The organism is Aeromicrobium sp. Root472D3, assembly GCF_001426485.1.
Taxonomy (GTDB): Bacteria; Actinomycetota; Actinomycetes; order Propionibacteriales; family Nocardioidaceae; genus Aeromicrobium.
In genome coordinates this window covers 74,972-131,000 of the sequence record NZ_LMET01000003.1, presented here as the reverse complement: position 1 = coordinate 131,000, position 56,029 = coordinate 74,972, and the positions used below count along the sequence as shown (strand labels likewise).

Annotated in this window: 52 protein-coding genes and 1 riboswitch (2 of these 53 cut by a window edge); of the genes, 16 read left to right on the top strand and 36 right to left on the bottom strand. The window is 72.1% G+C overall.

Translation table 11 applies throughout. The features are described from left to right. On the bottom strand, positions 1-1,009 hold the 5' portion of the coding sequence (locus ASD10_RS17685) for a sigma-70 family RNA polymerase sigma factor (protein ID WP_056612202.1). The gene continues 251 nt to the left of window position 1, outside the view; 1,009 of the gene's 1,260 nt are visible here — the first part of the coding sequence; the start codon lies at positions 1,007-1,009; its stop codon lies beyond the left edge, outside the window. A 472-nt stretch (positions 1,010-1,481) separates the two neighbouring features. On the opposite strand from ASD10_RS17685, the gene ASD10_RS17680 reads away from it, so the two are divergent. Continuing rightward, positions 1,482-2,774 (top strand): Wzz/FepE/Etk N-terminal domain-containing protein, encoded by a 1,293-nt coding sequence (locus ASD10_RS17680; protein WP_082556393.1) that lies wholly within the window; start codon positions 1,482-1,484, stop codon positions 2,772-2,774. A gap of 65 nt (positions 2,775-2,839) precedes the next feature. On the opposite strand, the gene ASD10_RS17675 is transcribed toward ASD10_RS17680, so the two are convergent. The 12 genes from ASD10_RS17675 to surE all read right to left on the bottom strand — a co-directional run bounded on the left by ASD10_RS17675 (position 2,840) and on the right by surE (position 19,177). Beyond that, complete coding sequence (locus tag ASD10_RS17675; protein WP_056612197.1) at positions 2,840-4,363, bottom strand: polysaccharide biosynthesis C-terminal domain-containing protein; 1,524 nt, start codon at positions 4,361-4,363, stop codon at positions 2,840-2,842. After that, positions 4,356-5,645 (bottom strand): O-antigen ligase, encoded by a 1,290-nt coding sequence (locus ASD10_RS17670; RefSeq protein WP_056612194.1) that lies wholly within the window; start codon positions 5,643-5,645, stop codon positions 4,356-4,358. The genes ASD10_RS17675 and ASD10_RS17670 overlap by 8 nt, the downstream gene beginning before the upstream one ends. Continuing rightward, complete coding sequence (locus ASD10_RS17665) at positions 5,645-6,379, bottom strand: CDP-alcohol phosphatidyltransferase family protein (RefSeq protein ID WP_200938366.1); 735 nt, start codon at positions 6,377-6,379, stop codon at positions 5,645-5,647. Before ASD10_RS17665 ends, ASD10_RS17670 begins: the two co-directional genes overlap by 1 nt. Continuing rightward, the gene (locus ASD10_RS17660) at positions 6,376-9,261 is read right to left on the bottom strand and encodes a fibrinogen-like YCDxxxxGGGW domain-containing protein (RefSeq protein WP_056612191.1); all 2,886 of its coding nucleotides are present in this window, start codon (positions 9,259-9,261) and stop codon (positions 6,376-6,378) included. The genes ASD10_RS17665 and ASD10_RS17660 overlap by 4 nt, the downstream gene beginning before the upstream one ends. A 130-nt stretch (positions 9,262-9,391) precedes the next feature. After that, positions 9,392-9,817, bottom strand: a complete 426-nt coding sequence (locus ASD10_RS17655) for a DUF779 domain-containing protein (RefSeq protein ID WP_056612189.1) — start codon at positions 9,815-9,817, stop codon at positions 9,392-9,394. Continuing rightward, entirely contained in the window at positions 9,817-11,340 is a 1,524-nt protein-coding gene (locus ASD10_RS17650; RefSeq protein ID WP_056612186.1) for an aldehyde dehydrogenase family protein, read from the bottom strand. The genes ASD10_RS17655 and ASD10_RS17650 overlap by 1 nt, the downstream gene beginning before the upstream one ends. A gap of 98 nt (positions 11,341-11,438) precedes the next feature. Next, positions 11,439-12,491 carry an NAD(P)-dependent oxidoreductase gene (locus tag ASD10_RS17645; protein WP_056612182.1) on the bottom strand — a complete coding sequence of 351 codons (1,053 nt, stop codon included), beginning with the start codon at positions 12,489-12,491 and terminating at the stop codon, positions 11,439-11,441. A 31-nt stretch (positions 12,492-12,522) separates the two neighbouring features. Further along, positions 12,523-13,713, bottom strand: a complete 1,191-nt coding sequence (locus ASD10_RS17640; RefSeq protein WP_056612179.1) for a hypothetical protein — start codon at positions 13,711-13,713, stop codon at positions 12,523-12,525. After that, entirely contained in the window at positions 13,710-14,945 is a 1,236-nt protein-coding gene (locus tag ASD10_RS17635; protein ID WP_200938365.1) for an acyltransferase, read from the bottom strand. The genes ASD10_RS17640 and ASD10_RS17635 overlap by 4 nt, the downstream gene beginning before the upstream one ends. After that, complete coding sequence (locus ASD10_RS17630) at positions 14,942-16,864, bottom strand: rhamnan synthesis F family protein (protein ID WP_056612173.1); 1,923 nt, start codon at positions 16,862-16,864, stop codon at positions 14,942-14,944. The genes ASD10_RS17635 and ASD10_RS17630 overlap by 4 nt, the downstream gene beginning before the upstream one ends. A gap of 100 nt (positions 16,865-16,964) precedes the next feature. Continuing rightward, positions 16,965-18,239 (bottom strand): GAF domain-containing protein, encoded by a 1,275-nt coding sequence (locus ASD10_RS17625; RefSeq protein ID WP_056612170.1) that lies wholly within the window; start codon positions 18,237-18,239, stop codon positions 16,965-16,967. Between the two features lie 47 nt (positions 18,240-18,286). Further along, positions 18,287-19,177, bottom strand: coding sequence for a 5'/3'-nucleotidase SurE (gene surE, locus ASD10_RS17620; protein WP_056612168.1), 891 nt, complete (start codon positions 19,175-19,177; stop codon positions 18,287-18,289). A gap of 56 nt (positions 19,178-19,233) precedes the next feature. Here surE and ASD10_RS17615 point away from each other — a divergent pair, with 56 nt between their 5' ends. Both ASD10_RS17615 and ASD10_RS17610 read left to right on the top strand, forming a co-directional pair. Next, positions 19,234-21,159, top strand: coding sequence for a methyltransferase domain-containing protein (locus ASD10_RS17615; protein WP_157432726.1), 1,926 nt, complete (start codon positions 19,234-19,236; stop codon positions 21,157-21,159). Beyond that, on the top strand, positions 21,156-21,941 hold the full coding sequence (locus ASD10_RS17610; protein ID WP_056612162.1) for a glycosyltransferase family 2 protein: 786 nt from the start codon (positions 21,156-21,158) through the stop codon (positions 21,939-21,941). Before ASD10_RS17615 ends, ASD10_RS17610 begins: the two co-directional genes overlap by 4 nt. 34 nt (positions 21,942-21,975) lie before the next feature. Here the strand turns inward: ASD10_RS17610 and ASD10_RS17605 are convergent, their stop codons facing one another. Genes ASD10_RS17605 through ASD10_RS17595 form a run of 3 tightly spaced genes read right to left on the bottom strand, consistent with a single transcriptional unit; the run spans position 21,976 to position 24,430 of the window. Next, a complete protein-coding gene (locus ASD10_RS17605; protein ID WP_056612159.1) occupies positions 21,976-22,680 on the bottom strand; it encodes a hypothetical protein in 705 nt (234 codons plus the stop codon). Further along, on the bottom strand, positions 22,680-23,498 hold the full coding sequence (locus ASD10_RS17600; RefSeq protein WP_056612156.1) for an ABC transporter permease: 819 nt from the start codon (positions 23,496-23,498) through the stop codon (positions 22,680-22,682). Before ASD10_RS17600 ends, ASD10_RS17605 begins: the two co-directional genes overlap by 1 nt. After that, positions 23,495-24,430, bottom strand: a complete 936-nt coding sequence (locus ASD10_RS17595) for an ATP-binding cassette domain-containing protein (RefSeq protein WP_056612153.1) — start codon at positions 24,428-24,430, stop codon at positions 23,495-23,497. Before ASD10_RS17595 ends, ASD10_RS17600 begins: the two co-directional genes overlap by 4 nt. A 42-nt stretch (positions 24,431-24,472) precedes the next feature. Between ASD10_RS17595 and ASD10_RS17590 the strand changes: the two genes are divergently transcribed. Next, entirely contained in the window at positions 24,473-25,312 is an 840-nt protein-coding gene (locus ASD10_RS17590) for a tryptophan 2,3-dioxygenase (protein WP_056612148.1), read from the top strand. A gap of 107 nt (positions 25,313-25,419) precedes the next feature. On the opposite strand, the gene ASD10_RS17585 is transcribed toward ASD10_RS17590, so the two are convergent. The 12 genes from ASD10_RS17585 to ASD10_RS17530 all read right to left on the bottom strand — a co-directional run bounded on the left by ASD10_RS17585 (position 25,420) and on the right by ASD10_RS17530 (position 35,767). Beyond that, positions 25,420-26,079 carry a methionine ABC transporter permease gene (locus ASD10_RS17585; RefSeq protein WP_056612145.1) on the bottom strand — a complete coding sequence of 220 codons (660 nt, stop codon included), beginning with the start codon at positions 26,077-26,079 and terminating at the stop codon, positions 25,420-25,422. Then, positions 26,079-27,107, bottom strand: a complete 1,029-nt coding sequence (locus ASD10_RS17580; protein WP_056612142.1) for a methionine ABC transporter ATP-binding protein — start codon at positions 27,105-27,107, stop codon at positions 26,079-26,081. The genes ASD10_RS17585 and ASD10_RS17580 overlap by 1 nt, the downstream gene beginning before the upstream one ends. 71 nt (positions 27,108-27,178) lie before the next feature. Further along, positions 27,179-28,117, bottom strand: a complete 939-nt coding sequence (locus tag ASD10_RS17575; RefSeq protein ID WP_056612139.1) for a MetQ/NlpA family ABC transporter substrate-binding protein — start codon at positions 28,115-28,117, stop codon at positions 27,179-27,181. 255 nt (positions 28,118-28,372) lie between these two features. Beyond that, on the bottom strand, positions 28,373-30,004 hold the full coding sequence (gene groL / locus ASD10_RS17570; RefSeq protein ID WP_056612136.1) for a chaperonin GroEL: 1,632 nt from the start codon (positions 30,002-30,004) through the stop codon (positions 28,373-28,375). 180 nt (positions 30,005-30,184) lie between these two features. After that, positions 30,185-30,748: a dihydrofolate reductase family protein gene (locus ASD10_RS17565; RefSeq protein ID WP_056612133.1), complete on the bottom strand. Its 564-nt coding sequence runs from the start codon at positions 30,746-30,748 to the stop codon at positions 30,185-30,187. Between the two features lie 105 nt (positions 30,749-30,853). Next, positions 30,854-31,054: a cold-shock protein gene (locus ASD10_RS17560; protein ID WP_056612129.1), complete on the bottom strand. Its 201-nt coding sequence runs from the start codon at positions 31,052-31,054 to the stop codon at positions 30,854-30,856. A gap of 58 nt (positions 31,055-31,112) precedes the next feature. Beyond that, positions 31,113-31,400 (bottom strand): ubiquitin-like small modifier protein 1, encoded by a 288-nt coding sequence (locus ASD10_RS17555; protein WP_056612127.1) that lies wholly within the window; start codon positions 31,398-31,400, stop codon positions 31,113-31,115. Between the two features lie 30 nt (positions 31,401-31,430). Continuing rightward, positions 31,431-32,723: a threonine synthase gene (gene thrC, locus ASD10_RS17550; protein WP_235502117.1), complete on the bottom strand. Its 1,293-nt coding sequence runs from the start codon at positions 32,721-32,723 to the stop codon at positions 31,431-31,433. 10 nt (positions 32,724-32,733) lie between these two features. Beyond that, a riboswitch (SAM riboswitch) is annotated at positions 32,734-32,848 on the bottom strand. A 119-nt stretch (positions 32,849-32,967) separates the two neighbouring features. Then, on the bottom strand, positions 32,968-33,918 hold the full coding sequence (locus tag ASD10_RS17545) for a hypothetical protein (RefSeq protein WP_056612123.1): 951 nt from the start codon (positions 33,916-33,918) through the stop codon (positions 32,968-32,970). Positions 33,919-34,075: 157 nt separating this feature from the next. Further along, positions 34,076-34,891: a trehalose-phosphatase gene (gene otsB, locus ASD10_RS17540; RefSeq protein ID WP_157432725.1), complete on the bottom strand. Its 816-nt coding sequence runs from the start codon at positions 34,889-34,891 to the stop codon at positions 34,076-34,078. A gap of 8 nt (positions 34,892-34,899) precedes the next feature. Then, positions 34,900-35,460 carry a LytR C-terminal domain-containing protein gene (locus ASD10_RS19565; protein ID WP_162248874.1) on the bottom strand — a complete coding sequence of 187 codons (561 nt, stop codon included), beginning with the start codon at positions 35,458-35,460 and terminating at the stop codon, positions 34,900-34,902. 10 nt (positions 35,461-35,470) lie between these two features. Next, positions 35,471-35,767 carry a DUF3263 domain-containing protein gene (locus tag ASD10_RS17530; RefSeq protein ID WP_056612114.1) on the bottom strand — a complete coding sequence of 99 codons (297 nt, stop codon included), beginning with the start codon at positions 35,765-35,767 and terminating at the stop codon, positions 35,471-35,473. 82 nt (positions 35,768-35,849) lie between these two features. On the opposite strand from ASD10_RS17530, the gene ASD10_RS17525 reads away from it, so the two are divergent. After that, positions 35,850-36,827 carry a Gfo/Idh/MocA family protein gene (locus ASD10_RS17525; RefSeq protein WP_056612111.1) on the top strand — a complete coding sequence of 326 codons (978 nt, stop codon included), beginning with the start codon at positions 35,850-35,852 and terminating at the stop codon, positions 36,825-36,827. Positions 36,828-36,856: 29 nt separating this feature from the next. Next, on the top strand, positions 36,857-38,284 hold the full coding sequence (locus ASD10_RS17520) for a trehalose-6-phosphate synthase (protein WP_056612108.1): 1,428 nt from the start codon (positions 36,857-36,859) through the stop codon (positions 38,282-38,284). 90 nt (positions 38,285-38,374) lie between these two features. Here the strand turns inward: ASD10_RS17520 and ASD10_RS17515 are convergent, their stop codons facing one another. Further along, positions 38,375-40,012, bottom strand: coding sequence for an ABC-F family ATP-binding cassette domain-containing protein (locus tag ASD10_RS17515; RefSeq protein ID WP_056612103.1), 1,638 nt, complete (start codon positions 40,010-40,012; stop codon positions 38,375-38,377). A gap of 62 nt (positions 40,013-40,074) precedes the next feature. Here ASD10_RS17515 and ASD10_RS17510 point away from each other — a divergent pair, with 62 nt between their 5' ends. From ASD10_RS17510 to ASD10_RS17500, 3 genes are read left to right on the top strand one after another with little or no spacing between them, the layout of a single operon-like run. Next, a complete protein-coding gene (locus ASD10_RS17510; RefSeq protein WP_056612099.1) occupies positions 40,075-40,566 on the top strand; it encodes an ASCH domain-containing protein in 492 nt (163 codons plus the stop codon). Positions 40,567-40,589: 23 nt separating this feature from the next. Further along, positions 40,590-41,180, top strand: coding sequence for a GNAT family N-acetyltransferase (locus tag ASD10_RS17505; RefSeq protein ID WP_056612096.1), 591 nt, complete (start codon positions 40,590-40,592; stop codon positions 41,178-41,180). A 31-nt stretch (positions 41,181-41,211) separates the two neighbouring features. Then, positions 41,212-42,249 (top strand): GNAT family N-acetyltransferase, encoded by a 1,038-nt coding sequence (locus ASD10_RS17500; RefSeq protein ID WP_056612093.1) that lies wholly within the window; start codon positions 41,212-41,214, stop codon positions 42,247-42,249. A 6-nt stretch (positions 42,250-42,255) separates the two neighbouring features. Here the strand turns inward: ASD10_RS17500 and ASD10_RS17495 are convergent, their stop codons facing one another. Continuing rightward, on the bottom strand, positions 42,256-42,723 hold the full coding sequence (locus tag ASD10_RS17495; protein ID WP_200938364.1) for an Lrp/AsnC family transcriptional regulator: 468 nt from the start codon (positions 42,721-42,723) through the stop codon (positions 42,256-42,258). A 133-nt stretch (positions 42,724-42,856) separates the two neighbouring features. Here ASD10_RS17495 and ald point away from each other — a divergent pair, with 133 nt between their 5' ends. Next, positions 42,857-43,966 (top strand): alanine dehydrogenase, encoded by a 1,110-nt coding sequence (gene ald, locus ASD10_RS17490; RefSeq protein WP_056612087.1) that lies wholly within the window; start codon positions 42,857-42,859, stop codon positions 43,964-43,966. Between the two features lie 63 nt (positions 43,967-44,029). On the opposite strand, the gene ASD10_RS17485 is transcribed toward ald, so the two are convergent. After that, entirely contained in the window at positions 44,030-45,250 is a 1,221-nt protein-coding gene (locus ASD10_RS17485; RefSeq protein WP_056612084.1) for an MFS transporter, read from the bottom strand. 58 nt (positions 45,251-45,308) lie between these two features. On the opposite strand from ASD10_RS17485, the gene ASD10_RS17480 reads away from it, so the two are divergent. The 3 genes from ASD10_RS17480 to ASD10_RS17470 are packed head-to-tail and all read left to right on the top strand — an operon-like array spanning position 45,309 to position 48,328. Then, the gene (locus ASD10_RS17480) at positions 45,309-46,472 is read left to right on the top strand and encodes an MFS transporter (protein ID WP_056612081.1); all 1,164 of its coding nucleotides are present in this window, start codon (positions 45,309-45,311) and stop codon (positions 46,470-46,472) included. Next, complete coding sequence (locus ASD10_RS17475; RefSeq protein ID WP_056612078.1) at positions 46,469-47,149, top strand: uracil-DNA glycosylase; 681 nt, start codon at positions 46,469-46,471, stop codon at positions 47,147-47,149. The genes ASD10_RS17480 and ASD10_RS17475 overlap by 4 nt, the downstream gene beginning before the upstream one ends. Before the next feature lie 33 nt (positions 47,150-47,182). After that, positions 47,183-48,328: an AI-2E family transporter gene (locus ASD10_RS17470; RefSeq protein ID WP_056612075.1), complete on the top strand. Its 1,146-nt coding sequence runs from the start codon at positions 47,183-47,185 to the stop codon at positions 48,326-48,328. 6 nt (positions 48,329-48,334) lie between these two features. Here ASD10_RS17470 and ASD10_RS17465 read toward each other — a convergent pair whose 3' ends face one another. Beyond that, a complete protein-coding gene (locus ASD10_RS17465; protein ID WP_056612072.1) occupies positions 48,335-49,255 on the bottom strand; it encodes an NAD(P)H-binding protein in 921 nt (306 codons plus the stop codon). Positions 49,256-49,383: 128 nt separating this feature from the next. Between ASD10_RS17465 and fdhD the strand changes: the two genes are divergently transcribed. Further along, entirely contained in the window at positions 49,384-50,226 is an 843-nt protein-coding gene (gene fdhD, locus ASD10_RS17460; protein WP_056612068.1) for a formate dehydrogenase accessory sulfurtransferase FdhD, read from the top strand. A gap of 76 nt (positions 50,227-50,302) precedes the next feature. Next, complete coding sequence (locus ASD10_RS17455; protein ID WP_162248873.1) at positions 50,303-52,036, top strand: GAF domain-containing SpoIIE family protein phosphatase; 1,734 nt, start codon at positions 50,303-50,305, stop codon at positions 52,034-52,036. Between the two features lie 20 nt (positions 52,037-52,056). Here ASD10_RS17455 and ASD10_RS17450 read toward each other — a convergent pair whose 3' ends face one another. Together ASD10_RS17450 and ASD10_RS17445 are read right to left on the bottom strand one after the other, a co-directional pair. Further along, entirely contained in the window at positions 52,057-52,620 is a 564-nt protein-coding gene (locus ASD10_RS17450) for a dihydrofolate reductase family protein (protein ID WP_056612446.1), read from the bottom strand. A 52-nt stretch (positions 52,621-52,672) separates the two neighbouring features. Further along, entirely contained in the window at positions 52,673-54,301 is a 1,629-nt protein-coding gene (locus ASD10_RS17445; protein ID WP_056612065.1) for an acyl-CoA dehydrogenase family protein, read from the bottom strand. A 69-nt stretch (positions 54,302-54,370) separates the two neighbouring features. On the opposite strand from ASD10_RS17445, the gene ASD10_RS17440 reads away from it, so the two are divergent. Beyond that, on the top strand, positions 54,371-55,078 hold the full coding sequence (locus ASD10_RS17440; protein ID WP_082556391.1) for a PaaX family transcriptional regulator C-terminal domain-containing protein: 708 nt from the start codon (positions 54,371-54,373) through the stop codon (positions 55,076-55,078). 59 nt (positions 55,079-55,137) lie between these two features. On the opposite strand, the gene ASD10_RS17435 is transcribed toward ASD10_RS17440, so the two are convergent. Both ASD10_RS17435 and ASD10_RS17430 read right to left on the bottom strand, forming a co-directional pair. Further along, entirely contained in the window at positions 55,138-55,812 is a 675-nt protein-coding gene (locus tag ASD10_RS17435; RefSeq protein WP_157432723.1) for a TetR/AcrR family transcriptional regulator, read from the bottom strand. A 4-nt stretch (positions 55,813-55,816) separates the two neighbouring features. Next, positions 55,817-56,029 carry the 3' portion of an MFS transporter gene (locus ASD10_RS17430; protein WP_056612056.1) on the bottom strand. Its footprint extends 1,332 nt past the window's final position, so 213 of the gene's 1,545 nt are visible here — the last part of the coding sequence; its start codon lies off the right edge, out of view — the gene reads right to left on this strand; the stop codon is at positions 55,817-55,819.

Genomic DNA, 56,029 nt, shown 5'->3' with positions numbered 1-56,029 from the left:
CGGACGCGACCGGAGCGGACCGCAGGGGGGACGTCGTGGACGTCGTCGGCGCGACCGGCGCGGTCGACGAGGCCGGCCCGACGGGCACGTCGGGCGCCGCCGTCCGGACGTCGTCGGGGACGGCGACGGCCGGCGCGATCGCCCGGGGAGCCGCGGCGGGCGCCGGCGACCCCGGGACGCCGACGATCGCCACCGACGCGATCGCCGCCGCGGCGGCGGGCGGCACCAGCACCGCGACCACCGCCTTCAGCAGCACCGTCGCGTGCGCTCCCAGCGAGGCGATCGCGACGCCGACGACGCCCACGGTCGCCACGGGCACGCCGATGGTGCCGACGTCGCGATTGACCTCCTGCAGGTCGAGGTAGATCGCCATGCACGCACCGCACGACTCGAGGTGCGCGTGGACACGCTCCTGGTCGCGGGCCGACGCCGTGCGCCGCACGAAGGCCGAGAGCTTGCCGCGCAGCTCGCCGCACGCGGTGCTGTCGTCGGGCTGCTCCGCCTTGACGTGCTGCTGCAGGTACGCCTCGCGCAGACCGGCCCGGGCGCGGTACACCAGGGCCGAGACGCTGTTGGGTGACAGCTCGAGCAGCGGTCCGAGCTCGTGGGGCTTGCGACCCTCGACGTCGAGGTGCCACAGCACGGTGCGCCACCGGACGGGCAGCGACTCGTAGGCGGCCCTGATCGCGGAGCGCTCGAAGCCGTCGAGCTCGCCGTTGCCGAACGCGACCGGCGCGTCGATCTGGCGGAGGTCGTCGGTCGGGACGACCCGACGGCGGGCCTTGGCCCGGCGGGCGCACTCGTGGCGCACCGTCGTGAACAGGTAGGCGCGGAACGCGGTGTCGGGCCCCTTGCCCCGGCCCAGCAGGTCGAGCACCTGGGCGAAGGCCTCCGACACGACGTCGTCGGAGTCCTCCTTCTGGCCCAGGTGCCGAGCCAGGCGGTGGGCGGCGTAGCCGTAGCGGGAGAAGAGGGTCGCGTACGCCTCCCGGTGGCCTGAGCGTGCCATGGCGAGAAGCGCTCCGTCGTCGAGCTCGACGAGCTGAATCCCTGCCCCAGACACGTCGACGGTGTCAACGTCCTGCATGAAAGTCCCCTGGATCGTGGTGCTCCGCGCCCTCTGTAGAGGGTCTGGATCGTGTGTCACCGTGGTTGACGGCGATGACAGCATGGCACGCAAGAACTAGAGGCACCAGAGATAGAAGGTCCCGTTTTTCACTGCAATCCGAGAGAAGAATAAATCATTGGCCATGCTGGGGCAGCTCGGCGCATGGTCACGAAGGACTAGATGCGGTGCGATCGCACCGTCTCGGCTTGATTTTTCTCGTCGGTCCCGACGAGCGCGGCGGCCGGGACGTGCAACTGTGATTTACGCCTCTGGGAGAAAAACCGCCCCACGACCGTCATACCGGACCACGGCCCCGCTCATCCCTGGTACAGGTCCTCACACCGGGGCCTTGTGAGATCCAAGGACGCCTCAGATGGTCACTTCTCCTCAGCCCGTGCAGCTCACCGACCTGGCAGGGTCGCTCAAGCGGCACTGGCCGGTCGTCGCCGTCGCGGCTGTCGTCGGACTGATCCTCGGCGTCCTCGTCTCGTTCGCGCTCCCGTCGCGCTACGAGGCCACCGCCTCGGTGTCGGTCAACCCCATGAACGCCGATCCGCTGGGCGCGTCGGCCGACGCGGCCCGCTCGGTCAGCATGCCGACCGAGGTCAGCACCGCGACCTCCGCGAAGGTCGCCGCGGCGGCCGCCAAGACCCTCGCCGACGACTACTCGCTGTCGGCCAAGGACGTCCGCGAGGCGACGCACGTCGAGTCGCCGGAGGACTCGCTGATCCTCGACATCCGCTTCTCCGGTGGCTCGCCCGAGGAGGCGGCCGACGGCGCCGAGGCCGTCGCCGACGCCTATCTCGCCGAGCGCCAGGCCGACGCCCAGGCCGAGATCACCCGCCTGACGTCCGCGACGCAGCAGCAGATCGCCGACGTCCAGGCGACCTCGGTGGCGCCAGAGTTCGGCGGTGCCATCGCGCAGCGCACGCTCCAGCTGCAGGCCGACGCGCTCGGCACGCGGCTCGCGACGCTGGGCAGCATCGACACGACGCCGGGACAGGTCGTCGGCAGCCCCGAGGTGCCGCGCCAGCCCTCGACACCGGGCGCGCTGCCCCTGGGGCTCGCGGGCCTGTTCCTCGGCCTGCTCGCCGGCATCCCGCTCGCGCTGACCAAGAAGGAGGAGAACTCCGAGATCGGCGGCGTCGACGGACTGCAGGCGATCGGCGACCAGATCGTGCTCGACGGCACGAAGGACACCAACCGTGCCGACACGTGGGACATCGCGGCGTTCATGCTCAAGATCCCCACCGACATCGGCATCGAGGACCCCTTCCTGATCATGGTCGACGCCGAGGATCAGCACGGCCGCTCGATCACGCCCGGGCAGGAGCTCGTCGACGCGCTCTCGCGCCGTGGCCGCTCGGCCCGGTTCGTCGACGCGGGCGCGATCAACGAGGGCAAGATCAGCCGCGGCTGGCCCACCGACAAGAAGCGCGTCTCGTGGGCCGGCGAGATCATCATCATCGACACGACCCACCTGACGTCGGACGCCAACAAGGTCGCGCTCGCGACCCGCTCCGACTCGGTGCTGCTGGCCCGCTCGACGACCGACGACTCGGCGGCCCTGCGCCGGCTCGCGGGCCTGCTGCGGTCGAAGAACGTCGACATCGCGCTCACCGCGCTGTTCCCGCCCCGTCCCGAGCTGATGACGATCAATCGCTGACCCGGGCGGCCCACAGGGCCTGACCGCACGGACGAGCCGGGCCCCACGGGCCCGGCTCGTCCGCGTCAGGCGCGCGAGCGGTGCCGCACGAGGTCGACCAGCCCCAGCCGGTCCCTCAGCACCCACCCCGCCGCCAGGTGCAGCACCGCGGCCGTGGCCGCGGCACCCGCCATGACGCCCGTCGAGGAGCCGAGCACGACACGGGCCGCGACCGCCGTCGTGCCGACGACCGCGATGCTCGAGGTCGCCGCGACCCACAGGTGCCGGCCGGCGGGCCGCAGCCCCATCAGGTGCTGCACCTGGTAGACCACGAGCGCGGTGTCGAGCAGGATCGTCACGGCCCAGGCCACGGCGGCGCCCTCGATGCCCCACGCCGGGACCAGCAGCAGGTTGAGCGCGACGTTGACCGCGAGCGCGGCCGACTTGTCGGCCAGCTGCCACGAGCTGCGCCCGCCCATCAGCAGGATCGTCTGCACCGTCCCGGCGGCGGTCGCCAGCCCCATCGCGACGGCCAGGACCGTCAGGGACGTCGCCCCCGCCTCGAAGCCACGTCCGAAGATTGCCAGGACGGCGTCCGGGAACACCGCGAGGACGATGAAGAACGGCCAGGACATCCAGATCATCGCTGCTGTCACGAGCCCGTAGACCTCGCGCGCCTCGTGCCGGTCGCCGCGCGCCAGTGCCGCGCTGACCTGGGGTCCGACGGCCACGCGGGCCGCCTGCTGCACGACCTCGCCGGCGCGGGCGCAGCGCGTCACGACGGCGTACACACCGGCCGCCTCCGCCGAGGTCAGGAGCCCCACGAGGATCACGTCGACCCACTCGAGCAGGATCTCGACCGCCGCGGCGACGCCCCGCGTGGCGCTGAACGACCAGAACCGTCGGGCCAGGCCGGAGCGAGCGTCGCCCGTCGACGGGACGTGGTCGAGGGGGGCCCGGGGGTCGGGTCGCAGGCTGCCGCAGCGCCGCACCATCAGGGTCAGGGCGGCCGTCGTCGCGAGCACCAGCACGACGGCGACCGGCGCGATCCAGGCCGTCAGCACCGCGAGCACCCCTCCCCCGACCGTCACGACCGCGACGACGGCGAGGAGCCTCAGCACCGGCAGCAGCACGCTCTGCAGCAGCGGGTACGACAGGACGTCGCCCAGGCCGCGCGTGACGGCCAGCATCACCGCCGTCAGCGAGGCCAGCACCGCCGACGCCGCGGCCCCGACGAGCAGCGGCCCCGGCGCGTCGACGAGGCCGTCGGGCGTCGCGATCGTCCAGACCCACGTGGCAGCCACGACGACCGCGCCGGCCGCCAGCACCGGGCGCACCGCCACCACGAGCAGGTGGGGGACGTCCCGCGGGCGACCGGTCGCCCGCGCCGCCGCGACGAACCGCACCAGACCCGTGTCGGCGCCGAGCTCGGCGACCTGCGAGACGATCATGAAGGCGGCCACGACCACGAAGTACGTGCCGGCGCCGTCGGTGCCGAGCTGCCGTCCCACGACGGCCGCCAGCACGAGCCCCACGACCGACCCGGTCGCGCCGCCCACGAGGTTGACCGCGCCGGCCCAGGCGATGCCGCGGGACGCCGGCTCAGTCACGGGTGCCGGCGGTGTCGAGACCGTGCCGACGTCTCAGCAGCACCGCTGCCACCAGCATGATCGACAGCATCTGCATGATGTCGAGACCGTAGATCGCGATGATGACGCTCGCGACGACCAGCACGCTGTGCAGGACGAGGTCGACGTCGCCCGGTGCGCGCCACGTGCGCAGCGTCGTGCCCCACAGGAACGTCAGGAAGAAGGCCAGCCCGACGAAGCCGAAGCTGAACATCAGCATCCACACGTAGCCCTGCGTGCCGGCCGAGATCAACGGCTCGGACGTCGACGGGCGGGGGGCGCCGTACCCCAGGAGCGGCGACTGCAGCGATCGCTCGAACGTCTCCTGGTACAGCGACCACCGCGTGCCCGACGAGTCGCCGTACTGCTGTCGTGTCCGGATCTGGTTGAGCAGGCCGTTGCCGACCAGGACGGCCGCACCGATCGCCCCGAGCACCCCGATCGCGAGCACGGGTGCCGCGCGGTCGCGGATCGTCAGCCGCACGACGACGTAGACCGCCGCGAGCGCGAGACCGGCGAACATCCCCCGGTTGGACGTCGACAGCGCCGGCGCGATCATCGCGACCAGGCCGACGGCGACGACGACGCGGGGCAGGCGCGACCGCGCCTGCAGGAAGCACGCGATCGCGACCGGCGTCAGCAGGACGATCGCGACGCCCCAGCTGTTGGCGTACGGGAACGGCGCCGACGGGCGCACGAACTCGACGGGCGAGCCGAACGGCTGCTGCACCTCGGCGAACGGCGGGAAGAACAGGTCGCGGACGTAGTCGTTGCCCGTCAGGGCGTCCGGCAGCAGGAGGCCGATCGGCGTCGTCAGCCGGGTCTCGGGGAACAGCAGCCCGAGGATCCCCCCGACGACCGTGAAGACCCACACCGCGGTCAGGCCGTCGACGATCGCGCGACGGGTGAGCCGGCTGCCCGCGCTGATCGTGTAGACGAACGCCGTGCCGACGATCACGAGGATCGAGAACCGGTAGGTGTAGCCGAGCATCCGCTCGGTCGAGTCGATCATGACCGCGCACGGCACGACCCACACGACGAAGGCCGTGAAGGCGTAGACGCCGGGCACGAGACGCGTGGCCCGGTGGTGCACCAGGTACGAGAGCATCACGACCGTCAGGGCGACGCCGGCGATGACGGTCGCGCCGAGCAGCCAGAAGACCGGGAACCCCCACAGCAGCGCCAGCACGGGCCAGGCCGGCAGCGCGTCGTGCACGTCGTCGACGTGGGTCGCCGGCGTCCGCCGCGTGGTCGTCATCGCCATCACGACCTCCCGGGCAGGGCGGTCAGCTCGCGGTGGCGGCGCACGAGCGTCGCGCCCAGCAGCACGGCGTTGAGCACGGCGAAGACCCCGTAGACCCACACGAACGCCGTGGTCCACGCCCACAGCAGCACCACGAGGTTGAGCAGGCCCGTGTCGGCGGGGGCCTGGATCCAGACCCCGAGGCGCGGCACCGAGTCGGGGCCCGCGAGCGGGTCGCGGCGGGCCAGCTGCTCGGCGAGGATCTGCGCGAAGAACCGCACCGTCGCGACCAGCGCGAAGGCCAGCGGGACGAGCAGGACGGCGTCGGGGACGTCGGTGAACCGGTACAGCCCGACGAGGACCGCGACGTGCAGCAGCAGGTGGCGGCCCGAGTCGACGACGTGGTCGAGCCACTCCCCCGCCGGCGAGCCCGTGCCACGCAGCCGGGCGAGCTGGCCGTCGGCGGAGTCGAGCGCGAAGCCCAGCTGCAGCAGCAGCACCGCGACGACGGCCGACGCCACCGAGGGCTCGCGGCCCGCGATCAGGCCGGCGCCCGCCAGGAACGCCACGAGACTCGCTGCCGTCACGTGGTCGGGCGTGACGCGCGTCGGGGCCGCGACGGCCGCGAGGGCCCGCCCGAGCCGGCGGTTGACGACGCGCATGTACCACGGGACGCCCGCGCCGCTCTTCTGCGCGCGCGCGAGGGCGGCGTAGCCCTCGCGCACCCCGGGCCGCTGGGCCTCGCGGGTCGTCACGACGTCCCCGTGAGGGTCAGGTCCATGCTCATCGAGGGCGTCAGCCGGTAGTTGGAGTGCACCTCGACGGCGATCGTGACGGCTCCGTTGGAGCCGATCAGGCTCGTCGGGACGTCCCACGACACAGGGCTCGCGGTGGCCGTCGCGGTGCTCTGCGCCGACGTCGCGTAGGTGCCGGCCGTGAGCGTCCCGGCGGGCAGGTTGGAGCGACCGACCTCGGTGCCGTTGACGTAGACCGCGATGCCGTCGTCGGCACGCGTCGTCAGCACCAGCGACGTCAGCGCCGCGGCGTTCCTGACCGTCACCTGCTTGCGGAAGTAGGACGTCAGGGGACGGGTCGAGCCCGACGGGACGTCGACGTTGGTCGCGATCGCGCCCGTGCCCCAGCCGAGGGCCGCCGTGCCGGTGCGCCAACCGGAGGCGTCGAACGTCGGCGTCCTCCACGTGGACGGGACGGCCACGGTGTTGTCGACGAGGTACGACCAGGTCGAGCCCGCCGTGACGACCGGGACCGTCGTGACGCTGCCGGCCGGGGGCCCGACGACCGCGGTCGACGCCGAGCGGTTGCCCCAGCCGTCGGCGGCCCGGACGGCGAAGCGGTCGCCCGACGAGGCGCCCGCGACCGACAGCTGGTTGGCGGTCGTGAGGCCGATGACGCGGTCGTTGCGGAGCACCTCGAAGGTGCCGCCCGACGGGGCCGAGCCGCTCCACGTGAGCTGGGAGGTCGTGCCCGACACCGAGACCGCGAGGTTGCTCGGACGGCTCGGAGCCGTGTGGGGCCGGACCGCGAACCGCGCGAAGCCGCCGACCCACTGGTTGGCGCCGTTCTCCTTGACCGCGCTGGTCATCGTGCCGCCGGCCCACAGGGTGCCGTCGGACGCGACCATGAGGGCCCACGCGCCACGTCCCTGGCGAGCTCGCATCTCGGGCGTGAACTCGGGTGCGTAGTCGCCCGTCCGGGCGTCCCAGGCTCCGACGTAGTAGATCTTGTCGGCCTGCGACCACGTGGTGCTGGTCGATCCCGGCGACGTCGTGTCGAACTGGGTCGTGTCGGAGTAGTTCCACTGCTCGCAGTGGCAGCCGCCGAAGACCAGGCCGTTGCCGCCCGTGATGGCCTGGAGGTCTCCGCCGTCCTTGGTGATGTGGGCGTTCTCGAGCGCGAACGTCGACGGGTCGTACGAGAACATGCTGTGCTGCGAGCCGCCCAGCCACACCTTGCCGCCGACCTGCTTGACGGCCTGCTGGTAGCGCGCCGACCCGGCGGTGCTGAACGTCGGCTGCCAGTCCGCGACCTTCGCGGCGCCCGACGCCGTGCTGATCGCCGCGGCGCGATCGGCCGCGGCGCCGCCGCGCATCGTCGTGAAGTAGCCCGAGAAGTAGACCGCCGACCCGTCGTCGCTGGCGTCGACCGCGGTGCCGGTGCCGTTGAAGTCGGGGTTCCAGGCGGTGTCGACGACACCCGTCGACAGGTTGATGCGCGCTCCGCCCTTGGCGTACCGCTCGGACCCGTCGGGGCGCGTGAAGTGCGTGAAGGCACCCGTCAGGTAGAGGTAGCTGCCGCCGACGTCGAGGCCGCGGACCGAGACGATCCCGCCGGTCAGCTTGTTGACCAGGTTCGTGGTCCACGACGCGTCGAGGGCGCCGGACTGGGGGTCGAGCACGACCAGGCCCTTGCGGGCGCTGCCGTCGACCGACGTGAACTCGCCGCCGACCGCGAGCTTGCCGTTGGGCAGGGCCGCGAGCGACTTGACCTGGTTGTCGAGCCGGGGCGTGAACGAGCGGAGGTAGTCGCCGGTCGTCGCGTCGAACGCCGCCAGGTACGGCTGCGACACGACGTCGCTGCCGGACGCCGACGCGCCCTTCTGCACCGTCGTGAAGTTGCCGCCCACGTAGACCGTGCCACCGATCTGCGCGAAGGCCTGCACCTCGCCGGCGGTCTCGGCCGTGCCGCCCGCCCCGAGGCCCGTGACGCCCCACGACGTCGCCAGCGCACCGCTGCGCGGAGCGGCGCGGATCGTCTCGGCCGCCGTGCCCGCGTTCGGGACCGACGCGAACGACAGCTGCGAGCTCATGAGCTTGGGGCGGAGGTAGACCTGCGTGAAGGGGACGCCGTACACGCCGCCGGCGTTCTTGGAGTAGATGTAGCTCGACGCCGACGTCGATCCGGTGACCTGGCTGCCGTACGTGAAGCCCCGCGTGTAGCCGTTGGCGGCGTCCTCGGCCGTCCAGATGCGCTGGAAGGCGTCGTCGGTGCCGACGTTGCGGGTCGTCGCCTCGGCGCCCGAGCCGCCGCCGATCGTGAACGACGCGAGCGGCAGTCCGGCGCCGAACGCCCACGTCCAGCGGTCGCGCGAGTCGGAGCGGAACGTCCACCGCGACTCCTGCCACGTCGCGCCTGCCTGGTCGGTCGCCCGGCGCAGCCGGACGCCGCTGCCGTACGTCGGGTCGTCGATCCGCTTGCCGCCCATCAGGGCCGTGACGGTCGCCGCGCCGAGCTGGCGCGGCGCGAACGCGCCCGTGCCGCTGACCGTGCCGGCGACCTCGGCGGGCGTGCCCAGGCCGTCGTAGTTGTAGGTCCAGTTCTCGCGTCCGCGGCCGATCAGGGCCCAGCCGCCGCCGTCGGTCGTCTGGTCGCAGTAGATGCGCGTCGGCACCTTGAGCTGCGGCGTCAGGATCCAGTACTGGCCGCTGGGCGCCGAGCCGTTCAGCTGCTTGATCTCCCAGCACGAGGCCGCGGCGGTGGCCTGCGTCAGGCCGTCGACCGTCGTCGCCGCCGAGGCGGGCGGGGCCGCGACGACCGTGGCCGTGAGCCCGGCCGCCGCGACGGTCGCCGCGAGGAGAGCCCGCAGGCCCGTGGTCAGAGGTCGAGCAGGTGAACGCACGTGAAGGGATCCTCGGTCGTCAGGGGCGGGCGAGACCTGAGGTCGCGCCCCTTCCTCCCGTCCAGAGGACGCAGCGCGCCGGACATGACGCGGCCCCGTGCACGAGAGTGCACGGGGCCGCTGCCGTCCCCTACCGCGCGGGCTCGGACTCCATCTGCGCCGCCTCGTCGTCGGTGAACACCCGCGACCGGATGATGAACCGGTTGCCCGTGGGTCCCTCGATCGAGAACCCGGCTCCCCGCCCCGGCACGACGTCGATCGTGATGTGGGTGTGCGACCAGTACGCGAACTGCTCGCGCGAGATCCACACGGGAGCGACCTCGGGGGCGCCGTACTCCAGGTCGCCGAGGTGGACGTCCTGGTGCCCCGTGAGGAACGTGCCCTGCGTGAAGCACATGGGCGCCGACCCGTCGCAGCACCCGCCCGACTGGTGGAACATCAGGGGCTTGTCGTGCGAGGCCCTCAGGCCGCGGAGGAGCTCCGCGGCCTGGGGCGTCAGCGCGACGCGCTCGACCAGCTGCCGGTCGGGGCCCGGCGCCCCGGCCGGCTCCCCCATCAGAAGAAGCCCTGCTTGTTCTGGTCGTACGACACCAGCAGGTTCTTGGTCTGCTGGTAGTGGTCGAGCATCATCTTGTGGTTCTCGCGACCGATGCCGGACGACTTGTAGCCGCCGAACGCCGCGTGCGCGGGGTACGCGTGGTAGCAGTTCGTCCACACGCGCCCGGCCTGGATGTCGCGACCGGCCTTGTACGCCGTGTTCGAGTCGCGCGACCACACGCCGGCGCCGAGGCCGTACAGCGTGTCGTTCGCGATGTCGATCGCGTCGTCGTAGTCGTCGAAGCCCGTGACCGACACGACCGGGCCGAAGATCTCCTCCTGGAAGATCCGCATCTTGTTGTGGCCCTGGAAGATCGTCGGGGCGACGTAGTAGCCGCCCGACAGGTCGCCACCGAGGTCGACGCGCTCACCGCCGGTGATGATGCGGGCTCCCTCCTGCACGCCGATCTCGAAGTACGACAGGATCTTCTCGAGCTGGTCGTTGCTGGCCTGCGCGCCGATCATGGTGTCGGTGTCGAGCGGGTCGCCCTGCACGATCGCCTTGACCCGCTCGGTCGCGGCGGGCAGGAACTGGTCGAGGATCGAGTTCTGGATCAGGCCGCGGCTCGGGCACGTGCAGACCTCGCCCTGGTTGAGCGCGAACATGGCGAAGCCCTCGAGCGCCTTGTCGTAGAACGCGTCGTCCTTGCTGGCGACGTCCTCGAAGAAGATGTTGGGGCTCTTGCCGCCGAGCTCGAGCGTCGCCGGGATCAGGTTCTGGCTCGCGTACTGCGCGATCAGACGTCCCGTCGTCGTCTCACCCGTGAACGCGATCTTGCGGATGCGCGAGCTCGACGCGAGCGGTGCGCCGGCCTCGACGCCGAAGCCGTTGACGATGTTGACGACGCCGGCCGGCAGCAGGTCGCCGATCAGCTCGATCAGCAGCATGATCGAGGCGGGGGTCTGCTCGGCGGGCTTCAGCACCACGGCGTTGCCGGCCGCGAGCGCCGGCGCGAGCTTCCACGTCGCCATGAGGATCGGGAAGTTCCAGGGGATGATCTGGCCGACGACCCCGAGGGGCTCGTGGAAGTGGTACGCCACGGTCTGCTCGTCGATCTGCGACAGCGAGCCCTCCTGGGCCCGGATCGCCCCCGCGAAGTACCGGAAGTGGTCGACGACGAGCGGCAGGTCGGCGGCGAGGGTCTCGCGCACGGGCTTGCCGTTGTCCCACGTCTCGCCGACGGCGAGCATCTCGAGGTTCTGCTCGATGCGGTCGGCGATCTGGTGGAGGATGTTGGCGCGCTCGGTGACGGACGTCTTGCCCCAGGCGGGAGCCGCGGCGTGGGCGGCGTCGAGCGCGGCCTCGATGTCCTCGGACGTGCCGCGCGCGATCTCGGTGAACACCTTGCCGTTGACCGGCGAGATGTTCTCGAAGTACTCGCCCTTGACGGGTGCGACGTACTCGCCACCGATCCAGTGGTCGTAGCGGGACCGGTAGGTGACGACGCTTCCTTCGGTTCCGGGCTGGGCGTACACAGTCATGGCTGCTCCTTGCGGTTCGGGTTGCTGTGACCGTAGTCACAACCCCGTTGCCGCAAGGTTGCGAGGGCGCCGCGGCCGGTGCGCGGCGCCCTCGCCCGCTAGACCCGCTCGTCGATCCAGGCGCACAGCCGGCGGACGCCCTCGCCGACCATGACCTGCGGGTGCCAGTCGAGTGCGGCCTCCGCGGCCGAGATGTCGCAGCTCGCGCTGCGGACGTCGCCGTTGCGGAACATCCCGTTGACCTGCGGCTCCGGAGCGCCGTAGATCTCGGCGATCGTGCGGGCCAGCGTCATGATGCTGGTGCCCTCGCCCGACCCGATGTCGTACGCGTCGCGGTTCGCGCCGGAGTGCAGGAGGCCCTGCACGACGGCCGAGGCGACGTCGTCGATGAACACGAAGTCGCGGATGATGTCGCCGTCCTCGTAGACGGGGATGACCTCGCCGGCCTTGGCCCGCTGCGCGAAGAACGACACGATGCCGGTGTAGGGGTTGCTCAGCGACTGACCGGGACCGTAGACGTTCTGGAGTCGGTAGATCACCGGGGTGACCTGCATCGCGAGGCACCAGGCCAGGAGGATGTGCTCCTGCGCGAGCTTCGTCGAGCCGTAGACGCTGGTCGGCGCCGGGACGACCCGCGACGACTCGAACGGCGTCGCGGTGAGGCCCGGGAAGTCCCACTGGCCGGCCTCGAGCATCGCGGCGGACCGCTGGCCGGGGTAGGTCACGACGCCCTCGGCGTCGGTCCACGCGCCCTCGCCGTAGACCGCCCGCGACGACGTCAGGACGATCTTGTCGGGACGCACCTCGTGACGCACCAGCGCGTCGAGCATCTCGGTCGTGCCGACGACGTTGACCGACGCGTGCCGCGTGGCCTCGGTCAGCGACTGGCCCGTGCCGGTCTCGGCCGCGAGGTGCACGATCGCCGTCGGCCGGACGTCGGCGAGCAGGGCGTCCCAGTCGGCGGCCGACGTGACGTCGCCGACGACCAGCTCGACCCGCTCGTCGAGGTCGGCCGGACGCTCGGCCGAGTCGTGGATCTGCGGGTGCATGTTGTCGAGCGCGACGACCCGGTCGAAGTGATCGGGCAGCGTGCGCGACAGTGCGCAGCCGATGAAGCCGGCGCCGCCGGTGACGAGGCAGGTCGTGGTCATGGGATCTCCTGGAGATGGTGGTCGGACACGGTCAGGACGTGGGCGGGTCGAACGAGAGGTACCGCTCGGTCATGGTGAAGATCGTGACGTCCGGGCGCTCGCGGTCGACGATCGCCGCGAGGTCGACCGGCGCGCCCATCTCGCCGACCGGGTGCTGGTACTGCACGGTGCGGGCGAAGCTCGTGCTCCACAGCGGCGACAGCGCGCTGCCGGTCGAGTCGCGCAGGACCAGCAGCGTCTCGGACGACTGCGCACCGGACGTGCTGGTGCGCACGGGCAGCTGGGTCATGTCGACGACGTCGCCGGGCAGCGGCTGCAGCGTGGCGCCGGTGGCGATGCTCGTGATCGTCGTGTCGGGGTGGGCCGCGGCCAGCCGGGGCTGGGTCCAGGCGGGCTCGTCGGGATCGCTCACGCCGTCGGCGGCGAACTCGTTGCGGTCGTCGGTCACGTCGACCCCGGTGATCGGCGGCACGTCGACGCCGTCGACGCCGTCGGCCCGCAGGCACGCGGTCGCGGCCTGCCACGCGACGTAGCCGCCGAAGTCGGTCCAGTGGCTGTTGAGCGGTGAGTACGTGGGCTCGGACGCGTCACGGAGGGCCGCGCGCACGTCCACGAACGGCAGCTCGGGGTACACCTGCATCAGACGGTCGAGCGAGGTCGTGCCCCGCAGCCGCTGCGCCCAGGTCGGCAGCCGGTCGTGCCGCACGTCCCACTTGGCCGGCGCGATCATGACGTAGAAGCGGCCGCCCCGGGCCTGTGCCGCCCGGCGCATGTCGCCGAGGTAGTCGTTCCACCGCGCGATGCTGCTCGGTCCCTGACGCTCGCGGCCGACCGCCTGCGAGAAGTCCTTGGCCTGCGCGTCGGTGAAGAACAACCATCCGTCGCGTCCGCGGACGTGGCCGGGCGCCGAGCGGGCGATGCCGCGCGCGAACGCCGTCTCCGCGGCCGGCTCGAGCTGGTCGTCGCGCCAGTGCTCGACGTCGATCTGCTGGTCGACGGCGGGGGCGCACACCGCGGGCAGGCTCGGCCCGGCGGGCGCCGTCCCGGACGTGCGTGCCGACGTCTTCTCGTCGTCGGCGGACCGCGTCTCGACGACGCCCAGCACCGTCGCGACGATCACGGCCAGCACCAGCAGGATCAGCGGCACGTAGCGCAGGCGCGCCAGGGCGCCGCGACGTCGTCCGGGAGGCGGGGCGGTCTCGCGCAGCCCGTCGCCCGTCATCGGCCGGCCCCCTGCTCCTCGCGGGCGCGCCGGGCGTAGGGCGCGGACGAGTACCGGGGATCGACGAGACGTCCCTTGACGCGGTCGACCGACGGGGCCAGTGCGGCGATGGCCGCGGCCAACGGGCGGGGCGTCCACGACTTGAGCGACATCGCCGGCAGCTCGATCAGGTGCCAGCTGATGAACGCCGCGACGTGGACCGCCACGACGATGACGACGTGGTAGACGAGCCAGCCGTGGTCCTGCAGGCCGAAGAAGGCGCCGAAGGTCATGAGCGGCCAGGCGAAGATGTAGACGCCGTACGACATGTCGCCGAACCGTTCCCAGTTGTTGAGCCGCGTCGCGCGGATCGCGAACCACATCAGCACGTAGCAGAACCCGTACTGTCCGTAGATGTTCCAGCCGCCGACGTCGTAGGTCACGAGCGCCAGCACCAGGGCGAACGCGGCGAGGCGGTCGTCGATCGGGATCTTGTCGCCCCACAGGGCGAACAGCATGCCGAACGCGAACGGTGCGAAGAACATCGCGTTGAAGGGGTTGCCCAGCGCGGGGTTGATCGCGACCAGGTTGCCGATGCCGGCCCACGTGAAGGCGTTGACGATGATGATCGTGACGGCCGCGGAGGTCGCGAGGAACCGGTGCCCGAGGATGCCGAACAGCCCCAGCACGCCCACGAAGATGTAGGCCTTGAACTCGTAGATCAGCGTCCAGGCGGACCCGTTCCAGTCGCGGCCGCCGTGATCGGCCAGCGGCAGCGAGCCGCCCATGCCGGCGATGTTCCGCTGGGACAGGTCGAGCCACATGTTGTGGAAGAAGTACGTCAGCGGCGACTCGGTGTCCGCGCCCCAGTAGCCCGCGATCGAGCCCGTCTCCTTGATCCACGCGATCGGCGCGAGGATGAACGCGGTGCCGAGCAGGGCGAGCCAGAACGCCGGGAAGATGCGCAGCGCGCGCCGCCAGAAGTAGCGGAAGATCGTCGAGCTGCCGCGGCGGCTCTGGGTGATCAGGTAGCCCGAGAAGAAGAAGAAGCCGGCCACGGCCACGCCGCCGAGCGACTGCTCGGTGCTGATCGTCGTGCCGAGGTCCTTGCCGCCGTAGAACCCGGCCAACGGGCCCGCGTGCGAGAAGATCACGAGGAACGCCATGAGCCACCGGAGGAAGCCGATGCTGTTGGCCCGCGGGTCGAACGCCTCCGCGAGCGAAAGGGGACGCGACGACGTCGGAGTGCTCACGGGCGACGACCCGCGCGACGCAGGACGCGGACGGCTCGACGCGTCGAGCGGTACGGCCACCGGGCGACCCGGCTCGACCGCGGGTAGCCGCGGTTGACCGTCGCCTTGATGACCGCCATCGGCGGCAGGGTGTCGACGGCGGCCAGGGCCTCGGCCGGCTTGACCGGACGCTTGCGGGCCCGCCGGGCCTTCTCGGCGGTCGCCTTGAGCTTCTGGATGTAGGCGATCTGCTGACGTGTGTGGGCCGGCAGGTGGTGCGACACGGCCTGCAGCTTGTACTCGAGGTAGGAGTAGTAGATCGACGCGAAGGCGCCGTTGAGGACCTGTCGCGCGTGGTACCCCTCGCTGAGGGCGCCGTAGACGACGAGGCGCTCGAGCGCGTGCGACAGCGTGCCGTCCTTGTAGTCGCCGTCGCCGGGGAACTCGTCGTACTCGTAGCCCCCGCGGACGATGGGCCGCAGCGCCGCCGGGCGCGCGATGAACATGCTGCCGTAGGCGGCCAGCGGCGTGTGCTCGTCGAAGGGAACGTCGATGCCGGTGCGCCGGGCCTCGACCTTCGCCGGCTGCTTGTTGAGGAACCAGCCGTGACCCAGGGTCGGGTACCCGAGGTGGATCACCGGCGGGACCACGATGCCGAGCGACGGGTAGCGCTGGAACATGCGCACGACGTTGGCCGCGTGCCCGGGCGAGGCCAGCAGGTTCTCGAAGAGGTGGCGCTTGAACAGCTCGCCGAGGTTGTGGTCGTCCTGGGGGCTGCGCTTCGAGTGCAGCTTCACGATCAGGTCGTGGTCGTCGCCCTCGATGATGTCGCGGCAGCCGATGAAGAACGCCGAGATGTCGCGGCCCCGGTTGCTCTCGACGACGCGCACGTCGGCCTCGATGCCGAGACCCGTCAGGATCTCCACGATCGCGTCGCGTCGCGCGTGGTCGGTCGTCGTCACGATCAGGTCGAAGGCGCCCGGCAGCATGCGGAAGCGGTCGACCAGCTCCTCGGTCATGTCGACGTAGTAGATGTGCGCGACCGCCGCGATGCGCAGGGGGCGGTCGGGGTCGTAGCCGAGGTCGTGGTCGGGGACGACGTCGAGCAGGCCGAGGTTCGTCGCGAGGTCGCGCGGGCGCGACGTGCGGGCGAGGTTCGACAGCAGCATGTCGACCGGGTATCCGCGCTCCTCGACCATCGCGAACAGCTCACGGGTCAGGATCGCCCGACGCTCCAGGTACAGCGGGTCGTGGAAGAACGTGCGGCGCTTCACGATCGGGCAGCCGTCGCCGATCATCATCGTCGGGTTGTCCATGATGGGGTGCTGCGACGGGTAGTCGGACTCGGGGAACGCCACCCGGCGCCGGAAGCCGGCCCGCTCGAAGTGCTCGGTGAACCGAGCCTCGTGCCGCTGGATCGAGTCGTCGTACGACGTGATCATGGGCATCTCGTCCCAGTACGCCCGGAACGTGTCGGAGGAGAACATCGACCGGCGCACCGAGATCCAGTGCGACTGGATGTGGGCCTCGAGGTGGACGCCGCGCGACTTCTTGTTGTGCACGACCTCGGCGTGCTCGGTGACGCCCCAGAAGTCGATCTCGCCGTCGGCGTCCATGTCGGCGAACATCGGGTCGAACGAGCCGACCGGGCCGAAGAACGTGTAGTTCATCAGGATCAGCTCGTCGTACTCGTCGAGCCGCTCGCGGCCGAACTGCTCGAGGGCCTGCTTGTACGCCCACACGTCGAAGCCGACGTTCTCGCGCTCCCACACCGTGTCGGCGACCTGCGACAGCCGCGCGGTCGACTCCGGCAGCAGGACGCTGTTGGACACCACGAAGATGTGCTCCGCGTGCGACCGGAGCGCCTCGAGCTTGTGGATGACGTAGTCGTCGACCTGTCCACGCGGGTCGTAGAAGAGGTAGAAGATGACGCGGCGCATGAAGGAGCGGGCAACTTTCGTCGGGGAGACAGCCCGCCCAAGATACTGGAACCCGCACCGATATCCGAAACTCCGCGGGTGCGCGGGCGAGGCGGACGCGTCACGCCAGATCGGCGTCGAGACGCTCGAGCTGGGCCAGGACCTGCGCCTCGCGCGGCGATCCCAGCGGGAGCACCGCCATGATCCGCGACCACACCTCGTGGTCGTCGCGGCCGTGCTGCGTGTCGGCGAACGACAGCAGGGCGTCGGCGTCGTCGCTGGCCAGCAGGCACGACCGCAGGTGCAGGTGCAGCTCGTCGCGCAGGCGGGCGACGGCCGGTGCCGTCGACGTCGGCAGCACCGTGCCCCGGTAGAGCGCGACGGCCTGCCGCAGCAGGCCGTCGCCCAGGAGGTGGCGCAGCCGCGCGACGTCGGTGTCGACGTCCGCGCGGACGCGGTACGGACGCGACCGCAGCTCGATCGCGCCCAGGACGCCCCGCAGGCGGGAGAGCTCGGCACGCACCGTCACGGGCGCCGTCTCCTCGTCGCTCAGGGCCACCGCGAGCTCGGCGGCCGTGAGCCCGTCCTCCGACTCGAGGAGCAGGAGCAGGATCTCGCTGTGGCGCAGGCTCAGGCGGGTCGTGGACGACCCGTGGCGCAGCAGGGCCCCGTGACCACCGAGGACCGTGAGCGAGGGGCGCGACCAGCCCGCGGACAGCGACACCGGGGCGAGCCGCTCGAGGGCCAGCTCGGCCTCGACCGCGGCGACCGTCGCCCGCACGAGCGCGAGGCTCTGCGGCGTGACGACGTCGGCGCCGCCCGTCAGGTCGAGCACGCCCAGCACGGCGCCGGTGTCGGGGTCGTGGATGGGTGCGGCCGAGCAGCTCCAGGGGGTGACCTGGCGCGCGAGGTGCTCGGGACCGAAGATCTGCACGGGTCGGTCGAGGGCCAGCGCCGTGCCGGGGGCGTTGGTGCCGGCACTCGCCTCGCTCCAGTCGGCGCCCGGGACGAAGTGCATCGCCTCGGCGCGAGAACGCAGCGACGAGTCGCCCTCGACCCACAGCAGACGGCCGGCGGCGTCGCTGACGGCGACCAGGAGCCCGGACTCGGTGGCGCTCTCGACCAGCAGCCGGCGGATCACGGGCAGGCCCGCCGCCAGGGGGTGCGTCGCGCGCAGCTCGGCAAGCGCCTGGTCGGACAGCGGGATCGTCGCCAGGACCCGCTCCGGGTCGACACCGATCTCGACGCTGCGCCGCCACGAGTCGAGCACCAGCGGACGCAGGGCCGGGTCGAGGCTGCCCGAGCTCACGAACTCGTCGTGGACCCCGCTGAGGAACCGTGACAGCGCCGCGGCGTCCGTGCCCTGCGGCATCGCGAGATCACCGGGTCCGACCATGCGCCCACTGTACGCGCAGGTGTGATGGGCATCACGTCGTCGACGGCTCAGTCGAAGGGGTCGAACCCCGGCAGCAGGTCGTCGAGGTCGGACGGGCTCCGGTCGCCCCGCTCGGGGGTCAGCCACGAGATCGAGACGATCCCGTCGGCCACGGTCCGGGCGTCGTCGTCCTTCCCGCCGACGCGGGCCGAGTACGACCGCTGCTCGGCGTACGTGCCGTCCCCCGCGTCGCGGTACGAGACCTTCCACGGAGACGCCTCGCCGACCTCGGTGAACCGGGCCTCGTCCGGACCGTCCTTCGACGCCACCGGCACGTTGACGTTGAGCAGCCCGTCGCCGCCCAGGCGCTCGAGGCCCCGGCCACCGTCGGCCGCGAGCTCGTCGACCAGGTCGACCACGACCTCGGACGCGGTGGCGAAGTCGGCCTGGGTGCCGTCGCCGGCGTCGGCACTCACGGCGATCGCGGGGATCCCCCGCTCGGCGGCGGCCGTCGCGGCACCCACGGTGCCGGAGTAGTTGACGTTGTAGGCGACGTTGGCACCGAGGTTGGTGCCGGACACGACCAGGTCGGGGCGCGCCGTGAGGACTCCCGTCAACCCGACCATCGCGGCGTCGACCGGCGTGCCCGTGACGGCGTACTTGGGCTCGTCGGGGTCGGGACGCGTCACGTCCAGCGCCCCGGGCGTCGTCGACATGCTGGCGCCGCTCTGGTTCGTGGCGGGCCCGACCAGCGTCACGCGATGGCCGCGGGCGACCAGCGCGTCGTACACCGCCGAGATGCCCGCGGCGTCCCAGCCGTCGTCGTTCGTGAGCAGGATCGACAGGGGCCGCGCCGCGGGGGCGGGCCCGTCGTCCGACGCGCTGCAGGCTGCCGTCGACAGCACCAGGACCGCTGCCGCGGCGGCGACGATGCCCCGGAGGGCGGTGACGGGACGCATCGTGGGACCTCGGGGAGTCGTGGGGCGCGCCGGCACGGGCCGGGGCGCGGAACCCGATGAGTATAGTCGAGACGTCGGTGCTGACGATCGCGACGAATCGAGGATCCATGGGGCGGGCCACTCCTCTGCGCGACCTCCACCCCTCCGGCGGGATCTCCTCGACAGGCGGCCCGGACGACCCCGTCGCGGCCCACCTCCTCGAGGTCGTCGCTGCCGCCTCCGACCGCTCGTCGTGGAGCGACGAGCTGTCGCTGCGCGTCGACACGTGGACCGATCGGTACCACCTGTCGCCGCTGCGCGCCCACGTCCTGCGGGGCCTGCGTCTCGGCCCGGTCGACACCGTGCTCGAGGTCGGTGCGGGCGCCGGGGCCGTGACGCGGTACCTCGGCGAGGTCGCGGCGACGGTCGACGCGCTCGAGGCCGATCCGGGACTGGCGGCCGTCGCGCGCGTGCGGTGCGCCGACCTGCCCGGGGTGGTCGTGCACGGGCTCGCGCTGGACGACGTGCCCGTCGCGCCGGCGTACGACCTGGTGACCGTGACCGAGGTGCCCGCCGGCGACGGGACGCCGGCCGACCGGCTGCTCCACCTCGTCGCGACGGCCCACGCGCTGCTCCGCCCCGGCGGGCGGGTCGTGGTCGCCCTCGACAACGCCGACGGCGTCCGCCGTCTCGCCGGCGGCGGGCTCGCTCGTGTGCACCCCGGCGGACCGCCGCCGCTGTGCGCGACGCGGGCCGAGCTCGCGGACGCGGCGACGTCCGCCGGCCTGTCGGCGCAGGTGCTGGGAGCGTTCCCCGACCACCGTCACACCCGCACGCTGATCGACCACGACGGGCTGCGGTCCGTCGACCCGACGCTGGCCGAGCGCATCGTCCGCCTGCCCAGCCCCCCCTACGACGGCGAGCAGCTCGACGGCGACCTCGAGCGTCGCGCGTGGTCCGAGGCCGTCGCTGCCGGCCACGACGGCGACCGCGCCAACTCGCTGGTCCTCGTCGCGGGCGGGTCGCCCCTCGACCTCGATCCTGCGACCTACTGGTCGGCCGACCGTCGCGCCGACCTGTCGGCCGCCAACCACGTGCGGCACACCGCCGAGGGACGTGTCGTGGTCCGCGAGCGCGCGTTCCCGTCCGCGCCCGCCCTCGACGGCCCCATCACCTTGCGCCCGCAGGTCGAGCCCTACGTCGTCGGCGAGTCGCTGGTCGAGCGGGTGGCCGCCACGCCGGCGCCCGCCGACGCCGCACCCCTGCTCGGGCTCTGGACCTCCGTGGTCGACGAGCACGTCGACGCCGGTGGCGGCGTCCCGTGGGACCTCATCCCCCGCAACGTGCTGGTCGACGGCGCGGGCACGGCGCACGCCATCGACCAGGAGTGGCAGCACACGTCGTCCGACCGACGGTCGACGATCCGGCGCGGGGCGTTCTGGCTCTCCTACGACCTCCTGTTCACCGCGACGACACCGCCGTGGCTCGCCGGGCACACGGTCCTGTCGGGCGCCGACGTCCTGCTGGCCCTCGCGGGCGAGGACGTCCCGCCCGACTGGCGCCCCGACCTCGATGCCGAGGCGCTCGCGATGGCCTCGCTCGCGCCGCGCGCCCCCCACGCGTCGCTGGCCGCGCAGACCCGAAAGGAACGACGAAACGTGACGTACCTGAGCGAGCAGTCCCCGTCGTCGGACGACCCGCACGATCCCGTCGTGGCGGGGCTGACGGCCGCCAACCGCGAGCTGCGGGCCCGCCTCGAGGAGCTCGAGCTGGCCAGGCGACACGACGAGATCGTGCAGCGGGACCACGCGATCGGCCTGCGCGCGAAGCTCGAGACGGCGCGCGCCGAGCTCGAGGCCGTCCGCGACAAGGAGGCCGGCACGCGCGATCGCGTGGTCGAGCTCGAGCAGGAGATCGCGGCCATCCGCTCGTCCACGACGTGGCGGGTCGGGTCACGTCTCGTGCAGCCTGCCGCGAGGGCCACGAGGCGGAAGGGCCGGTGAGCCCCGCGGCGGTCCCGACGACGCCCGTCAGCGTCGTCATGGGCGCGACCGGCGCCGGCGCGGTCGTGCGGGACGAACCCCGCTCGTTCGTCGTCGAGGCGGTCCGGTCGATCGCGGCCGCCGGCGGGCCTTACGAGGTGGAGATCGTCGTGGCGCACGACGCCGCGATGCCCGGCGAGGTCGTGTCAGCCCTGCTCGAGCTGCCGGGCCTCGACCTCGTCCTCGTGCCGGTCCCGCACGGCACGAGTCACGCGGCGGCCATGAACCTCGGCGCGCTGCGGGCGTCCGGTCGGCACCTGGTGTTCGCCGACGAGCGCACCGAGGTGCGCGGTCCCGACTCCGTCGCGCACCTCTCCGCGGCGCTCGACCTGCCCGACGTCGGGATGGCCGGGCCCAAGGTGGTCGCCGAGGACGGCACGATCCGGCACGCCGGGTCGCACCTCACGAAGGGGCGGCTCGAGCACCCCTGGCGCGGGCTGCCGGACGACCCGGCGACGAGCCCCGACCTGTTCGTCGACCGCGACGTCGACGTGCTCGACCCCGCCTGCCTCGCGCTCGACCTCGACACCTTCCACGCCGTCGGCGGGTGGTCCGAGGAGGTGCCGGCCCATCTCGCCCACGTCGACCTCGCCCTCAAGGTCCGCCGCGAGGGCCTGACCTCACGGTGGTGCCACGCGTCCGCGGTCTGGACCTTCGCTCCCCCGGCCAGACGGCCGTCCAGCTGGGAGGTCGACTTCGTCAGGCGCCGGTGGGGCCGCATCCTGGCGGGTCGCACCGCCTGACACCGATCGGCCGACCGACCGACCGACCGAACGCCTACGGCACGTCGTCGTGGCTCCAGGTCACGCCCTCGCGCACGACGCGGGCCGGCCAGCCGGCCACGACGGTGTGCGGCGGCACCTTCTGGCCCCGCACGACGCTGCGCATGCCGACGACGGATCCCTCGCCGATCTCGGCGTGGCCCGTCACGACGGCGTCGCGCCCGAGCCACACGTGGGCCCCGAGGCGGATGTGCGCGCCGAACGGGTTGAGCCGCTCCCCCGTCGCGAGGTCCTCGAGCCGGTGCATGTCGTCGGTCGCGACGTAGACGTCGGCCGCCCACAGCTGGTCGGGGCCGGCGACGACGCTGCCGCCGTTGCGGGCGTCGACGATCGCGCTGCGGGTCGCGACGAGCGGTCCGCTCAGCACGACGCTCGAACCGGCGCCGCAGTAGATCTCGCCGGCCGTGAGCTTGCAGTCCTGTCCGACGAAGACCGTCGCGCCGTCGCCGCCGACCAGCAGCGACGACAGCCACTCGAGGGGGGACGCGATCGCGATCAGCACGTCGCGCACCGGGTACAGGCCGAGCGAGGCCACGACGTGGTCGGGCAGGTGGGCACCGGGGGCGAGGGCCAGGACGTTGCCGAGGTCGTGCCACCAGCCGGGCAAGCCGTCGGTGACGACCTGCCAGTCCGTCGTCCCCGCACCGTCCGGCTCGACGCCGGCCGCGCGCAGGCGGGCGCGGAGCGCGGACGTCGGCATCAGGCGTCCCGCCGCACGAACAGGGCGTAGGCGCCCGCCAGCAGCGCGCCCACGAACACGCCCATCACCAGACCGCCGCCGACGGCCCCGAACGGATCGGCGCCGATGGCCCGCTGCACGAGCCCGTCGACCGACGACTGCACGAACATCTGGCTGCCGGCGTCGTACGGCAGGTACTTCAGGATCACGGTGATGCCGCCACCGCCGCGGGGGTCGTCCGAGTTGGTCTTGATGATCACGACGGCGCTCTGGACGATGAACTCGAGCAGGCTCGGGACCAGCATCAGGGCGGCGACGGCCGCGGTCTGGTTGCGCAGCAGCGCCGCGAACGCCAGCCCCGACAGCGCGAAGAGGGTCGTGTAGAGGACGATGCCGACGGTCTGCTCGACGAACGCCCCCGTCGTCGGCATGTCGAGGCCGAAGAAGGCGATCGTGGCCAGCGCGATCGCGACGCACAGCAGCGCCGTCACGGCCGCGACCACGGCCGTCGAGACGACCTTGGCGACGAAGACGTGCGTCCGCACCGGGATGGCCGTCAGGGTCGCGCGGATCATGCCGTGGCGGTACTCGTGGCCCATCGAGAAGACGCCGAGCAGGCCCACGATGTAGGCCATGACGAGCGGCGCACCGGTCGACCCGCCGATCGTGGCGAGGACCTCGAACGTCTCGTCACCGCCGCCGAAGGTCGACGACGTCGCGAGCGACAGCGCGATCAGCACCGCGAAGACCAGCTGGAACACCAGCGCGGACCCGACCAGCCAGTACGTCGAGCCGATCGTGCGCAGCCGCACGTACTCGTAGCGCAGCGCGTCGATCATGACCGGCCGCCCTGCTCGTCGTCGCGTCCCCCGACGCCGCGGAACTCCTCCGACAGCCCGGTCGCCTCGAGGAACGCCTCCTCGAGGGTCGCCTCACGGGTCGTCAGCTGGTGCAGTCGGACGCCCGCCGCGTGCGCGGCGTCGCCGACCTGCTCGGCCGTCGCCCCGCGGACGACGACGGTGTCGGCGTCGCGGCTGACGCTCGCGCCGATCGCCTCGAGCGCGGGGCCGAGCGTCGCGAGGTCGGGGGTGCGCACCGTGACCGAGCCGAGCGAGCTGTGCGAGATGAAGTCGTGCACGGGACCGTTGGCCAGCATCCGCCCGCGCCCGATGACCACGAGCTCGTCGGCCAGCAGGGCCATCTCCTGCAACAGGTGGCTCGACACGAACACCGAGCGTCCCTGCGCCGCGAGGTGCTTCAGCAGGGTGCGCAGCCACGTGATGCCCTGCGGGTCGAGCCCGTTGCTCGGCTCGTCGAGGATCAGGGTGTGCGGATCGCCCAGCAGCGCCGCCGCGATCCCGAGCCGCTGGCCCATGCCGAGGCTGAACTTGCCCGGACGGCCGCCGCTGACGCCCGTGAGCCCCACCATCTCCATGACCTCGTCGACCCGGCGGTCGTCGATGCGGTTGGGGGCGGCCAGCATGCGCAGGTGGTTGCGGGCACGCCGCGTCGGGTGGAACGGCTTGGCCTCGAGCAGCGCGCCGACGTGCCGCATGGGGTGGTCGAGGCTCGCGAACGGGACACCGTCGAACGTCGTCTGGCCGTCGCCGCTGTCGAGCCCCAGCATGAGCCGCATCGTGGTCGACTTGCCCGATCCGTTCGGCCCGAGGAAGCCCGTGACGCTGCCGGGACGCACCGTGAACGACAGGTCGTCGACCGCGCGGTGGGAGCCGAAGGTCTTGCCGAGCGACCGAGCCTCGATGAGCGCCATGCCTCCACCCTGCCACGACCCCCGACGGCATACGGTTCAGGCATGACCGAACCAGTGGTGCGCCCGATCGAGGACGGGGTCGCGACCGACCTGCGCGGCGAGCTGACGTATGCCGGCTACCTGCACCTGCCGACCCTGCTGTCGGCCCAGCAGCCCGTCTCCGACCACCACGACGAGATGCTGTTCATCGTCCAGCACCAGGTCACCGAGCTGTGGCTCAAGCAGCTGATCCACGAGCTGCGGTCGGCGATCGCGCTGATCGAGTCCGACGACCTGTCGCCGGCGCTGAAGCGGCTGGCACGGGTCAAGGCGATCCAGCGCCAGATGTTCGAGCAGTGGGCGGTGCTCGCGACGCTCACGCCGGTCGAGTACGTCCAGTTCAGGGACTCGCTCGGCAGGGCGTCGGGCTTCCAGTCGCCCCAGTACCGCACCGTCGAGTTCCTGCTCGGCAACAAGAACCCGGCGATGATCGCGGTGTTCGACCACGACCCGGTGCTGCGCGACGCGCTGCTCGCCGACCTGGCTGCCCCGAGCGTCTACGACGCGTTCCTGCGGTTCCTCGCGCGTCGCGGGCACGACGTGCCCGCCGCGGTGCTCGACCGCGACCTGGCGCAGCCGTACGTCGCCCACCCGGGCGTGACCGAGGTGCTGCGGCGCGTCTACGCCGACCCCGACACCCACTGGGACGCGTACGAGATGTGCGAGGAGCTCGTCGACGTCGAGGAGAGCTTCCAGCTGTGGCGCTTCCGGCACATGAAGACCGTGGAGCGCATCATCGGCTTCAAGCGCGGCACGGGCGGCTCCTCGGGCGTGGGCTTCCTGCAGAAGGCCCTCGAGCTGACGTTCTTCCCCGAGCTGCGGGACGTCCGCACCCAGCTCTGACCCCGATCCGCTCCCGATCCGCGAGTGGTGCGCCCCGGACATTCTGGGACGGCGTGTCCGACCACGGTGCGCCGCTCGGGGACGGGAACGCACCACTCGCGGAGCGGCTAGCGGCGCAGCACCCTGCGCGCCCAGGCGTTGCCGGCGAACTGACCGATCTGGACGATCACGATGATGACCAGGATCGCGACGGCCGTGACGGTCCAGTCGAACTGCCGCAGGCCGTACGTCAGCGCGACGTAGCCCAGCGAGTGCACGCCGATGATGCCCACGATCGCGGTCATGTCGACGATCGCGACCAGCGCGTACGTGAACCCGAGGATCAGCGATCCGCGGGCCTCCGGCAGCAGCACCGTCCAGACGACGCGCCACCGGCTCGCCCCCATCGCGCGGGCCGCCTCGAGCACGCCGGGGTCGACCGCCACGAGGTTCTGCTCGACGATGCGGGCGATGCCGAACGTCGATCCGAACACGACGGCCACCAGCGCGTGCCCCTCGCTGATGCCCGAGATGCCGAACCACCGCGACACGGGCTGCAGCGCGATCGCGAGCAGCACGAACGGGATGGGCCGCATGAAGTTCACCGCGACGTTGAGGCCCAGGCTGACGGGCCTGCTCGGCAGGATGCCGCGGGTGCGCGAGACGTAGAGCGCCGTGCCGATCAGCAGCCCCAGGGCGCCGCCGATCAGCAGGCCACCCGCAGCGAGCCGCAGCGTCACGATGAGCCCCTCGACGAACTCGGGACGCAGCTCCCAGACGCGATCCATCACGCCACCTCCGTCGTCTCGACCAGGGCCGTGACGGCGGCCACGGCCTCGTCGACCGCTGCCGGGTCACCGCGCAGCTCGAGCGTCAGGTGACCGAACGAACGGCCACGAACGTCCTCGATCCCGCCGAAGACGAGCTCGAACTCGACGCCGCGGCCGATGATCTCGGCGAACACCGCGGACTGGCTGACCGACTCGTCGCGGAACGACAGCGTCAGCAGGCGTCCGGAGTGCGTGCGGCGCAGGCCCTCGAGCGCGACGGCGTCCGGCACCGCGTCGACCAGCGTCGACACGAACCGTCGCGTGGCCTGCTCCTGCGGCGCCGAGAAGATGTCGAACACCGGGCCCTGCTCGACGATGCGGCCCTGCTCCATCACGACGACCCGGTCGGCGATGGTCTTGACGACGTCCATCTCGTGCGTGATCACGACGATCGTGATGCCGAGCTCGGTGTTGACCTTCTTGAGCAGCCGCAGCACCTCGACCGTCGTCTCGGGGTCGAGGGCGCTCGTCGCCTCGTCGGCCAGCAGGATCTTCGGCGACGTCGCCAGCGCCCGGGCGATGCCGACGCGCTGCTTCTGCCCGCCCGACAGCTCCTCGGGCCACGCGTGCGCCTTGTCGGCCAGGCCGACGAAGGTGAGCAGGTCGGAGATGCGCCGTTGGTGCTCGGCCTTGGGCACCTTCGCGACCTCGAGCGGGTACGCGACGTTGCCCCAGACCGTGCGCGACTGCAGCAGGTTGAACTGCTGGAAGATCATGCCGATCCCGAGCCGGACCTTCTGCAGCTGTCGCTCGCGCAGCGTCGTCAGGTCGGTTCCGTCGACCAGCAGCCGGCCCGACGTCGTGGGCTCGAGCGCGTTGACGAGGCGCACGAGCGTCGACTTGCCGGCGCCCGAGTAGCCGACGATGCCGACGATCTCTCCCGCCTCGACGGACAGGTCGACGTCGCGGACCGCGTGGACGGGGTCGCCGCCCTTGCGGGTCGGGGGGAACGTCTTCGAGACGCCCTGGAGCTCGATGAGTGTCATGCGGGTGTCCTCCTCGGACGCGGGCGGTCCCGGGGCGCAGGATCGCTGCGCCCCGGGACCGCTCGGGTGGGTCACTTGCTGGCTTCGGTGTCCTTCTCGACCGAGGCGAGCAGCGACTGCAGATCGGCGGCGGGCTCCTTGGTGAGCACCGCGGTGCCGCCGGAGACGTCCTGGAGACCGTCGGTCACGGCCTTGGTGTCCTGGAAGATCTCGACGAGCTTCAGGTACGTCGCGTCGTCCTTGTCGGCGGCGCGGGCCGCGAAGACGTTGACGTACGGGGCGGCACCCGGCTCGGACGGACCGTCCTTGGCGATCGCGTCGTCGAACGTCAGGCCGGCCTTCTCGACGAAGTCGTTGTTGATGATCGCGGCCGCGACGTCGTCGAGGCTCGTGGCCGTGATGTCGGCCGACAGGTCGGTGACCTTGACCTTGGACGCGTCGGTGTCGACGTCGGCGAGGTCGGAGAAGATCGTGCCGCCGTCCTTCAGCGTGATGAGTCCGGCGGTCTGCAGCAGCCGCAGGCCGCGGGCCTGGTTGCTGGCGTCGTCCGGCACCGCGACGGTCGAGCCGGCGGGGATGTCGTCGGGCGACGTGTACTCCTTGGAGTACAGGCCGAGGGGGTAGACCGCCGTCGAGCCGACCGGCGTCAGGTCCTTGCCGTTCGAGACGTTGTAGTCGGCGAGGTAGACCAGGTGCTGGAACTGGTTGAGGTCGAGCTCGTCGGCGTCGAGGGCCGGGTTGGGCTGCGTGTAGTCGGTGAAGTCGACGATGTCGACCGAGATGCCCTCGTCGGCGGCGGCCTTCCGGTAGACGTCCCAGTACGGGTCGCTCGCGCCGACGACGCCGATGCGGACGGTCTTGCCGCTGGTGCCGGCGGCCGACGAGGAGTCGTCGTCGCCGGAGGTCAGGGCGTAGGCGACGGCCGCGACGATCGCGATGACGACGATCGCGACGACGGCGATCAGGCCGCCGCGCTTCTTCTTCGGTGCCTCGATGAGCTGGTCGGACATGGTGGTTCCTTTCGTGCCGGCTCGTGGCCGGAGGTGCTGGCGGCGGGCGGTGTGTGCTCCGCGGGCTCCACGCTAGGAACGTCCCGTGCACCGTCCGGACGCTTCTCAGCATCTGGAATCGGCGGGGAGACCCGCGTCTCACCCGGTAGGGCGGGCCGCGCGGCACGGCGTCCGGACGCACGAGGGCCCCGGCCGCTGGTGCGGTCGGGGCCCACGTGGTGGTGCTGGTCGTGCAGGTGCTGTGTCGCGGACGGGCTAGAAGCCCATGCCGCCCATGTCGCCCATGTCGGGGGCGCCACCACCGGCGGCGGCCGGCTCGGGCTTGTCGGCGACGACGGCCTCGGTCGTGAGGAACAGGGCCGCGATCGAGGCTGCGTTCTGCAGCGCCGAGCGCGTGACCTTGGCCGGATCGATGATGCCGGCGGCGATCAGGTCGACGTACTCGCCGGTCGCGGCGTTGAGGCCGTGTCCGTCGGGCAGGTTGGTGACCTTCTCGGCGACGACTCCACCCTCGAGACCGGCGTTGACCGCGATCTGCTTGAGCGGGGCCGAGGCGGCGACGCGCACGATGTTCGCGCCCGTGGCCTCGTCGCCCGTGAGCTCGAGCTTCTCGAAGACCGCTGCGGCGGCCTGGACGAGGGCGACGCCACCACCGGCGACGATGCCCTCCTCGACGGCGGCCTTGGCGTTGCGGACCGCGTCTTCGATGCGGTGCTTGCGCTCCTTGAGCTCGACCTCGGTGGCCGCGCCGACCTTGATGACGGCGACGCCGCCGGCGAGCTTGGCCAGACGCTCCTGGAGCTTCTCGCGGTCGTAGTCGGAGTCGCTGTTCTCGATCTCGGCCTTGATCTGGTTGACGCGACCGGCGATCTGGTCGTCCGAGCCACCGCCCTCGACGATCGTGGTCTCGTCCTTGGTCGTGACGACCTTGCGCGCCGTGCCGAGCAGCGTCAGGTCGGCGTTCTCGAGCTTGAGACCGACCTCCTCGCTGATGACCTCACCACCGGTCAGGATGGCGATGTCGGCCAGCATGGCCTTGCGACGGTCGCCGAAGCCCGGGGCCTTGACGGCGACGGACTTGAACGTGCCGCGCATCTTGTTGACGATCAGCGTCGCGAGGGCCTCGCCCTCGATGTCCTCGGCGATGATGACGAGCGGCTTGCCCGACGCCATGACCTTCTCCAGGACGGGGACCATGTCCTTGACCGACGTGATCTTGCTGTTGACGATCAGGATGTAGGGATCGTCGAGGACGGTCTCCTGACGCTCCGGGTCGGTGACGAAGTAGCCCGACAGGTGACCCTTGTCGAAGCGCATGCCCTCGGTCAGCTCGAGGTCGATGCCGAACGTGTTCGACTCCTCGACCGTGATGACGCCTTCCTTGCCGACCTTGTCCATCGCCTCGGCGATGATCTCGCCGACCGTGGTGTCAGCGGCCGAGATCGAGGCGGTGGAGGCGATCTGCTCCTTGGTCTCGACGTCCTTGGCCATGCCGAGCAGCTGGGCCGAGATGGCCTCGACGGCGGTCTCGATGCCCTTCTTCAGGCCCATCGGGTTGGCGCCGGCCGCGACGTTGCGCAGACCTTCGCGGACGAGGGCCTGGGCGAGGACCGTGGCGGTCGTCGTGCCGTCGCCGGCGACGTCGTCGGTCTTCTTGGCGACCTCCTTGACGAGCTCGGCGCCGATCTTCTCGTAGGGGTCCTCGAGCTCGATCTCACGGGCGATGCTGACGCCGTCGTTGGTGATCGTGGGAGCTCCCCACTTCTTCTCCAGGACGACGTTGCGACCCTTGGGGCCGAGCGTCACCTTCACGGCGTCAGCGAGCTGGTTCATACCGCGCTCGAGGCCGCGACGGGCTTCCTCGTTGAAAGCAATGGTTTTTGCCATGTGTACGTTTCTCCGACTTGGTTGTCGACGTGGGGGTGATCAGGCGATGCCCGCGACGGACGGGTGCGGCGTGCGGCGAACCCTTCTCGCCTCGGCCCACACCCTCATCGATCTGATCGGTGCTTCCAGACCTGTGTGTCTGGCACTCTCACTATACGAGTGCTAATCAACGGGACGCAATCAGGTGGGCGGGCCGATGTCGTACGTCAGCTCGGCGAACGGTCCGCGCCGGTCGACCGATCGCAGCGTCAACCGGTCCGAGCGGATGTCGCGCGGCAGCAGCGGCGCTCCTGCGCCGAGCGTCACCGGCGCGATCGTGACCGTCACGCGGTCGAGCAGGCCCCGGTCGGCGAACTGGCCGACGAGGTCGCCGCCGCCCATCAGCCAGACGTCGCGCGCGCCGGCCGCCTGCACCATCTCGGCGTGCACCTGCTCGACCGGCGCCCGCGTGAACCGGATGTCGGCGCCCTCGACGACCGGGAGGTCGCGCGTCGTGAACACCCACGTGGGCCGGTCGCCGTACCAGGCCGCCCACGTGTCGGGGCGCTCGAGCAGCGACTCGTGCTCGACGACCCATTCGTACGTCGTCGACCCCATCGCCATCGCGCCGACCCCGGCCAGGAAGTCGCCGAGGCCGCCCTCCTCGTCGTCCGCGCCCGGCACGTCGAACAGCCACTGCAGCGAGTGGTCGGTCGTCGCGAGGAACCCGTCGAGGCTCGTCGCGGTGTTGTAGATCGTCGCCATGGGACCGACGGTACCGACGACGTGCGACACCCGCCGGGGCGTGGACGCGACACCCCGCGGACGCGCGAAGACCCGGTCCGTCGGACCGGGTCTTCGCGGTCGGGCTCAGTGCCCGATGACCTCGTGCGCCTCGCGGCCCTTGGGACCGTCGACGACCTCGAACTCGACCCTCTGGCCGTCCTCGAGGGTCTTGTAGCCGTCGGACGCGATCTTGGACCAGTGGACGAAGACGTCGTCCTGGCCCTCGATCTCGATGAACCCGTAGCCCTTGTCAGCGTTGAACCACTTGACGGTGCCATGCACCATGCCGCCACTCCCACCTGTCACGAACGAACCCACCTGCCGAGGGGCCGATGCGCTGAGCCTATACGGCGCCGCTGCCACCGGCTACGGCGGGAATAATCGACACCTGGGAGCCGTCGGGCGTGGGCGTGTCCAGCCCCTGCGAGAAGCGCACGTCCTCCTCGGCGACGTAGATGTTGACGAAGCGGCGCAGCTTGCCCTCGTCGTCGACGACCCGCGCGCGGATGCCGGGGAAGCTCGACTCGAGCGAGTCGAGGACGTCGGTCAGGGTCGCGCCCTCGGCGGTGACCTGCGACTGGTCCTGCGTGTAGGTGCGCAGGATCGTGGGGATGCGGACGTTGATGCTCACGGTGCTCCTTGGCAGTGGCGGGGACGGGTGTCAGGCGATGCCGGCGGCGACGAAGGCGTCGTACGTCGGGGCGATGGTGGCGGCCGGACCGACGAGGTCCGACACGGCGTCGAGCGTCTTCAGGCCGTGGCCCGTGTTGATCACGACGGTCTCGAGCGACGTGTCGAGCTGACCCGTCTCGACGAGCTTCTTCAGCACCCCGATCGTGGTGCCGCCCGCGGTCTCGGTGAAGATCCCCTCGGTGCGGGCCAGCAGGACGATGGCCTCGCGGACCTCGTCGTCGGAGATGTCGGCGACCGCGCCGCCGGTGTCGCGGCAGATGTCGAGCACGTAGATGCCGTCGGCGGGGTTGCCGATCGCGAGCGACTTGGCGATCGTGTCGGGACGCTGGGGGCGGACGACGTCCCAGCCCTCGCGGAACGCCTCGGACACCGGCGAGCACCCCGTGGCCTGCGCGCCGAAGATCCGGACCGGCTTGTCCTCGACGAGGCCGAGCTTCACGAGCTCGCGGAACGCCTTGTGCACCTTGGTCAGCTGCGAGCCGGAGGCGACGGGGATCACGACCTGGTCGGGCAGGCGCCAGCCGAGCTGCTCGGCGATCTCGTAGCCGAGCGTCTTGGACCCCTCGGCGTAGAACGGGCGGACGTTGACGTTGACGAAGGCCCAGCCGTCCTCCTCGCCCGCGATCTCGCTGGCGAGCTTGTTGACGTCGTCGTAGGTGCCGTCGACGGCCACGAGGTTCTCGGTGTAGACCGCCGAGTTGACCTTCTTGGGCGTCTCGAGGTTGCTGGGGATGAAGACCACGGTCTTGATGCCGGCCCGGGCGCCGGCCGCGGCGACGGCGTTGGCCAGGTTGCCGGTGGACGGACACGCGAAGACCTTGCTGCCGAACTCGCGGGCCGCGCTGAGGGCGCACGCGACGACGCGGTCCTTGAACGAGTTGGTGGGGTTGGTGCTGTCGTCCTTGACCCACAGCGTCTCGAGGCCGAGCTCGCGCGCGAGGTTGTCGGCGCGCAGCAGGCGGGTGAAGCCGGGCTCGAGGTTGGGGCTGGTCTCGATGTCGTCCGGGACGGGCAGCAGGGCCTTGTAGCGCCAGATGTTGGCGGGACCGGACTCGATCTGCTCGCGCGTGACGGCCGGGAAGTCGTACTGGATCTCGAGGGGGCCGAAGCAGTCGGTGCACACGTAGTGCGGACCGATGTCCTGCGTCGCGCCGCACTCGCGGCACACCAGGCCCGTGGCGTGGCCGAAGGCGCCGTCGCGGATCGCGGGAGCACTGGTCGGCTGGGGTGCGGCGTCGGTCTGGTCGGCGGTGATGCTCACGCGATCCTCCTGGTCATCTTCCCCGGATCGACTGTCGCCCGGGACGGATTGAGCACCTGGTCGCATCGTGCGACTGGTTGCTGGGGTGTCGTCGGGCCGTGTCCCTGTACCCCTCTGGATGAGTTCCTCAAGCGTAGGCGGGCGTCTCACGATGTGTCCACTCGGTCCGCATCGTGGGACGAGTGCGTCCGCTGGGTGGCTCGTCCGCGACGTCATGACGATCGAGGGCCATGCGCCTTGATCCCTATGACGCAGCGGCGTGAGGCTCCCAGCCTCCGGCCACGAGCCCCTCGCGCACCTGCTGCATGAACTCGGCGGGTGCGACGCGCAGTCCTAGTACCGGAAGCCGCAGCACCGTGTCGGACGTCAGAGCCATGTCGTTGTGCCGCAGAGCGTCGGAGACCACAGCGGTCGCCGCGAGGTGGTGGATGCCGTCGACCTCGACGACCAGCCGGAACGTCGACCAGTACGCATCCAGGTACGCCGCGCCCCTCGACGTCCGGCGCACCACCTGACGATCGGGCGATGGAAGTCCGTGCGCGCGGCACAGGCGCGCGAAGTCGAGCTCACCCATCGCCTGTGCACCATCGATCAGGTCGAGGACCACCGCCTCGAGCATCCTCCTGCGCCGGTGGCGTCTGACGGCGAGCAGCGCCTCGCCAATGTCGACAGCTCGGCACAGGCGTTGCTGGACCACCATGGCGAGGATCATGGCGGCCTGCCGGTCGCTGACAGCCCACAGCGCGGCGCGAACGGCTGCGATCGGCACACGAACCCGGGGAACGCCGACTTCGACGACGTCCGACCGCTGCAGCCGTCGGGTCTGGCGCACCACCAGACCCGGACTCCGCACGGCGCGAGCACCGCGCGGCACCGACACCCTGATCGAGTCCGTGCCGTCGAACCCTCTCAGCCCGGCGGCCTCGAGCGCGCTGACGCCGTCGAGCGCCGAACGGGGGCCTGCCTCGATGACGGCGCACCAACGGGCGGCAGGCGCGGCGAGCGTCCCGGTATGCAGGCAGATCGACTGCCGACCGTGCGATCGCCAGCGCTGTGCGCGGAGGTTGGCGGCGATCATCCACCGCGTGACGCCGAGTCGGTGCAGTTCACGCCGCGACACGACGCCGCTCTGCGCCGTCGCGACGTCGGCCAGCGCCGCGCGAAGCCGCGGCGGGACGTGGTCGAGGGAGAACATCCCTCGACGATCACGCCTGCTCGAGACGCGACGACCCCGGCATGTCCCGCCTGGGGATCCCGACGGGCCGTGCGCCCGCCTGTGGACGCCCCTTGCGTCATCGGATCTGGGGCCCTCACACCTCGGTTCGCATGACGCAGCGAGGGAGACGTCGGGGTCAGGCGGGGACGACGTCGTCCGCGAGCGCCTGCAGCCAGGCGGCGACGGCGTCGGGGCCGTCGAGGACGACGTCGGCCCGGGCCACGAGCGCGTCCTGCTCGGCCGATGCCGAGCACAGCAGCAGACCGCCGACACCCTGCGTCCGCAGCTCCTCGACCGCCGAGAACGCGGGCAGGTCGCCGAGGTCGTCGCCGCCGAAGACGATCTGCCGCGCGCCGCTCTCGGCCGCGATCGTGCGCAGCGCGGCACCCTTGTCGTGGCCCAGGCCCCGCAGCTCGATGACCTGGCGCCCCGGCTCGACCGCCAGGCCCAGCCCGGCGGCCAGGGCGGCCACGGGCTCGCGCAGCGCGTCCATGAGCGACGGGTCGACACCGCGGGTGTGCAGGGCGACCGCGAGCCCCTTGTCCTCGATGCGGACGTCGCCGGCACCGCGCTCGGCGAGCCATCCGGGCAGCGTGGCGGCGAGCCGTGCGACGGCCTCGGGACGCTCGGGGTCGGACACCGCGCCGTCCGCGGCGTTCCATCGCTCGGCGCCGTACTGGCCGAAGATCACGAGGCGCTCGAAGCCCGGTCGTCCCTCGAACCCGCCCAGCTCGAGCGCCTGGCGGACCGGGCGTCCCGTGATGATCGCGAGCTGCCCCAGCACCGACCCGAGGCGGCCCAGCGCCTCGACCGAGTCGGGGTGGGCGAAGGCCCGCGTGGGGTCGTCGACGATGTGGGAGAGCGTCCCGTCGAAGTCGAGCGCGACCAGGGTCCCGGCGGGATCGGCGACGACGGAGTCACGGATGTCGGATGCGCGAGGAGTCGGGGCCATGCCCTCGATCATTGCGTTCCCGACAAGATGATCGTCAACCGGTCCGTCCGCATCGGCGAGACACTCGGTCGGACCCGGGCGATCCCGACGTCCGCGGCGAGCAGCTCGGCCTGCGCCTGCAGGCCCGGCGGGTAGTAGACCGTGTTGGACGGGATCGACCCCGTCCAGTTGCCGACGCCCCCGAGCGTCCATCCGGTGCTCGTGACCTTGGCCGAGAACGCGCGCGCGGCGCCCACGACGCCCGAGTTGTTGAGCACCGAGACCGGCGCCGTGCGCTCGTCGGCGGGCGTGGGTGACTCGTCAGCGGGCGCGGGCGACTCGTCGGCGGGCGCGGGCGACTCGTCAGCGGGCGCGGGCGACTCGTCAGCGGGCGTGGGCGACTCGTCGGCGGGCGCGGGGGTGGCGCTCGCGACGGGGGCTGCCGTGTCGGCGGGTGCCGCGGGATCGTCGTCGAGCAGCAGCCAGCCGAGCCAGCCCGCGCCGCCGATGACGACCATGACGGTCAGGACGATGAACCAGCTCGACGGGACGAAGGCCCGTGGAGCAGGGACGTTCTTGCGATGCGCCACCATCGCGCGCTCAGAGGTCGATGCCGAGGCGCCTGGCCGAGCGGCTGCGCTGACGCTGCGCACGGAGGCGACGGAGACGCTTGACCAGCAGCGGGTCGAACGCCAGGGCGTCCTCGCGGTCGATCAGGGCGTTGAGCACCTGGTAGTAGCGGGTCGCGGACATGTCGAACTTGTCGCGGATCGCCTGCTCCTTGGCGCCGGCGTACTGCCACCACAGACGCTCGAGCGCCAGGATCTCGCGGTCGCGGTCCGACAGGGACGCGGCGACTGCCGAACCCTGCGCGTCCGACCTCTCCACAGCACTCATGTCCCCGATGGTACGGCACGAATCACACCTGTGTCATTCACCTGCGGAGACGGCGGACGGGCGCAGTGGCACAGTGAGGACCATGACGACCACGACACCCGTCCGCTGGGGCATCCTCGCCACCGGCGGGATCGCCGAGAAGTTCGCCGCCGACCTGGCTCTCGTGCCCGACAACGAGCTCGCCGCCGTCGGCTCGCGACGCCCCGACGCCGCGCAGGAGTTCGCGGCCCGCCACGGCGCCGCCCGCGCCCACGGGTCGTACGAGGAGCTCGTCGCCGACCCGGACGTCGACGTCGTCTACGTCGCGACGCCGCACGGGCGCCACCTCGAGGACGTCCGCCTGTGCTTCGCGGCCGGCAAGCACGTCCTGTGCGAGAAGGCGCTGACGATGAACGCCGACGACTCCGCGACCCTCGTGGCCGAGGCGCAGCAGCACGGCCTGTTCTTCGCCGAGGCGATGTGGATGCGCACCAACCCCAACATCCGGCGGCTCGCCGAGATCGCGGCGAGCGACGACCTCGGCACCGTCCGCCAGGTGCGTGCCGAGCTCGGCTTCGTGGGCCGCCGCGACGTCGCCCGGCTGTGGGACCTCGACCTCGGGGCCAGCGCGCTGCTCGACGTCGGCATCTACCCCCTGACGTTCGCGCACCTCGTGCTCGGCGAGCCGCAGCACATCGCGGCGGCCGGCGTCGTGTCGGAGTCCGGTGTCGACCTCAGCGGCGGCGCGACCCTGACGTACGCGTCGGGCGCCGTCGCGAGCATCGCCTGGACCCAGGTCGCGCTGGGCGACAACCGGGCCGTCGTGGCGGGCGACGCCGGACGCATCGAGGTGCCCGGACGCTTCCACCACCCCGACGGCTTCACGGTCGTGCGCGGCGACGACCGCGAGGACGTCGCGCTGCCCGTCACGGGCCGCGGCTACGCCCACGAGATCGAGGAGGTCGCGGCCTGCCTGCGGGCCGGCGCGACCGCGTCGACGGTGCTGCCGCTCGACCAGACCGTCGCGATCCAGCGGCAGATGGACACGATCCTGGAGCAGATCGGTGTCGCACGCCGGTAGAGAGCCGTCGTCGGCGCTAGGGTGACGACATGGCCACAGGCACCGCAGACTTCGTGGTGATCGCCAACCGACTTCCGGTCGACCGCGTCACCGCCCCCAATGGCGACACGTTGTGGCGCACCTCCCCCGGCGGGCTCGTGACGGCTCTCGAGCCGGTCATGAAGAGCAACGGCGGGGCGTGGATCGGCTGGCACGGCGCCGCCGACGAGAAGGTCAAGGACTTCGACCACAACGGCATGCACCTCGTCCCGGTGCCGCTGAGCAACGACGAGGTCGAGGAGTACTACGAGGGCTTCTCGAACGCGACGCTGTGGCCGCTGTACCACGACGTCGTCGCGCCCCCGGAGTTCCACCGCGAGTGGTGGGACTCGTACGTCCGCGTCAACCGGCGCTTCGCTGAGAAGGCGGCGCAGGTCGCCAACGAGGGCGCCGTCGTGTGGGTGCAGGACTACCAGCTGCAGCTCGTCCCGACGATGCTGCGCGAGCTGCGCCCCGACCTGCGCATCGGCTTCTTCCTGCACATCCCGTTCCCCCCGACCGAGCTGTTCCAGCAGCTGCCGTGGCGCCGCGAGATCCTCGAGGGTCTGCTGGGCGCCGACCTGGTGGGCTTCCAGATGCCCGGCGCGGCCCAGAACTTCGTCCGCCTCGTGCGCCAGCGCGTGGGCCACAAGACGCACCGCGACATGATCTACCTGCCCGACGGGCGCACGGTGCTGGCCAAGGCGTACCCGATCTCGATCGACGCGGCCGGCTTCGAGGAGCTCGCCCGCACGCCCGAGGTCATCGCCCGCGCCGCCGAGATCCGCGAGAGCCTCGGCAGCCCGAAGACGATCCTGCTGGGCATCGACCGGCTCGACTACACCAAGGGCCTGCGGCAGCGTCTGCGCGCGTTCGGCGAGCTCATCTCCGACGGCTCGGTGCACGTCGACGACGCGGTCTTCGTGCAGGTCGCGACCCCGTCGCGCGAGCGCGTCCAGCAGTACAAGCTGCTGCGCGACGACATCAACCGTCTGGTCGGACGCATCAACGGCGACGTCGGGCGCATCGGCCAGCAGCCCGTCACGTACCTGCACGCGTCGTACCCCCGGCAGGAGATGGCGGCGCTGTACCGGGCGGCCGACGTCATGGTCGTCACGCCGCTGCGCGACGGCATGAACCTCGTCGCCAAGGAGTACGTCGCCTGCCGCTACGACGACGCGGGCGCCCTGGTGCTCAGCGAGTTCGCCGGGGCGGCGTCCGAGCTGAAGTCGGCCTACCAGGTCAACCCGCACGACATCAACGGCATGAAGAGCATGATGCTCGCGGCCATCAACGCCAGCCCCCGCGAGAACGGGCGGCGCATGAAGGCGATGCGCAAGCAGGTCATGGAGAACGACATCGAGCTGTGGGCCAACAACTTCCTCGAGGAGCTGACGGCCGACCGCGAGCTGCACGAGAAGAACCCCCGCCCCGTCTAGGGCGCGCGGCTTCGCCGCCGCAGCGGCTCCTCCGTCGCCGCTGCCGGACTTCGTCCGGGCGCCTGCCTTCGCTCGCTGCGCTCGCTCGGCCTATGGCCGGGTGACCGTCCCGTTCTCGACGTGCCAGCGCTGGTGCAGGTCGACGTTGTCGAGCAGCCGCCGGTCGTGCGAGACCAGCAGCAGGGCGCCGTCGTAGGCCGCCAGCGCCTGCTCGAGCTGCTCGATCGCGGGCAGGTCGAGGTGGTTGGTGGGCTCGTCGAGCACCAGGATGTTGACGGCCCGCGCCTGCAGCAGCGCCATCGCCGCCCGCGTGCGCTCGCCGGGAGACAGGCGCCCCACGACGCTGCCGACCTGGTCGGCCTTCAGCCCGAACTTGGCCATCACGGTGCGGACGTCGGCCGGCGACAGATCGGGCACGGCGGCCTCGAAGGCGTCGCCCAGCACCAGGTCGTCCGGCAGCACCGACCGGGCCTGGTCGATCACGCCGACCTGCATCGACGCCCCACGCGACGCGCGCCCCTCGTCCGGCTCGAGCGCGCCCAGCAGCAGCTTCAGCAGCGTCGTCTTGCCCGCTCCGTTGGGCCCCGTGATGCCGATGCGGTCGCCGGCGTCGACCTGCGCCGTGACCGGCCCGAGCGTGAAGTCGCCGCGGCGCACGGTCGCGGCGTCGAGCGTCGCCACGACGGTGCTCGAGCGGGGCGCGGCGGCGATCTCGAAGCGCAGCTCCCACTCCTTGCGCGGCTCCTCGACCTCCTCGAGCCGGGCGATGCGCGACTCCATCTGCCGCACCTTCTGCCCCTGCTTCTCGGACGACTCGGTCTGCGCCTTGCGACGGATCTTGTCGTTGTCGGGGCTCTTCTTCATGGCGTTGCGGACGCCCTGCGAGCTCCACTCGCGCTGCGTGCGGGCCCGGGCCACCAGATCGGCCTTGGTGCCGGCGAACTGCTCGTACGCCTCGCGGGCGTGGCGACGGGCGATCTCGCGCTCCTCCAGGAACGAGTCGTAGCCGCCGTCGTGGACGCGCACCTGCTGCTGGGCGAGGTCGAGCTCGACGACGCGCGTGACGCACCGCGCGAGGAACTCGCGGTCGTGCGAGACCAGCACGATGCCGGACCGCATCCCGTCGACCATCCGCTCGAGCCGGTCGAGGCCGTCGAGGTCGAGGTCGTTGGTCGGCTCGTCGAGCAGGACGACGTCGAACCGGCTCAGCAGCAGGGCCGCCAGGCCGACGCGCGCGGCCTGGCCGCCCGACAGCGACGTCATGAGGGCATCGCCGTCGAGACCGAGGCGCAGGTCGCCCAGCACCGACGGGATGCGCTCGTCGAGGTCGGGCGCCCCGGAGGCGAGCCAGCGGTCGAGCGCGACGGCGTACTCGTCGTCGGCGTCCGGCGCGTCCGACCCGAGCGCCGCGGCGGTGCGTTCCATGGCCTCGGTCGCGGCGGCCGCCCCGGTGCGCCGGGCCAGGTGCGCCGCGACGGTCTCGCCCGCGAGCCGCTCGTGCTCCTGCGGCAACCAGCCGACGAACGCGTCGGACGGGGCCGTCGACACCGTGCCGGCCAGCGGCGCGGTGCGCCCGGCCAGGATCTGCAGCAGCGTCGACTTGCCCGCCCCGTTGGAGCCCACGACCCCCACGACGTCGCCGGGGGCGACCGTCAGGTCGAGCCCCTCGAACAGGGTGCGGTGGGCGTGACCACCGGACAGGGACTTGGCGACCAAGGTGGCACTCACCCCCAGATCGTCCCACGGACGACCCGCGCGACGGCCGCCCGTCGCCCTGAGAGGATGACCGCATGACCGCCGACGAGATCGACGCCTTCTGGACCGCGGCGCGCCACCAGACCCGCACCAACCCCGTGCCCGGCTACCTCGGCACGTACTCGGCCGAGGCACTCGCACCGCCCGCGTGGGCCTTCGGAGCGACGCCCGAGCACGCCGAGGAGCTGCTGGCCCTCGTCCTCGCCGGCACCAAGACCGCGACGTCGAGCGCCCTGTGGGACTTCGAGCACGACGGCGAGCCCATGCCGCAGGTCGGCGACCTCGCGATCGTCCTCGACGGCCAGGAGCGGCCGCGCGCGCTGATCGAGATCGTCCGGGTCGACGTCGTGCCGTTCGACGAGGTCGACGCCGAGCACGCCCACCTCGAGGGCGAGGGCGACCGCTCGTACGAGTACTGGCGCGACGTCCACCAGCGCTACTTCGACCTCCACTCCACCAACGGGCGGGGCTTCTCGCCCTCGATGCCTGTCGTGCTCGAGCGCTTCAGGCTGCTCTACCCGCGCTGACGCGGGTCTGAGAGTCTTCGACCATGGTCGACCCCCGCGACGTCACGGACCGCCCCGTGCTGTCGGGCACCCACGTCCGCCTCGAGCCGCTGGCCCCCGAGCACGCCCCGGCGCTGCTGGCCGCGGCCGACGACGACGAGGTGTTCCGGTGGCTGACGTTCCTGCGCCCCCGCACGCCCGCCGACGCCGACGCGATGGTCTCGCGCTACCTCGACGGACCGGCCGTCCCGTGGGTGCAGGTCGACGCCACGACCGGCGACGTCCTCGGCATGACGGCGTTCTACGACGTCGACCCCGCGATGCGCACCGTCGCGATCGGGTGGACGTGGCTCGCGCGGCGGGCCTGGCGGTCGGGGGTCAACACCGAGGCGAAGCTGCTGCTGATGCGGCGCGCCTTCGACGACCTCGGCTGCGTGCGGGTCGTGTGGCACACCGACGCCCGCAACGAGCGGTCGCAGGCGGCCATCGCGCGGCTCGGCGCCCGACGCGAGGGCGTCCTGCGCAAGCACAGGCTGCGACCCGACGGGTCGTGGCGCGACACCGTGACGTTCTCGATGCTCGACGACGAGTGGCCGGTCGCCCGCGCGGCCCTCGAGTCGCGCCTGACCCGCTGACGCGGCCCGCCCGATGGGTAGGGTGTCCGCGATGACCGAATCCCTCAGCGACAACCTCGACCTGCCCGTCCTCCCCGGACCGTGGACGGCTCGGGTGCCCGGTTACGGCGACATCGACGCCCTCGTCGCACTGCGTCACCTCGACGAGCTGCAGGGCACCGGCGAGGCGCACATCGACCCGGCCGGCATCGAGTCCGAGGTCGCGGGTCAGGCGTCGTGGACGCGCCGCCAGATCGTCGCCGTCGGCGAGGACGACGTGCCCCGCGCGTGGATCACGGTGCACGACCGGGCCGCCGGACGTGCCCTGATCTGGGGCTACTTCGACCGCGACGTGCACGAGATCGACTCGATCGCGCGGATCTTCTACGCGTGGGCCGAGGACGTCGCGATCGGCATGGCCCGCCTGCGCGGCGTCGACGAGACGCGGCTCGACGAGAGCCCGTTCGCGACCGACACGCGCCAGGCCGGGTGGCTCGCGCTCGCCGGCTACACCAAGCGCCGCACGTGGCTGCACATGAACCGGCCCGTGACCCCCGACGACGCGGGGCTCGAGCCCCGCGAGGGCGTCGTCGTGCGCCCGGTCGAGAAGCACGAGAACGGCTTCCCGATCGCCTCCGACCTGCAGACCGTGCACCAGATGCTCGAGGAGTCGTTCGAGGACCACTTCAACAACTACCGCGAGAGCTTTCCCGAGTTCGTGCAGCGTCTGCGCGAGGAGCCCGGTCACCGCTGGGACCACTGGTGGCTCGCCTACGTCGAGCCCGAGGACGGCGGCGAGCCCGTCGCGGCGGGCACCGTCGTGTGCTCGGTGCTGTCGGCCCCGGAGGGCGGCGTCGAGGGCTCGTACGTCGAGTACATCGGCGTCAACCGGGTCGCCCGCGGACGCGGCGTGGCCAAGTCGCTGCTCGGCACCGTGATCGCCGACGCCGCGCAGCGCGGACGCGACCGCGTCGGCCTCGAGGTCGACGACGACTCCCCCACCAGCGCCGACCAGCTCTACCTGGCCCTGGGCTGGGTCACCGACTACGCCACCGACTCGTGGTTCAAGGACATCACCCTGACGGACTGAGCCCGCTCACTCCGACAGGCGTCCACGCTTGTGCTCGAAGATCAGGTTGGTCTCGGTCAGCGCGACCTCGGGTGCCGAGCTCAGGTGGTCGACCACGAACGTCCGCAGGTCGTCGGGGTCCTTCGCCGCGACGTGCACGTGGAAGTCGTCGGCGCCGGCCAGGAAGTACACGTTGAGCACCTCGGGCATCGCGGCCATCCGGTCGGAGAACTCGCTGATCGCGCCGCGGGCGTCGCTGCGCAGGCGCACCGCGATCATGGCCTGGATGGGCCGGCCGAACCACGCGGGGTCGACCTCGGCGTGGAAGCCCGAGATGACGCCGCGCTCGACCAGGGACCGCACCCGGGTCAGGCACGTGGACGCCGCGACGCCGACGGACGCCGCCAGCGCGTTGTTGGGCAGCCGTCCCTCGCGCCGCAGCGCCGACACGATGCGGGCGTCGAGCCGGTCGAGGTCGTGAACATCCTTCGCCACAGCGCCTCCTGGGCGGCTCCGATCGGTACATGTCACCGATGAGTGCAAGTCTACAGAATCTTGTTCACGTTGTTGCCGCTGGTTCCGCAGTTACTTCAGGATAGAGGGACATTCCCCGTCGAAGGAGCAGCTCATGCTGGTCGGTGTCCCCCGCGAGATCAAGAACCACGAGTACCGCGTCGCCATCACGCCGGCCGGCGTGCACGAGCTGACCCGCCACGGTCACGACGTCGTGATCGAGAAGGGCGCCGGCCTCGGGTCGTCGATCCCCGACGAGGAGTACGTCGCCGCCGGCGCGAAGATCCTCGACACCGCCGACGAGGTGTGGGCGTCCGCCGAGCTCGTGCTGAAGGTCAAGGAGCCGATCGCCGAGGAGTACGGCCGCATGCGCCGCGGGCAGACCCTGTTCACCTACCTGCACCTCGCCGCCAGCCGGCCGTGCACCGACGCGCTCCTGGCCTCCGGCACGACGTCGATCGCGTACGAGACGGTGCAGCTGCCCGACCGGTCGCTGCCGCTGCTGGCGCCGATGTCGGAGGTCGCGGGACGTCTGGCCCCGCAGGTCGGCTTCCAGCACCTGATGGCCAGCAACGGCGGTCGCGGCGTGCTGCCCGGAGGCGTGCCGGGCGTCTACCCCGCCGACGTCGTCGTCATCGGCGCGGGCGTGTCGGGCGTCAACGCGGCCGAGGTCGCCCGCGGCATGGGCGCGCGGGTCGAGATCCTCGACCTCGACGTCGCCAAGCTGCGCGCCGTCGACGCGCGCTTCCAGGGCATGATCACGACGGTCGCGTCGAGCTCGTTCGCCGTCGAGAAGGCCGTGCGCGAGGCCGACCTGGTCATCGGCGCCGTGCTGGTGCCGGGCGCCAAGGCACCGACGATCGTCAGCGACGACCTGGTCGCCCAGATGCGTCCGGGCTCGGTGCTGGTCGACATCGCGATCGACCAGGGCGGCTGCTTCGAGAGCTCGCGCGCCACGACGCACGACGACCCGACGTTTCGGGTGCACGACTCGATCTTCTACTGCGTCGCCAACATGCCCGGGGCCGTGCCGCGGACGTCGACGTACGCGCTGACCAACGTCACGCTGCCGTACGCCGTCGCGCTCGCGAACAAGGGCTGGAAGCAGGCCGTGACGGACGACGCCGCGCTCGCGGGCGGGCTCAGCACGCACGACGGCCGGCTCGTCAACGGGCCGGTCGGCGAGGCCCTCGGCCTCGACGTCACCCCGCTCAGCGCGCTCTGACCCCGCCTCACGTCGTCACGGGCGCGCCGATCCCGGCACCCCCGTGACGACGTCCGCGGCGGGTCAGTAGCCCTGGTCGACGGGGACGGCCTGGCGCAGCGCGCGGTTGGACGCCAGCGAGATCACGACGGCCAGCCCGGCGGCCGAGACCGTCACGGCGAAGGCGGCGGTGTGCCCGCTGGCGTCGGCCAGACGCCCCGCCAGCGCGGCCCCGAGGGCGTACCCGATGCCCGTGGCGCCGGCCAGCATCGTCATCGCGGCGCTGACCCGGTGCACCGGCACGAGGATGCCCGCGAGCGCGAAGTTGCTGATCATGTACGGCGCGACGGCGAAGCCCAGCAGCGCGATGACACCGATCAGCGACGGCAGCGAGTCGACCAGCAGCAGCGGTGCGGCCAGCACCAGCAGGCCCAGCGCGGCCACGGCCATGCGCGTCGCGTACAGGACGCGCTCGGGCAGCCCCGTGATCGCCAGGCCCGCGATGACGCTGCCGATGCCGAGCACGGCGTGGATCAGGCCCGCCAGCCCGGCCTGCCCCTCGGCGGTGGCCAGCACCGTCGTGCCGGTCTGGACGCTGCCGAAGATCATGCCGACGCACACCTGCGCCAGCAGCAGCACGACGAACACGCCCGTGAAGAGCGGCTCCGTGCCCCCGCCACCCAGCATCGTGCGACGCCCGACCAGCGCCGACGTGGGGTGCACCGCGAACCACGAGCCGAACACCGCGAGCAGCACCGCGGCGGCGAGCAGCGCCCCGGCGGGCTCGGCGAGGATCGCCAGGACGCCGATCATCGCCGGGCCGAGCACGAACGACGCCTCGTCGGCCGCGCCCTCGTACGAGAAGGCGGCGTCGACGAGGCGGCGCTGGTCGCCGGCGTCGCGCGTGATGGGACGCCACCGGACGCGCGCGAGCGGGCCGACCTGCGGCATCACGAACCCCGTCAGGCCGGCGACGACGAAGATCAGGCCCTGGGCGGCGTCGGGGTGGGTCACGGCGACGATGCCGGCGAGCCCCGCGGCCCCCGCGAGCGACTGCACCAGCACGACGGGACGCTGGCCGATGCGGTCGGACAGCGATCCGAACAGGGGCGAGCCGAGGGCGTTCGAGATGGCCAGGATGCCCGCGGCGGCACCGCCGACGCCGTACCGTCCGGTCGTCTCGCTGACCAGCACCAGGACGCCGAGCTGGCTCATGGCAAGCGGGATCCGCCCGAGGAAGGCTACGAGGACGTAGGCGGGCCCGACGATCCGCAGGAGCGCGCGGTAGGCGGCGATGGCTGACACAGCCGGACCAGCCTACCGTCGGTCGTCGCCCTCCCCCGACCGCGGCTAGGCTCGGACGGTGCCTCCCACCCGCGCCCGGACAGCAACCTTCGGGGTCTTCGCGCTCAACGGGTTCACGCTCGGCATGTGGGTCGTCAACATCCCCACGATCAAGGACCGCACGGACGTCGACCAGGCCACCTTGGGCCTGTTCCTGCTGGTGCTCGGCGCCACCGCCTGGATCGGCATGCAGCTCGCGGGCCCGGCGATCGACCGCTTCGGGAGTCGGCCGGTCCTGACGGCATCGGCGTGCGCCCTCGTCGCGACCGTGCCCGGCCCGGGTCTGGCCACCGACGCGACGCAGCTCGTCGCCGCCCTCGCGGTGCTGGGCTTCGCCAACGGCTTCATCGAGGTGTCGATGAACTCGCAGGCCGTCGTCGTCGAGCGCGCCTACGGCCGGCCGATCATGGCCGCGTTCCACGCCTTCTTCTCGCTCGGCGGGCTGCTCGCGTCGGTGCTGGGCGGCAGCCTGATCGCGCTCGGCGTCGACGTGCGCGCGACCCTGCTCGGCGTCGCCGTGGTCGGCGTGTGCGTGGCCCTGTCGCTGCGCACGTCGTTCGTCGCCGCGACGCCGCCCGCCGCCGACGCGCCGCCGCGCGGACGCGTGCCGTGGACGTCGCGGGTGCTGCTGCTCGGCCTGCTGGCCTTCGCCCTGCTGCTCGGCGAGGGCGTCGCCTACGACTGGACGACGGTGCACCTGCGCGACTCCCTGGGATCGTCCGAGACCGTCGCGGCCTACGCCTTCGGGGCCTTCTCGGCCACCATGACGGTCGTGCGGCTGTTCGCCGACCGCGTCGTCGCGCGCTGGGGCCCGGCGGTCTACGTCAGCCGGGCCGCGATGCTGGGCGCCGCGGGCCTCGCGGGCGCCGCGCTGGCCCCCACCCCCGCCCTCGCGATCGTCGCGTGGGCCGTCTTCGGCGTCGGGCTCGCCGGGTGCGTGCCGCAGTTCTTCACGGCGGCCGGCAACGTCAGCGAGACGTCGTCGGGCACGTACCTCGCGCGGGTCACGAGCATGGGCTACCTGGGCCTGCTCGCCGGTCCGTCCGTCATCGGCCTCCTGACGCACTGGGTGCCGCTCACGACGGCGTTCCTCGTCCCGATCGTGGGCTGCGTGCTGGCCGGCCTGCTGGCACCCCACGCGCTGCGCGACGACACCGCGACCCGGGAGGCGAGCACCGCATGAGCCGCCCCCTGTCCGAGCTGATGGCGCCCGACTGGGCCGAGGCGCTCGAGCCCGTCGCCGGCCAGATCGCGGCGATGGGGCAGTTCCTGCGCGACGAGGTCGCGGCGGGCCGCTCGTACCTGCCCGCCGGTGACGACGTCCTGCGCGCGTTCGCCGAGCCCATGGCCGACGTCAAGGTGCTGATCACGGGCCAGGACCCGTACCCGACGCCCGGCCACCCCGTCGGGCTCTCGTTCTCCGTCGCGCCCGACGTGCGGCCGCTGCCGCGCAGCCTCGTCAACGTCTACCGCGAGCTCGAGTCCGACCTCGGCATCGCGCCGTCCCCGTCGGGCGACCTCACGCCGTGGTCGCGGCAGGGCGTCCTGCTGCTCAACCGCGTGCTGACGGTGGCGCCGGGCGCCTCGGCCAGCCACCGCGGCAAGGGGTGGGAGGCCGTCACCGAGCAGGCGATCCGCGCCCTCGTGGCACGCGACCGCCCGCTCGTCGCGATCCTGTGGGGGCGCGACGCACAGGGCCTGCGCCCCCTGCTGGGCGACGTGCCCGCGATCGAGTCGGTGCACCCCAGCCCCCTGTCGGCGTCGCGCGGCTTCTTCGGCTCGCGGCCGTTCAGCCGGGCCAACGACCTGCTCGTGCAGCAGGGGGCAGACCCCGTCGACTGGGGCCTGAATCCCTCCTGAGCCGGGTGACAGCATGACCACTAGGGTGGTCAGGTGGCCGAGCAGCGCAGCATCAGGGACAGGGGCGTCGTCATCGACGACGCCTTCGCGGGCTTGCAGCGCTGGGGTCTTCGCATCATCGTCATCGCCGCGGCCGCCTACATCGCCGGCTGGGGCATCGGGCACATCTGGGTCGTGCTGTTCCCGGCCTCGATCGCCCTGATCGTCGCGACCGTGCTGTCACCCCCGGTCTCGTGGATGCGCCGCAAGGGGCTGCCCGCGGCGGCCGCCGCGGGCATCGTCATCGTGTCGTTCCTCGCGACGCTCGGCGCGGTCGTGACGTTCCTGATCCCGCAGGTGACCGACCAGGCCGGCGAGATCGCCTCGAGCGCGTCCGGGGGCCTGCAGGAGGTGCGCGACTGGTTGACGGGCGAGCCGTTCAACCTGTCCGAGAACCAGATCAGCGCCGCCATCGCGGCCCTGCAGGACAAGCTGCAGGACAGCGCCAGCGCGATCAGCGAGGGCGTCTTCACGACCATCAGCACCGCGACCTCGATCATCATCAACCTGGTCCTGATCCTGATGCTGACGTTCTTCTTCATCAAGGACGGCCACCGCTTCCTGCCGTGGCTCAGGACGCTCGGCGGGGCCCGCGCGGGCGACCACCTCACCGAGGTGCTCGGACGCGTCTGGTCCACACTGGGCAGCTTCATCCGCACGCAGACCCTGGTCTCGTTCATCGACGCCCTGATCATCGGCGTCGGCCTGGCGATCCTCGGGTCGCCCCTGGCCCTGCCCCTGGCCGTCATCACGTTCTTCGGCGGGTACATCCCGATCGTCGGCGCCTTCGTGAGCGGTGGCGTCGCGGTGCTCGTGACCCTCGTGACCAACGACTACAAGGACGCCCTGATCGCGCTGATCATCGTCATCGCGGTGCAGCAGCTCGAGGGCAACGTCCTCTCGCCGATCCTGCAGGGCAAGACCATGAACCTGCACCCCGCGGTCGTGCTGCTCAGCGTCACGGCCGGCGGCTCGCTGTTCGGCATCACGGGGGCGTTCCTCGCGGTGCCGGTGGCCGCGAGCGTCGCCGAGATCCTGCGCTACGTCAACGAGCGCATCGACGACTCGGTCTCGGTGCTGGCGCCCAAGGACGACGGCCGGGCGGCCGAGATCCTCGCCAACGACGAGCTGCCCGGCTGACGTCGGTCAGTCGCGCGACCCGCGAGCGGCCACGACGGCCTCGCGGAAGCTCAGCGCCCCGCCGACGGGCGCGCCGACCAGGTCGTCGAGGTCGTGCTCGCGGCACACCATGTCGAGCATGAGGCTCTCGAGCAGCGAGCTCGCCAGGCTCGTCGGCACGGGGGCGAGGATGCCCGCCCACAGCGCCGTCGTGCGGGGCATCAGGATCGGCACCGTCAGGATCGGCCGGCGGCGCAGCCCCGCCACCTCGGCGTAGACGGAGATCAGGTCGCGGTACGCCAGCGCGTCCGACCCGCCGATGTCGAAGGCCCGGTTGACCGACGGCGGCAGGTCGGCCGCCCCCACCAGGTAGTGCAGGGCGTCGCGGATCGCGATGGGCTGCACGCGGTGGGCGAGCCAGTCGGGGGCGACCACGACGGGCAGCTTCTCGGTGGCGGTCGCGAGCATCTCGTACGACACCGACCCGGCACCGACCACGATGCCGGCCTGCAGCACGGCGGTCGGCACGCCCGACTCCATCAGGATCTCGCCGACCTCTCGGCGCGACTCCAGGTGCGGCGACAGGGTCACGTCGTCGGGGTAGAGACCGCCCAGGTAGACGATGCGCGAGACGCCCGCCGACCGGCAGGCCTGCCCGAAGCGCGTCGCGATCGTGCGGTCGCGCGTCGCGTACTCGTACGTGCCCGTCATCGAGTGGATCAGGAACCACGCGACGTCGGCACCGTCGGCGGCACGGCTCAGCACGGCCGCGTCCTGCGCGTCGCCCTCGACGACCTCGACGTCGGACGCCCACGGACGCCCGGCGAGCCCGGACGCGTCGCGGGTCAGCACGCGGACCGTCCACCCGTCCTCGAGCAGGCGGGCGACGACCTGGGCGCCGATGTAGCCGGTGGCACCGGTGACCAGTGCGGTGCGGGAGCGGGGCATGGACCGACCATCGCACGCGATCGGCGCCGTCGCCTCCTGAGAGGTTCGCACCGTCGCGCCCCTGCTCGACGCGAGACGCTGGGCGGGTCGTGCGAGGATCGAGGCTACGCGCGAAAGAGGTGGGACGCATGGCAGGACGACTGGTCCGACGCACGCGGGTCGCGCGCTACGCGGCCGACGGGACGTCGATGGGACGCGAGGACTCGCTGGCGGTCGAGGAACCGCTCGAGGTGCGCGTCAACGGCTCCTCGTTCTCGGTGACGATGCGCTCGCCCGGTGACGACTTCGACCTCGTCGGGGGCTTCCTGGTCTCCGAGGGCGTCGTCTGGTCCAACGAGCAGCTCGCGTCGATGCGGTTCTGCGCCGGCACCGACGAGCAGGGCCTGCAGACGTTCAACGTCATCGACGCCGAGCTGAGCGCCGGCACCGCGCCGCCCGACCTGAGCCTCGAGCGCCACGTCTACACGTCGAGCTCGTGCGGCATCTGCGGCACGGCCTCGATCGACGCGGTGCACAAGGCGACGCACTTCGGCCTGACCGACGACGACACCCCGTGGAGCCCCGCGCTGCTGGGTTCGCTCCCCGACCGCCTGCGCGAGCACCAGAAGGTCTTCGACCGCACCGGCGGCGTGCACGCGGCCGGCCTGTTCGGCCCCGACGGCGAGCTGCTGTGCCTGCGCGAGGACGTCGGGCGCCACAACGCCGTCGACAAGGTCGTCGGGTGGGCGCTGCGCGAGGGACGTCTGCCCCTGCGCGGCACGGCCCTGCAGGTGTCGGGACGCGCCTCGTTCGAGCTCGTCCAGAAGGCGCACATGGCCGGCATCCCGGTGCTGGCGGCCGTGTCGGCACCGTCGTCGCTCGCCGTCGAGCACGCCGAGTCGGCGGGCATGACGCTCGTGGGCTTCAGCCGCGGCGGGGGTTTCAACGTCTACGCCGGCGATCACCGCATCGGACAGCCCGCGACTGCGTAGTATGGGCCGGTCGGCCTCGTCCCGGCACGGTGCACGTCCTGCACCCGACGCGGATCCACACGAACAGGCAGACCACGTGACAGACAGCAACACCCGGCTCGCGCCGCCCTCACCGGCGGTGCTCGACCCGTCGCGTCTCGAGGCGCTCGCCGACCTCGGTCTGAGCGAGCGCTCCGACGCCCGCATGGAGCGGTTCGCGGAGCGGGTCCGCGACCAGCTGGGCGTGCCCGTCTCGCTGGTGTCGCTCGTGCAGGCCGACCAGCAGGTGTTCCCCGGCATGTGCGGGCTGCCCGATCCGTGGGCCAGCAGCCGGTCGACCCCGCTGAGCCACTCGTTCTGCCAGCACGTCGTCACGACGGGCGAGCCCCTCGTGATCGAGGACGCCCGCCTGGTGCCCCTCGTGCGCGACAACCTCGCCACGATCGAGATCGGCGTCGTCGGCTACCTCGGCACGCCCCTGACCGACGACCACGGCCACGTGCTGGGCTCGCTGTGCGCGATCGACACGTCGCCGCGGCAGTGGACCGAGCGCGAGCTGGCGATCCTGCACGACATCGCCACCGACTGCTCGAACGAGCTGCGCCTGCTGCTCGCGCGCCTCGACGCCGACCGCGAGCGCGAGCGCCGCGACGCGATCGACGACCAGCTGCAGGACCTCCTGCACCGGTCGCAGCAGCTGCTGACCGTCGCCGAGGTGCTCAACTCGTGCCGCTCGCTCGACGACGTCCGCCGCGCGCTCGACCGCTTCTCCGACCCCCGCGCCGGCCTGGTCGAGATGCGCCTGCGGCTCGCCGACGACTCGCCGCGTCTGTCGGAGTCGGCGCACCTCGTCATGGTCGAGGACGTCGACGCCCCCGGCAGCCCGCTGGACCCCGCCGAGCGCGCGGCCCTGCGCCGGCGCGGCGCCCGGTCGGTGGCCTGGCTGCCGCTGTTCGGCTCAGGGCCCCTGCTCGGCTACGTCGAGCTGCTGTGGGACGTCCCGCACCGCGTCGACTCGCGCGAGCGCCCCATGGCCGCGGCCCTCGCGGCCTACACGGGTCAGGCCCTCGAGCGCGCGATCCTGATCCAGAACCGCATCGACGTGGCCCGCGAGCTGCAGACGGCGATGCTGGCCCCGCTCCCCCACGGCACCGGGCTCGACCTCGACGCCTGCTACCTGCCCGCGATGTCGGAGGAGCAGATCGGCGGCGACTGGTACGACGCGTTCGTGCTGCCCCGCGGCGAGGGGGCGTCGGTCGTCGTGAGCGTCGGCGACATCACGGGCCACGACCTGGCCGCCGCGACCGTGATGGGCCAGGTGCGGGCGATGCTCCGTCAGGCCGCGTGGGACGCGCCCGACGCGCCGCCGTCCGCCCACCTCGCGGGTCTCGAGCTCGCGTGCGAGGCCTTCGACATCCCGGCCAGCGGCACCGCCGTCCTCGCCCGGCTGGCCCCCGTGCCCGGCACCCGCCGCTGGCAGCTGACCTGGGTCAACGCGGGCCACCCGCCGCCCCTCGTGGTCGAGCCCGACGGCGGCTCGGGCCTGCTGACCGACCACGACATGATGTTCGGCCACCCCGAGCTGGCGCTGCGCCCGCGCACCGACCACACGATCGAGCTGCGTCCCGGCGCGACCGTCGTGCTCTACACCGACGGGATCACCGACGACTCGTCCTCCGACCGCGACGAGCAGGTCTCGGCGCTCGTCGACCTGGTCGGACGCACCCGGGCCGGCGGGGCCGGTGCGGTCGTCCGCGCGCTGGCCGACCGCTTCGTCGACATGCCGGACGACGTCGTGGCGCTCGTGCTGCAGGTGCCCGCCGAGGGCTGAGGCCCCCGGCCCGGCCGGCGTCAGCGGACGACGTCGAAGACGTTCTTCTGGATCCCGTTGGCGTACACGTCGTGCTCGACCAGCCGCAGCCGCGTCGCGTCGACGTCCGACGCGCCGAACAGCCGCTTGCCGGCGCCGAGCAGCACCGGGAAGACCAGCAGGTGGTACCGGTCGACGAGCCCGGCGTCGGCGAGGGCCTTGGCCAGGGTCGCGCTGCCGTGCACCGCGATCGGCCCGCCGTCGGTCTGCTTGAGGTCTGCCACCTCGTCGACCGACCTCAGGATCGTGGCGGGCCACCGCTCGTCGTCGTGCGTCAGCGTCGTCGACACGACGTACCGCGGCATCGCGTTGTAGCCCGCGAAGTCGTCCATCGTCGGCCACACCGGGGCGAACGCCTCGTACGAGACGCGGCCCAGCAGCAGCGCGCCGGTCTCCTCCTGCTCGCGCCCCTTCATCTCGTACGCCTCGGGGACGAACTCGACGTCGTTGAACGTCCAGCCGGAGTTGCGGTAGCCGGGCTCACCCCCGGGCGCCTCCATGACGCCGTCGAGCGACACGAACGTGGTGACGATCAGGGTGCGCACGGGTGACTCCTTCGACGAGGTGGTCACAGCCTGCCATCCCGACCCGGACGTGTCACGCCCCCGAGGGCTGCGTCCGCTCGAGGATCGCGTCGAGGTCGAGCCCCGTCGGCAGGGTGCCGTAGGCCGCGCCGTGGTCGCCGTCGAGCCGCGAGGCGCAGAACGCGTCGGCCACCGCCGGTGGCGCGTGCCGCACCAGCAGCGACCCCTGCAGCACCGTCGCGAGCTGCTCGACGACGCGGCGGGCACGGTGCTCGATGTCGTCGGGAGACGCGAGCTCCTTCTTGAGCCGGCCGAGTGCGTCGTCGAGGAGGACGTCCGCCCCCTCGGCCTGCTCGACCTCGGCGAAGAAGGCGTCGAGCGTGTGCGGCTCGCGGCCCAGGGCGCGCAGCGCGTCGAGGGCGGCGACGTTGCCCGAGCCCTCCCAGATCGACAGGAGCGGTGCCTCGCGGTAGATGCGGGGCAGGTCGGAGTCCTCGATGTAGCCGTTGCCGCCCAGGCACTCCAGCGCCTCGCCGACGACCATCGGCGCCCGCTTGCACACGTGGTACTTCGTGACGGCCAGGGCGATGCGTCGCAGGGCGGCCTCGCCCTCGTCGCCGCGGATCGCCCGGTCGTTGGCCCCGGCCAGGCGCATCATGACGGTGGTCGCGGCCTCCGACTCGATCGCGAGGTCGGCCAGCACGTTGCGCATCAGCGGCTGGTCGACGAGCCGGCGGCCGAACGCCGACCGGTGGCGGGTGTGGTGCACCGCCTGGACGAAGGCCGAGCGCATCGCGGTGGTCGAGCCGATGACGCAGTCGAGGCGGGTCATGTTGACCATCTCGACGATCGTCCGCACGCCGCGGCCCTCCTCGCCCACCAGCCACCCGGACGCCCCGTCGTACTCGATCTCGGACGAGGCGTTGGAGCGGTTGCCGAGCTTGTCCTTCAGCCGCATCAGCTGCACGCGGTTGCGCTCGCCGCCGGGCAGCACGCGCGGCACCATGAAGCACGACAGGCCCGACGCGGTCTGCGCGAGCGTCAGGAAGAGGTCCGACATCGGCGCGCTCGTGAACCACTTGTGGCCGACGAGCTCGAACGTCCCGTCGGGACGCTCGGTGGCGGTCGTGGTGTTGGCGCGGACGTCGGAGCCGCCCTGCTTCTCGGTCATCGACATGCCCGCGACCAGCCCGCGCTTCGTGACGGGGTCGCGCAGCGCCGGGTCGTACTCGCGTCCCGTCAGCAGCGGCTCGAGCTGCGCGGACAGCCGCGGTGCGGCGCGCAGGGCGGGCACGACGGCGTACGTCATGGAGATGGGACAGCCGTGGCCCGCGTCGACGTTCCAGACCGCGAACTTCGCGGCGCGCGCCACGTGGGCCCCCGCACGGTCGTCGGCCCACGGCGCCCCGTGCAGCCCGTGGGCGACCGCGGTGCGCATGAGCTCGTGGTACGCCGGCGTGTACTCGACCTCGTCGACGCGGTGCCCGTACCGGTCGTGCGTGTGCAGGACCGGCCGGTCGCGCTCGGCGACGCGGCCGAGCTGCTGGGCCTCGGCGGTGCCCGCCAGACGCCCGAGGGCCGAGACCTCGTCGAGCGCCCACCCCGCACCCTCGCGCTCGAGGCCCTCGCGCAGCGCGCGGTCGTCGCTCGTGTCGTGGCCGACCAGCGGCGGGGCCTGGTTCGTCACCTCGTGCGTCGTCATGACTCGATGTTACGCGCGAGACGACAACTGTCAACCACTTGGTAACACCCCGTGTGCGACAGTAGTCCGGTGCCCGCGTTCACCCCGCTCCCCGCGCGCTCGGTCGTCCTCAGCCTCGTCCTCGGCTCGGGCGCCGACGGCCTCAGCGCCGCGCAGCTCGCGGCCGCGGCACGCCACCTCGACATCAACCCGGCGACGGTGCGCGTGGCCCTGACCCGGGCGGTCGCCGCGGACGAGCTCGTGCGCGACGGTGCGCGCTACCGCCTCGGCCCGCGCCTGGTGGGGCGCCGCGACCGTCAGGACGCCCACGAGGTCGTCACGCCGTGGGACGGCACGTGGGAGATGACGGTCGTCGTCACGACCGGGCGCCCCAGCGGAGACCGCGCCGCACTGCGGTCGCGACTCGTCGACGCCCGACTGGGCGAGCTGCGCGAGGGCGTCTGGATGCGACCGGCCAACCTGCGCCGCGACGCCGCCGCCCCGCCGTCGCCCGACGTGCGGACGTTCCTCACGACCCCGCACCAGGGATCGGCGGGCCTCGCGGCGTCCCTGTGGGACCTGCCCGCCTGGGCCGACGAGACCGAGCGCGTGCTGACCGCCCTGACGACCACGTCCGAGCCGGGGCCCCGCCTGGCCGTCGCGGCCCACCTCGTGCGCCACCTCGCGCGCGACCCCCTGCTGCCGGACGAGCTGGAGCCGCCGGGCTGGCCGTCGGCCGACGCCCGCGACGCCTACGCCCGCTACCTCGCCGAGCTGCAGGCCGTCGTCACGGAGTGACCCCCGACCGGCCCGGACGGGACGCACCACTCGCGCCGTCGTCGTCGCCGCGGGTGCCGTCAGCCGCGGGCGAAGATGTCGTCGTCGGGACGGATCGGGGTGCCGGTGCTCGCGGCGTACGACCGGTCGATCGCCGCGAGCACGTGGTCGAGCGCCTCGTCGCGCGCGACGTCGTCGGCCTCGCCGAGCGGGCCGTCGAGGTGCAGCGCCGAGAACCCGTGCACCGCCGACCAGCACGTCATCTCGGCGCCGACCCGGGCCTCGGGCGACAGGAACCCGACGTCGACGAGACCGTCCAGCATCTCGCTGAGCAGGCCGTACGGGTTCACGGACCGGTCGGCGAGGACGTCACCGTCCGGGACCGCGGCCGTCTTGGACGCGAAGGCGCAGCGGAACAGGCCGGGCTCGCCCAGCGCGAACGCGACGTACCCCTGCCCGACCGCGATCAGCCGCCGCCGCGCGCGTAGCACGTCGTCGGCGGACCCGACCTGCTCGACGACGTCCAGCCGCTGCTGCATCGAGGCGACCAGCCCCGCCATGGCGCGCACCGCGACGGCGCTCACGAGCTCGTCGCGGTGCGAGAAGTGCCGGTAGGCGGCGCTGTGCGAGACGCCCACCGTCCGGGCCAGCTCGCGCAGTGCCACGCCGTCCGGTCCGTTGGCCCTGGCGGCCTCGACGGCGGCCTCGACGAGGGCCTCCCTCAGGTTGCCGTGGTGGTACGACGAGGCGGACATGCCCTCACCGTATCGGCCGGTCACCGCCGGGCCCCGCGGCGACGGGCTCGGGCTCGACCGGCGCCAGCGGGTCGTACCGGTCGGCCGGCAGCGACAGCGCGGCGACCACGGCACCCACCAGGCACAGGACGCCGACGATCAGGCAGGCCTGGCCGAAGCCGTCGAGGAACGCCGTGTCGACCGCCGTCTCGAGGCCCGGGACGCGCTGCGCGAGGGC

What these genes read in the sequence shown, in the direction of transcription:
- ASD10_RS17680 (WP_082556393.1), top strand. Translation starts at nt 1,482, where the DNA reads ATGGTCACTTCTCCTCAGCCCGTGCAGCTCACCGACCTGGCAGGGTCG.
- ASD10_RS17670 (WP_056612194.1), bottom strand. Translation starts at nt 5,645, where the DNA reads ATGGCGATGACGACCACGCGGCGGACGCCGGCGACCCACGTCGACGAC.
- ASD10_RS17655 (WP_056612189.1), bottom strand. Translation starts at nt 9,817, where the DNA reads ATGGGGGAGCCGGCCGGGGCGCCGGGCCCCGACCGGCAGCTGGTCGAG.
- ASD10_RS17650 (WP_056612186.1), bottom strand. Translation starts at nt 11,340, where the DNA reads ATGACTGTGTACGCCCAGCCCGGAACCGAAGGAAGCGTCGTCACCTAC.
- ASD10_RS17645 (WP_056612182.1), bottom strand. Translation starts at nt 12,491, where the DNA reads ATGACCACGACCTGCCTCGTCACCGGCGGCGCCGGCTTCATCGGCTGC.
- ASD10_RS17640 (WP_056612179.1), bottom strand. Translation starts at nt 13,713, where the DNA reads ATGACGGGCGACGGGCTGCGCGAGACCGCCCCGCCTCCCGGACGACGT.
- ASD10_RS17630 (WP_056612173.1), bottom strand. Translation starts at nt 16,864, where the DNA reads ATGCGCCGCGTCATCTTCTACCTCTTCTACGACCCGCGTGGACAGGTC.
- ASD10_RS17625 (WP_056612170.1), bottom strand. Translation starts at nt 18,239, where the DNA reads ATGGTCGGACCCGGTGATCTCGCGATGCCGCAGGGCACGGACGCCGCG.
- surE (WP_056612168.1), bottom strand. Translation starts at nt 19,177, where the DNA reads ATGCGTCCCGTCACCGCCCTCCGGGGCATCGTCGCCGCCGCGGCAGCG.
- ASD10_RS17615 (WP_157432726.1), top strand. Translation starts at nt 19,234, where the DNA reads ATGAGTATAGTCGAGACGTCGGTGCTGACGATCGCGACGAATCGAGGA.
- ASD10_RS17605 (WP_056612159.1), bottom strand. Translation starts at nt 22,680, where the DNA reads ATGCCGACGTCCGCGCTCCGCGCCCGCCTGCGCGCGGCCGGCGTCGAG.
- ASD10_RS17600 (WP_056612156.1), bottom strand. Translation starts at nt 23,498, where the DNA reads ATGATCGACGCGCTGCGCTACGAGTACGTGCGGCTGCGCACGATCGGC.
- ASD10_RS17595 (WP_056612153.1), bottom strand. Translation starts at nt 24,430, where the DNA reads ATGGCGCTCATCGAGGCTCGGTCGCTCGGCAAGACCTTCGGCTCCCAC.
- ASD10_RS17590 (WP_056612148.1), top strand. Translation starts at nt 24,473, where the DNA reads ATGACCGAACCAGTGGTGCGCCCGATCGAGGACGGGGTCGCGACCGAC.
- ASD10_RS17585 (WP_056612145.1), bottom strand. Translation starts at nt 26,079, where the DNA reads ATGGATCGCGTCTGGGAGCTGCGTCCCGAGTTCGTCGAGGGGCTCATC.
- ASD10_RS17580 (WP_056612142.1), bottom strand. Translation starts at nt 27,107, where the DNA reads ATGACACTCATCGAGCTCCAGGGCGTCTCGAAGACGTTCCCCCCGACC.
- ASD10_RS17575 (WP_056612139.1), bottom strand. Translation starts at nt 28,117, where the DNA reads ATGTCCGACCAGCTCATCGAGGCACCGAAGAAGAAGCGCGGCGGCCTG.
- groL (WP_056612136.1), bottom strand. Translation starts at nt 30,004, where the DNA reads ATGGCAAAAACCATTGCTTTCAACGAGGAAGCCCGTCGCGGCCTCGAG.
- ASD10_RS17565 (WP_056612133.1), bottom strand. Translation starts at nt 30,748, where the DNA reads ATGGCGACGATCTACAACACCGCGACGAGCCTCGACGGGTTCCTCGCG.
- ASD10_RS17560 (WP_056612129.1), bottom strand. Translation starts at nt 31,054, where the DNA reads ATGGTGCATGGCACCGTCAAGTGGTTCAACGCTGACAAGGGCTACGGG.
- ASD10_RS17545 (WP_056612123.1), bottom strand. Translation starts at nt 33,918, where the DNA reads ATGTTCTCCCTCGACCACGTCCCGCCGCGGCTTCGCGCGGCGCTGGCC.
- otsB (WP_157432725.1), bottom strand. Translation starts at nt 34,891, where the DNA reads ATGGCCCCGACTCCTCGCGCATCCGACATCCGTGACTCCGTCGTCGCC.
- ASD10_RS17530 (WP_056612114.1), bottom strand. Translation starts at nt 35,767, where the DNA reads ATGAGTGCTGTGGAGAGGTCGGACGCGCAGGGTTCGGCAGTCGCCGCG.
- ASD10_RS17525 (WP_056612111.1), top strand. Translation starts at nt 35,850, where the DNA reads ATGACGACCACGACACCCGTCCGCTGGGGCATCCTCGCCACCGGCGGG.
- ASD10_RS17520 (WP_056612108.1), top strand. Translation starts at nt 36,857, where the DNA reads ATGGCCACAGGCACCGCAGACTTCGTGGTGATCGCCAACCGACTTCCG.
- ASD10_RS17510 (WP_056612099.1), top strand. Translation starts at nt 40,075, where the DNA reads ATGACCGCCGACGAGATCGACGCCTTCTGGACCGCGGCGCGCCACCAG.
- ASD10_RS17505 (WP_056612096.1), top strand. Translation starts at nt 40,590, where the DNA reads ATGGTCGACCCCCGCGACGTCACGGACCGCCCCGTGCTGTCGGGCACC.
- ASD10_RS17500 (WP_056612093.1), top strand. Translation starts at nt 41,212, where the DNA reads ATGACCGAATCCCTCAGCGACAACCTCGACCTGCCCGTCCTCCCCGGA.
- ald (WP_056612087.1), top strand. Translation starts at nt 42,857, where the DNA reads ATGCTGGTCGGTGTCCCCCGCGAGATCAAGAACCACGAGTACCGCGTC.
- ASD10_RS17475 (WP_056612078.1), top strand. Translation starts at nt 46,469, where the DNA reads ATGAGCCGCCCCCTGTCCGAGCTGATGGCGCCCGACTGGGCCGAGGCG.
- ASD10_RS17465 (WP_056612072.1), bottom strand. Translation starts at nt 49,255, where the DNA reads ATGCCCCGCTCCCGCACCGCACTGGTCACCGGTGCCACCGGCTACATC.
- fdhD (WP_056612068.1), top strand. Translation starts at nt 49,384, where the DNA reads ATGGCAGGACGACTGGTCCGACGCACGCGGGTCGCGCGCTACGCGGCC.
- ASD10_RS17445 (WP_056612065.1), bottom strand. Translation starts at nt 54,301, where the DNA reads ATGACGACGCACGAGGTGACGAACCAGGCCCCGCCGCTGGTCGGCCAC.
- ASD10_RS17435 (WP_157432723.1), bottom strand. Translation starts at nt 55,812, where the DNA reads ATGTCCGCCTCGTCGTACCACCACGGCAACCTGAGGGAGGCCCTCGTC.